At 66.5% G+C, this 57,671-nt stretch carries 48 protein-coding genes and 2 pseudogenes (2 of these 50 cut by a window edge); 42 read left to right on the top strand and 8 right to left on the bottom strand.

Translation table 11 applies throughout. The features are described from left to right. The 5 genes from MRBLST15_RS04060 to MRBLST15_RS04040 all read left to right on the top strand — a co-directional run. Positions 1-316 carry the final stretch of a tape measure protein gene (locus tag MRBLST15_RS04060; RefSeq protein WP_367785289.1) on the top strand. It extends 4,253 nt beyond the left edge of the window, so only the last 316 of its 4,569 coding nucleotides appear in the window; the start codon falls outside the window, past its left edge; the stop codon is at positions 314-316. A gap of 6 nt (positions 317-322) precedes the next feature. Then, positions 323-3,160: a hypothetical protein gene (locus MRBLST15_RS04055; protein WP_265951130.1), complete on the top strand. Its 2,838-nt coding sequence runs from the start codon at positions 323-325 to the stop codon at positions 3,158-3,160. A gap of 68 nt (positions 3,161-3,228) precedes the next feature. Beyond that, positions 3,229-4,527: a hypothetical protein gene (locus MRBLST15_RS04050; protein WP_367785288.1), complete on the top strand. Its 1,299-nt coding sequence runs from the start codon at positions 3,229-3,231 to the stop codon at positions 4,525-4,527. A gap of 2 nt (positions 4,528-4,529) precedes the next feature. Continuing rightward, entirely contained in the window at positions 4,530-5,066 is a 537-nt protein-coding gene (locus MRBLST15_RS04045; protein WP_265951128.1) for a DUF4376 domain-containing protein, read from the top strand. A 66-nt stretch (positions 5,067-5,132) separates the two neighbouring features. Further along, positions 5,133-6,065 (top strand): SOS response-associated peptidase family protein, encoded by a 933-nt coding sequence (locus MRBLST15_RS04040; RefSeq protein WP_265951127.1) that lies wholly within the window; start codon positions 5,133-5,135, stop codon positions 6,063-6,065. On the opposite strand, the gene MRBLST15_RS04035 is transcribed toward MRBLST15_RS04040, so the two are convergent. Beyond that, complete coding sequence (locus MRBLST15_RS04035; RefSeq protein WP_265951126.1) at positions 6,062-6,337, bottom strand: hypothetical protein; 276 nt, start codon at positions 6,335-6,337, stop codon at positions 6,062-6,064. The two genes, MRBLST15_RS04040 and MRBLST15_RS04035, sit on opposite strands and share 4 nt — an antisense overlap. 61 nt (positions 6,338-6,398) lie before the next feature. Between MRBLST15_RS04035 and MRBLST15_RS04030 the strand changes: the two genes are divergently transcribed. Further along, the gene (locus MRBLST15_RS04030) at positions 6,399-7,013 is read left to right on the top strand and encodes a hypothetical protein (protein WP_265951125.1); all 615 of its coding nucleotides are present in this window, start codon (positions 6,399-6,401) and stop codon (positions 7,011-7,013) included. A gap of 52 nt (positions 7,014-7,065) precedes the next feature. On the opposite strand, the gene MRBLST15_RS04025 is transcribed toward MRBLST15_RS04030, so the two are convergent. Beyond that, a complete protein-coding gene (locus MRBLST15_RS04025) occupies positions 7,066-7,551 on the bottom strand; it encodes a hypothetical protein (RefSeq protein WP_265951124.1) in 486 nt (161 codons plus the stop codon). Between the two features lie 270 nt (positions 7,552-7,821). On the opposite strand from MRBLST15_RS04025, the gene MRBLST15_RS04020 reads away from it, so the two are divergent. Beyond that, positions 7,822-8,331: a hypothetical protein gene (locus MRBLST15_RS04020; protein ID WP_367785287.1), complete on the top strand. Its 510-nt coding sequence runs from the start codon at positions 7,822-7,824 to the stop codon at positions 8,329-8,331. A gap of 194 nt (positions 8,332-8,525) precedes the next feature. Continuing rightward, the gene (locus MRBLST15_RS04015; protein ID WP_367785286.1) at positions 8,526-9,194 is read left to right on the top strand and encodes a hypothetical protein; all 669 of its coding nucleotides are present in this window, start codon (positions 8,526-8,528) and stop codon (positions 9,192-9,194) included. Positions 9,195-9,575: 381 nt separating this feature from the next. Here MRBLST15_RS04015 and MRBLST15_RS04010 read toward each other — a convergent pair whose 3' ends face one another. Next, positions 9,576-10,097, bottom strand: a complete 522-nt coding sequence (locus MRBLST15_RS04010; protein WP_265955915.1) for a hypothetical protein — start codon at positions 10,095-10,097, stop codon at positions 9,576-9,578. A 298-nt stretch (positions 10,098-10,395) separates the two neighbouring features. On the opposite strand from MRBLST15_RS04010, the gene MRBLST15_RS04005 reads away from it, so the two are divergent. From MRBLST15_RS04005 to MRBLST15_RS03995, 4 genes and pseudogenes are all read left to right on the top strand, one after another. Then, positions 10,396-10,860: a GNAT family N-acetyltransferase gene (locus MRBLST15_RS04005; RefSeq protein ID WP_265955917.1), complete on the top strand. Its 465-nt coding sequence runs from the start codon at positions 10,396-10,398 to the stop codon at positions 10,858-10,860. 659 nt (positions 10,861-11,519) lie between these two features. Further along, positions 11,520-16,307, top strand: a pseudogene (locus MRBLST15_RS04000) (CshA/CshB family fibrillar adhesin-related protein); the annotation flags it as partial. 21 nt (positions 16,308-16,328) lie between these two features. Beyond that, a pseudogene (locus MRBLST15_RS21045) lies at positions 16,329-17,603 on the top strand (OmpA family protein); the annotation flags it as partial. Positions 17,604-17,692: 89 nt separating this feature from the next. Further along, on the top strand, positions 17,693-21,394 hold the full coding sequence (locus MRBLST15_RS03995) for a hypothetical protein (RefSeq protein ID WP_367785284.1): 3,702 nt from the start codon (positions 17,693-17,695) through the stop codon (positions 21,392-21,394). 87 nt (positions 21,395-21,481) lie between these two features. Here MRBLST15_RS03995 and MRBLST15_RS03990 read toward each other — a convergent pair whose 3' ends face one another. After that, positions 21,482-21,841, bottom strand: a complete 360-nt coding sequence (locus MRBLST15_RS03990) for a response regulator (RefSeq protein ID WP_265953173.1) — start codon at positions 21,839-21,841, stop codon at positions 21,482-21,484. Next, a complete protein-coding gene (locus tag MRBLST15_RS03985; RefSeq protein WP_414716144.1) occupies positions 21,838-22,992 on the bottom strand; it encodes a two-component system sensor histidine kinase NtrB in 1,155 nt (384 codons plus the stop codon). Before MRBLST15_RS03985 ends, MRBLST15_RS03990 begins: the two co-directional genes overlap by 4 nt. Positions 22,993-23,143: 151 nt before the next feature. Between MRBLST15_RS03985 and MRBLST15_RS03980 the strand changes: the two genes are divergently transcribed. From MRBLST15_RS03980 to MRBLST15_RS03960, 5 genes are all read left to right on the top strand, one after another. Next, complete coding sequence (locus tag MRBLST15_RS03980; protein WP_367785282.1) at positions 23,144-26,242, top strand: response regulator; 3,099 nt, start codon at positions 23,144-23,146, stop codon at positions 26,240-26,242. Then, entirely contained in the window at positions 26,239-27,063 is an 825-nt protein-coding gene (locus tag MRBLST15_RS03975; RefSeq protein ID WP_251478013.1) for a CheR family methyltransferase, read from the top strand. The genes MRBLST15_RS03980 and MRBLST15_RS03975 overlap by 4 nt, the downstream gene beginning before the upstream one ends. After that, on the top strand, positions 27,063-27,638 hold the full coding sequence (locus MRBLST15_RS03970) for a chemotaxis protein CheB (RefSeq protein WP_312705237.1): 576 nt from the start codon (positions 27,063-27,065) through the stop codon (positions 27,636-27,638). The genes MRBLST15_RS03975 and MRBLST15_RS03970 overlap by 1 nt, the downstream gene beginning before the upstream one ends. Continuing rightward, positions 27,635-28,774, top strand: a complete 1,140-nt coding sequence (locus MRBLST15_RS03965) for a hybrid sensor histidine kinase/response regulator (protein WP_367785281.1) — start codon at positions 27,635-27,637, stop codon at positions 28,772-28,774. Before MRBLST15_RS03970 ends, MRBLST15_RS03965 begins: the two co-directional genes overlap by 4 nt. Positions 28,775-28,856: 82 nt before the next feature. After that, complete coding sequence (locus MRBLST15_RS03960; RefSeq protein WP_265953167.1) at positions 28,857-29,285, top strand: BLUF domain-containing protein; 429 nt, start codon at positions 28,857-28,859, stop codon at positions 29,283-29,285. A gap of 3 nt (positions 29,286-29,288) precedes the next feature. On the opposite strand, the gene MRBLST15_RS03955 is transcribed toward MRBLST15_RS03960, so the two are convergent. Further along, positions 29,289-29,606 carry an ArsR/SmtB family transcription factor gene (locus MRBLST15_RS03955; protein ID WP_367785280.1) on the bottom strand — a complete coding sequence of 106 codons (318 nt, stop codon included), beginning with the start codon at positions 29,604-29,606 and terminating at the stop codon, positions 29,289-29,291. Positions 29,607-29,693: 87 nt separating this feature from the next. Here MRBLST15_RS03955 and MRBLST15_RS03950 point away from each other — a divergent pair, with 87 nt between their 5' ends. From MRBLST15_RS03950 to MRBLST15_RS03940, 3 genes are all read left to right on the top strand, one after another. Further along, entirely contained in the window at positions 29,694-30,131 is a 438-nt protein-coding gene (locus MRBLST15_RS03950; RefSeq protein WP_265953165.1) for a YeeE/YedE family protein, read from the top strand. Then, positions 30,128-30,541, top strand: coding sequence for a DUF6691 family protein (locus MRBLST15_RS03945; protein WP_367785279.1), 414 nt, complete (start codon positions 30,128-30,130; stop codon positions 30,539-30,541). Before MRBLST15_RS03950 ends, MRBLST15_RS03945 begins: the two co-directional genes overlap by 4 nt. A gap of 63 nt (positions 30,542-30,604) precedes the next feature. Further along, on the top strand, positions 30,605-31,657 hold the full coding sequence (locus tag MRBLST15_RS03940) for a linear amide C-N hydrolase (protein ID WP_367785278.1): 1,053 nt from the start codon (positions 30,605-30,607) through the stop codon (positions 31,655-31,657). On the opposite strand, the gene MRBLST15_RS03935 is transcribed toward MRBLST15_RS03940, so the two are convergent. After that, a complete protein-coding gene (locus MRBLST15_RS03935; RefSeq protein WP_367785277.1) occupies positions 31,654-32,436 on the bottom strand; it encodes a DUF6491 family protein in 783 nt (260 codons plus the stop codon). The two genes, MRBLST15_RS03940 and MRBLST15_RS03935, sit on opposite strands and share 4 nt — an antisense overlap. 80 nt (positions 32,437-32,516) lie before the next feature. Between MRBLST15_RS03935 and MRBLST15_RS03930 the strand changes: the two genes are divergently transcribed. The 5 genes from MRBLST15_RS03930 (at position 32,517) to thrC (ending at position 39,329) form a co-directional block, all read left to right on the top strand. Next, positions 32,517-33,215 (top strand): helix-turn-helix domain-containing protein, encoded by a 699-nt coding sequence (locus MRBLST15_RS03930; protein ID WP_367785276.1) that lies wholly within the window; start codon positions 32,517-32,519, stop codon positions 33,213-33,215. Between the two features lie 70 nt (positions 33,216-33,285). Next, positions 33,286-34,236: a DMT family transporter gene (locus MRBLST15_RS03925; protein ID WP_265953160.1), complete on the top strand. Its 951-nt coding sequence runs from the start codon at positions 33,286-33,288 to the stop codon at positions 34,234-34,236. A 358-nt stretch (positions 34,237-34,594) separates the two neighbouring features. Then, complete coding sequence (gene thrA / locus MRBLST15_RS03920; protein WP_367785275.1) at positions 34,595-37,099, top strand: bifunctional aspartate kinase/homoserine dehydrogenase I; 2,505 nt, start codon at positions 34,595-34,597, stop codon at positions 37,097-37,099. After that, on the top strand, positions 37,096-38,010 hold the full coding sequence (locus tag MRBLST15_RS03915; RefSeq protein WP_312705231.1) for a homoserine kinase: 915 nt from the start codon (positions 37,096-37,098) through the stop codon (positions 38,008-38,010). The genes thrA and MRBLST15_RS03915 overlap by 4 nt, the downstream gene beginning before the upstream one ends. 29 nt (positions 38,011-38,039) lie before the next feature. Next, on the top strand, positions 38,040-39,329 hold the full coding sequence (gene thrC, locus MRBLST15_RS03910; protein ID WP_367785274.1) for a threonine synthase: 1,290 nt from the start codon (positions 38,040-38,042) through the stop codon (positions 39,327-39,329). Between the two features lie 57 nt (positions 39,330-39,386). Here thrC and MRBLST15_RS03905 read toward each other — a convergent pair whose 3' ends face one another. After that, complete coding sequence (locus MRBLST15_RS03905) at positions 39,387-40,139, bottom strand: Crp/Fnr family transcriptional regulator (protein WP_367785273.1); 753 nt, start codon at positions 40,137-40,139, stop codon at positions 39,387-39,389. 140 nt (positions 40,140-40,279) lie between these two features. Here MRBLST15_RS03905 and hisS point away from each other — a divergent pair, with 140 nt between their 5' ends. The 17 genes from hisS to MRBLST15_RS03820 form a co-directional block, all read left to right on the top strand. Next, positions 40,280-41,677: a histidine--tRNA ligase gene (gene hisS, locus MRBLST15_RS03900; protein WP_367785272.1), complete on the top strand. Its 1,398-nt coding sequence runs from the start codon at positions 40,280-40,282 to the stop codon at positions 41,675-41,677. A gap of 23 nt (positions 41,678-41,700) precedes the next feature. Next, positions 41,701-41,970: a hypothetical protein gene (locus MRBLST15_RS03895; protein ID WP_367785271.1), complete on the top strand. Its 270-nt coding sequence runs from the start codon at positions 41,701-41,703 to the stop codon at positions 41,968-41,970. A gap of 192 nt (positions 41,971-42,162) precedes the next feature. Next, positions 42,163-42,471 carry a YerC/YecD family TrpR-related protein gene (locus MRBLST15_RS03890; protein ID WP_025874839.1) on the top strand — a complete coding sequence of 103 codons (309 nt, stop codon included), beginning with the start codon at positions 42,163-42,165 and terminating at the stop codon, positions 42,469-42,471. A 34-nt stretch (positions 42,472-42,505) separates the two neighbouring features. Next, complete coding sequence (hisG, locus tag MRBLST15_RS03885; protein ID WP_265955365.1) at positions 42,506-43,417, top strand: ATP phosphoribosyltransferase; 912 nt, start codon at positions 42,506-42,508, stop codon at positions 43,415-43,417. Continuing rightward, positions 43,414-44,709, top strand: coding sequence for a histidinol dehydrogenase (hisD, locus tag MRBLST15_RS03880; protein ID WP_367785270.1), 1,296 nt, complete (start codon positions 43,414-43,416; stop codon positions 44,707-44,709). Before hisG ends, hisD begins: the two co-directional genes overlap by 4 nt. Beyond that, positions 44,706-45,800, top strand: coding sequence for a histidinol-phosphate transaminase (gene hisC / locus MRBLST15_RS03875; protein ID WP_367785269.1), 1,095 nt, complete (start codon positions 44,706-44,708; stop codon positions 45,798-45,800). The genes hisD and hisC overlap by 4 nt, the downstream gene beginning before the upstream one ends. After that, complete coding sequence (hisB, locus tag MRBLST15_RS03870; protein ID WP_312705224.1) at positions 45,797-46,870, top strand: bifunctional histidinol-phosphatase/imidazoleglycerol-phosphate dehydratase HisB; 1,074 nt, start codon at positions 45,797-45,799, stop codon at positions 46,868-46,870. The genes hisC and hisB overlap by 4 nt, the downstream gene beginning before the upstream one ends. Beyond that, positions 46,867-47,469, top strand: coding sequence for an imidazole glycerol phosphate synthase subunit HisH (hisH, locus tag MRBLST15_RS03865; protein WP_265955371.1), 603 nt, complete (start codon positions 46,867-46,869; stop codon positions 47,467-47,469). Before hisB ends, hisH begins: the two co-directional genes overlap by 4 nt. Then, positions 47,466-48,200, top strand: a complete 735-nt coding sequence (gene hisA / locus MRBLST15_RS03860; RefSeq protein WP_367785268.1) for a 1-(5-phosphoribosyl)-5-[(5-phosphoribosylamino)methylideneamino]imidazole-4-carboxamide isomerase — start codon at positions 47,466-47,468, stop codon at positions 48,198-48,200. Before hisH ends, hisA begins: the two co-directional genes overlap by 4 nt. Continuing rightward, positions 48,194-48,970, top strand: coding sequence for an imidazole glycerol phosphate synthase subunit HisF (gene hisF, locus MRBLST15_RS03855; protein ID WP_367785267.1), 777 nt, complete (start codon positions 48,194-48,196; stop codon positions 48,968-48,970). The genes hisA and hisF overlap by 7 nt, the downstream gene beginning before the upstream one ends. After that, positions 48,960-49,580, top strand: coding sequence for a bifunctional phosphoribosyl-AMP cyclohydrolase/phosphoribosyl-ATP diphosphatase HisIE (gene hisIE, locus MRBLST15_RS03850; protein ID WP_312705221.1), 621 nt, complete (start codon positions 48,960-48,962; stop codon positions 49,578-49,580). Before hisF ends, hisIE begins: the two co-directional genes overlap by 11 nt. 65 nt (positions 49,581-49,645) lie before the next feature. Continuing rightward, complete coding sequence (locus MRBLST15_RS03845; protein ID WP_367785266.1) at positions 49,646-51,235, top strand: calcineurin-like phosphoesterase C-terminal domain-containing protein; 1,590 nt, start codon at positions 49,646-49,648, stop codon at positions 51,233-51,235. Between the two features lie 48 nt (positions 51,236-51,283). Further along, the gene (locus MRBLST15_RS03840) at positions 51,284-51,568 is read left to right on the top strand and encodes a hypothetical protein (RefSeq protein WP_025874818.1); all 285 of its coding nucleotides are present in this window, start codon (positions 51,284-51,286) and stop codon (positions 51,566-51,568) included. Positions 51,569-51,653: 85 nt separating this feature from the next. Continuing rightward, entirely contained in the window at positions 51,654-52,676 is a 1,023-nt protein-coding gene (locus tag MRBLST15_RS03835) for a glucokinase (protein ID WP_367785265.1), read from the top strand. A 52-nt stretch (positions 52,677-52,728) separates the two neighbouring features. Further along, positions 52,729-53,727 carry a N(4)-(beta-N-acetylglucosaminyl)-L-asparaginase gene (locus MRBLST15_RS03830; RefSeq protein ID WP_367785264.1) on the top strand — a complete coding sequence of 333 codons (999 nt, stop codon included), beginning with the start codon at positions 52,729-52,731 and terminating at the stop codon, positions 53,725-53,727. After that, a complete protein-coding gene (locus tag MRBLST15_RS03825) occupies positions 53,724-54,455 on the top strand; it encodes a copper homeostasis protein CutC (RefSeq protein ID WP_367785263.1) in 732 nt (243 codons plus the stop codon). The genes MRBLST15_RS03830 and MRBLST15_RS03825 overlap by 4 nt, the downstream gene beginning before the upstream one ends. Positions 54,456-54,838: 383 nt before the next feature. Then, positions 54,839-57,671, top strand: the 5' portion of a protein-coding gene (locus MRBLST15_RS03820) for a TonB-dependent receptor plug domain-containing protein (protein ID WP_367785262.1). It continues 125 nt past the right edge of the window; only the first 2,833 of its 2,958 coding nucleotides appear in the window; it begins with the start codon at positions 54,839-54,841; its stop codon lies off the right edge, out of view.

Raw genomic sequence — 57,671 nt, 5'->3', positions numbered from 1 at the left:
CGGTCTGTATGACCAGGTAACCGGCCTGATCGACGGCATGAAGGTGGGCGACCTAGACAAGGAGGACGGCACCAGCATGGGCCAACTGGCCGATGCAATCGAGGCGCTGCCGGACAACTTCAGCCGTGCCGTGTTCGACCTGGTGGTGAACAAGGACGCGCAATCGCAGACCACCGCCGCGGTGCAGCAGGGCAATTCGCTGCTCCTCGAGCAGAACCAGCTGCTGCGGGATCTGCTCGCCACCACCACCCAAGGCGTCCGCACGTCCAGCAGCAGCGCGCTGCGCAACTCTCTCAACGCTGTATACGCGAGGTAATCCGCAATGCTGGCAAGGAAACTCACGCTGGTTGAAATCGGCGTGGGCGCGCTGCCGTCCCCGTCTCCGGCGGCACCGCGCTACTCGACCTGGTTCCCGGTGGCCTATCGGCCACCGGAGGTGCCGCCGGTGGACGGGGTTGTCCCCAACCCGGTGGCCGATGGTGTGCTGATCGAATGGAACCCGGTTGACCAGGCCGGGGTGATCTACGTGATCGAGCGCGGGCCGAGCCCGCAGGGGCCGTGGACGGAGATTTGCCGTACCGTCGAAACCCGTTACCTCTACAGCGACGGCAGCGGCACGAAGTGGTGGTTTCGGATCACCCCGACCGTGCGCGGCAAGCCGGGCTCGGGCTCGGTGGTGGAGGCCACGCCATCGCCGACCACGAGCGACCTGATCGAGCAGCAGCAGCGGCTGACCAAGGAGATTGCCGACCGCATCGAGGCGGACGCAACCGAGGCCGCCGCCCGGGCCGATGGCCTGGCCGACGCTGCCCGCGATCTGCTGGCCGAGGCAGCGCTGCGGCAGCAGGGCGTGTCGGACGCCATGGAAGCAATCACCCAGGAGGCGCAACACCGAGCAGACGCCGACCTCAACGAGCGACTGGCGCGCGAGGCCGCCATCACGTTGGAGGCCGAAACCCGACAGAGCGACGTTGAATCGCTGTCGCGCGCGCTGTCGGAGATCGTGGCCGGGAGCGGCACGCAGTTCGATAGCCGGAAAATCTGGTACTTCGACACGACGGCCGAGGGCTGGACGGGGAACGGGTCCGATCCCACCGTGATCGACGGCTGGCTGCGGCCGGCCAACGGCACCGAGGCACCATGGGTACAGTCGCCACCGGCGCTGGAGATCGACGGCAGCGCCTATCGCTTCGCCAAGCTGCGTGTGAAGCGAGTGGGTACGCCGGTGTGGAATGGCTACCTGCAGTGGATCACGGCCGAGGACCAGAACTGGGACGTGGACAAGCGGGCACTGATCCCCCAGCCCCTGTGGGATGACCATGGCGTGGCCACGGTCGACGTGGCGGACATTGCCTGGTGGCCGGCCGAGGTGGATGCGGTCCGGCTGCAGTTCGGCGATGAGCAGGCGGTGGCCAACTACTTCCTGGTGGATTGGGTGGCCATCGGCCGGCCGACACCGGGTGCTGGCGTGGCGCTGGTGCAGGAGGAGGCGCGGGCGCGGGTTGCGGGCGATGTTGCCGAGGCCAGCAAGCGGGAGACGTTGGCCGCCCAGCTGCGTGGTGACTATGAAGGGACGGATCTGTCCCAGGTTGCAACCGGCCTGTTTGCGGCCGAGCGGGACGCGCGCGTAAGCGCTGATGCGGCGTCGGCAACGGCCATCGAGATCCTGCAGGCGCGCATGCCGATGGGTGATGGGCCGCTGGCCACCGAGGCGAGCGTAACGGAGGAGCGCCAGGCGCGCGCTGATGGGGATAGCGCCAACGCTGAGGCCATCGGCCGGGTATCGGCGAGGATGCCCGCAGGAGACGGCGCCGTGGCCTCTGCGGAGGCGCTGGATGCTGTCTCCGCCCGGGTGGAGGAGACAGAGGACGGTGTCCGGGCTGTCGGCGACAGAACGTCGTCGCTCGAAGCCCAGATGACGTACAAGCACGCCGGCGACCGCGACTGGAACGCGGGAGACCGAAAGGTATACGCGGGCGTCAAGACCTGGCAGTCGGTCATCGCGCAAGGCGATAGGGCCAATGCCAAGCAGGTGGAATCGGTGCGCGCCGAGGTGGGCGAGTTCGAGGCCAGTGCAACCAGATCAATCGAGGTCATCGCCACCGAGCAGGCGGCCCAGGCGGTACAAGTCCAGCACCTCGGGGTCGAGTTGGATGGCAAGGCCTCAGCCGATTACGTCGAGGAGATCAGCGCCAGGGTCGAGGTGACCGAGCAGGGCATCGAAGCGGTCACCGAACAGCTGACTTCAGTCAAGGCCGAGGTGGACGGCAAGGCCAGCGCACAAGTAGTTCAGGGCATGGAAGCCAGGGTGGTGCAGACCGAGGGTGGCCTGGCGCAGGTGATGGCCAAGGCGTTCCTGCACCTGATCGCGGACGCCGGCGGTGGTCCGCTGGTCGGCGGTATGGAGCTCGGTAACGACGGCAACGTGGTAAGTCTGCGATTCCTGACCAACAGCATGGAGATCGTCGCTCCCAATGGCGCCTCCGAGGGCATGGAGTGGCGCAACGGCTACCTGCGTGTATGGAAGGGGGCGGCACAGCGAATCATCGGCCCTGGCTTTGGTGCAGCAGGCGACAATCTGATCGACTATTTCGGCCCCAACGTGGGCGCGGGGGCCGCTTCCAAGGCAAACGCCATGATGTGGATGGACGCGAGCGGCAGTGCGTACTTCGGCGGGCAGTTGTCTGCCGGCATTCTGCGCAACGCGGTTCAGACCACGACCACGCAGACCATCGGTACTGAGTTGGTCAACGGTCCATTCGCAACCAATGGCCGCGTGCGCACGGTGACCGTCAGCTTTACGCGGCGGCACAGGCGGGTAGCCACCACGCTGGGCCCAACCGGATTCGTTGCCGGAGCGGGCCAAAACACTGCGCGAATCGACGTCTATCGGAAGATCGGCAACGGCGCTGAATCGCTGTGGCAGGTGCTCAACGTCACTGGGTCGGTAATCATCAACAACGAGCCTGACGGCTCGGACGTCGCTGATTCCAACTGGGGCGGCTCGTTCACAGTGAACGACACCAGCCCCAGCTCTGAAACGATGCAGTACCGGGCAGTAATTTCCGGCTTCACTGCCCAGGACGTGACGCACACCTCTGGCACGTTCCAGCAGCAGACCATCACACAGAGCCTATCGATGATCTCGGTAGAGAACTGAAACAGCCCATGACGCTGGCCGGCTTGTCCGGCCGGCTTTGCCGTGGGCAATGCCAACAGGAAAGACACATGCCGCAGAAACTCATCGATCAAACGACCATCCAGCCAGATGGTAGTCCAGGCGACGACGCCTTTACCGCGTTTGCGATCTGCAACGACAACTTTGAGGATGCCGAGGCACGCTTGGTGTTGTTGGAGTCCGGCGGCGGAGAGATAGGCGGGCGCCTGGACAACGAGATCACCGAGCGCACAGCGGCAGATGCCGCACTCGGTGCCCGCATTGATGCAGAGCATTCCCTTATCACGCAGGAAACCGCTGATCGCATCACGGCAGTGCAGGCTGAGGCGACGGCGCGTGCGAACGTTGATACTGCCCTCGGGCTGCGCATTCTGGGTAAGAACGGTTTCATCAATGGCGATTTTGAATGGTGGCAGCGAGGTACGACGTTTAACGGGGCGGGTTATACAGCTGATCGTTGGTACTTCAACGCAGGTGGGGTTGCATCCCCGAACGTTGTGCGCAACCCCATCGCCCTCGGCCAGTTCCCCAACATCAAGGCGCCCGCATTTGCTCGCGTAAGCTATGGTGCTATTTCTGACGCCGCCGCGCACTTTGTTGTTTATGAGCAGCTGATTGAAGGTGCGAACACCTACGCCGGTCAACAGGTGACTGTCAGTTTCAAGGTTTTCAACAGCGGTGCAGCGGGTCGTCAGATTGCATTGGAAGTCCGTCAGAACTTCGGCTCTGGTGGTAGTGCCACTGTTTCCGGCATCGGCGCAAAGAAATTCGCGCTAGCAGCAGGTATCAACAGCATCACTCACACAGTCAATGTTCCGTCTGTGGCAGGTAAAAGCTTCGGTGCTAACAATTCGCTCGGCTTCGCTCTCTGGGCATCGGCTGGCACAAATTGGAATGCGCGCAGTGACAGCCTTGGCGCACAGAGTGGAGATGTGCATTTCACCGAAGTTCAAATTGAACCCGGTGCCATCGCAACAGAGTTTGAACGCGTCCCGAAAGCATTGAGCTTGATGCAGTGCCAGCGCTATTGCTACCCCTATGAGGTCATGAGTGGCGGAGGGTTCACGACTGCAATTGGCTTGGGCAACTCGCAGATTCTGGCCTTCTTGGAACTCCCTGTGACTATGCGCGCGATGCCCAGTGCAACCAGCGTGCTTGGCGCGCCGACTTTGACTGGCGCGGGATCAAGTGGCGCAGGTGCCGCGAGCGGCCAGAATTACATTCCTGTTTCTAGCCAACGTGTCGCACTTGTAGCAACGTTTAGCGGCTTTACGGTGACCCCTAATGCAGTTGGATATCTTGGGGCTGGACCGCAAGGCTACAAAGTCATCATGGACGCGGAGCTTTAATCATGTATCAACTCACAGGAAACCCTGATGTCATCCATCGCACTGACACTGGTGCGTTTATTCCGCGCGGTCACTGGATGTGGGCCGACTATGAAAAGTGGCTGGACGCCGGAAACACGCCGTTGCCGTTGGTCCCGTTCAAGTCGCTGGCCGAAGTCAAAGCCGATCTTGCTGCAGCTGCCACTGCAGAACGTTGGAATCGCGAGACTGGCGGTATCGTTCTGGGCGGCGTGCAGGTTGGCACCACGCTTGACGATCAGAACCGACTGAGCGGCGTTCTGTCGGCCATCCAACTCGGCGGGCTGGAATCGGTGGACTTCAAGGCGCAAAGCGGGTGGGTGCAGTTGACCGCGCCGCAACTGCAGGGGATCGCCCTGGCCATCTCTGCTCACGTGCAGGCCTGCTTCACCGCTGAGCGCGCGCACCATGAGGCAATCGAGCAGCTGCAGACGCAGGCTGACGTGGACGCCTACGACGTGATGGCGGGCTGGCCATCGGGATCCGGCCTGGGGCATGAAAGCCCCCCTGTCGCCGGATAGGCCGCTGGCTGACGCCTGCTACACCCATCACGCTGCCACAACGCAGCCTGCGGCCAGATTGCGGCCATGTGCTATTCCGCCCAGATCGAAGCCGCCTACCAGAAGCTGGTTCGCATGACCGGCGCCACCGTGTCGCTGCAGGAGTTCGCCGCGCTCTACGCCCACGACCCGGGCAAGAAGCGGCCCAAGACCCCGAAGGCGATGGATGATGCGTTCCGCGACGGCACCAGCCCGGCAGAGCGGGTAGTGTGGGCCGAGATTCAGCAGTGGAACCAGGCCGAGGCCGCCATCCTTGAGCAGCAGCTTTTCGCCAACCGGAAGCGCCTGGCCGATGCGGAGCGATCGCTGCAGACCAAGGAGACGAAGAAGGCCCGGGAAGATGTGCGCATCGCCGGCAACAAGATCGAGCGCGCCATGGGCAAGCTGGGGGACCTGAAGCGGTCCGAGGGCAAGGACCGGGACAGCCGGATCTTCCCCGGCGTCTATGCCCCGGTGATCGTGTCCGAGGGCGGCAAGCTAACGATCAAGCCGATGCGCTATCAGTGCCGTCTGGCCGGGAAACCGGCCAACTACGATCAGCGCTTCCCAGGCACTTACAACGCCAGGCGCGACAGCCTGGAGAAGTTCTGGGCGCCGGCCTTCGGCCACACCCACGGCTTGATGGTGGTCGATACCTTCTACGAGAACGTGCAGGGGCCGGACGGCAAGAACCAGGTGGTGCAGTTCACCCCGCGCACGCGCGAGCCGATGCTGGTTGCCTGCCTGTGGTCGCACTGGGTGGACCCGGCAGGCAAGGAGCCGGATCTGCTGTCGTTCGCCGCGATCACCGACGACCCGGAGCCCGAAGTAGCGGCCGCAGGCCATGACCGGACCATCATCAACATCAAGCCCGAGCACGTTGACGCGTGGCTAAATCCGGACCCGACCGACCTGGCAGCCCTCTACCGGATCTTTGACGACAAGCGGCACCCGTTCTACGAGCATCGGCTGGCAGCCTAGGGGGCGTTCCTATCAAGCCCAATCTGCTCGGTTAAAACTGTCAGGGATTGCTGGAATGCTGCGACAAACAGGGGGCCGCCGTCATCCGCGTGGGTGCTTGCGATCGATGGGAGCAGCCTTGTCCATGTGTCGAGCAGGGCGCTTGGATCCTGATGGGTCAGAATTGAAACGCGTAGGGCGTACTCCATCGCCTTGAGGTAGCCTCGATGAACCTCAAGTCCTGCCTCGCAGGCATGAAGGCGATCCAGAATTTCGGTGATCTCGGTGCTCATGGCGGGCTCGACAGCTGCCTGTAGGAAGGTGATAGTTGGCGGACGCCCAAACGAGCCCGCTATGAGCATCCTCAACGTTTTGCTCACTCGTGACCACCTCGTTGTCGCGGTGGATACCTTGGCTGAGGATGCTCGCACGGGTGCTCATTCGGCAGGCGCAAAATTGTTGCTGATCCCTCAGCACAACCTGGTGCTGGCCACGCGCGGCTCCGCCCAGTTCTTCCTCCGCATCTACGAGTTGGCGCTGCAGGCCAGCTTCCGCGCGGACTTCACGATGGAGCAACTCTCCAGCGAGCTGGGTCTAGTGATTGACCAGCTGTGGCCGAACTACGAGAACGCTGTAGCCGAGGCGGGTCTTCCGCGCGAGCAGCTAGGGACCGAGTTGGTACTTGGGGGCTGGTCGCCCAAGAACGGCCGGATGATGGCCACGGCGTATGCCAAGAGCGACAGTCAGCGCTTAACCGTGGTCCAGCCGATCGTGGGGCAGCTGGCATCGCCTGGCGAGCCGCTGCGAGCCGCGACTCCGAGTATGGTGCAGGCGGATCTGATCGCCCATGCGCGGTTGCAGGCCGGCTACCTCAATGAGCAGATGGGACGGCAAGTGGCTGGAGGGCGGTTCCTGGTGGGGTTTCTGCAGAAGAGCCAAGCCGTCGTGAAGGACCTTGGGGCGATATGAGCCAGCGTCCCCGCTCGCGCGGGGACAATAAAACTAAGTACTAGGTGGCCGACTACTGGCAAACGTACTCGGTAGAGCTTTCAAAGAACCTGTCGTAGTAGTCGTTTGGATTATCGCCAGAGCCGAAGTACACAAGCTCTGCACGGTAGTAGTTGGTGACCCCGTAAAGTCCAGGTGTGCTACACGTCGCCGGTATCGGACCTTGGTACTTCTGACCTGCGAAAACGTGGTGATACTCCTCGCAGGAATAGCCGCCGCCAACGGCGTGAGGATCTGGCCTACAGGTGCCGCCACCGTACTTCATGTTGTCAAAACCGGTGGATGCGTCGGTCGAGCATGAGCCCAGCCCTTCCGGACCCCAGTCGCCGTACGTGTAGACGCCGCTGGGCCCGTCCACGCCGCCCTGGCAGAAGTTCGTATAGGCCACCGGATAAGGCTGGATGGTTTCCGAGTCCACCCATAGCAGGCGGCCCGTTGGCACCCACTGACCGGCGAACGCGCTCTGAGTGAAGCCGACCGATAGCAAAGCAAGTGACATGCCCAACATCAGGCGGCGAGGGGTCGAGCGGGCAGTCCTGCAATCGTTTTGCATTGAGTTCACTTCCATCTCTCCGTGAGTAGGGTAGTGCTGCACTGCCCGCGCACGGTCGCAACACCCCGGCATAGGTGCAATCGGAAGACCGCCCAGAATGGTGTAGGTAAAACCCCAAGGCGGCGAGCTATGTGACCCGTGTCGAAGTGTGAGCGATTCAGGCAGGTGGCCGGCGCCTTCGCAGGATCTGCGACGCCCGGTCGTATCCTCCCCGGCATGCTCCCCTCGCACGGCTACCAAGGCTTCCGCAATGCCCCAATCCCCTCTGGCTGGGTCCAGACGGGTGAGCGCTGGGCGCTCTGGCACAACGGCCGGGAGACGGCCAGCATCACCCCTGATGGCGGCCCAGGGGTCCGTCTGTGGATGGAAGGTCAGAAGTTCTGGCACGTGAAGGAAGTACGTGCGGCCAACGTCCGGCAGGCAAAGCGCTACGCCGAGCGCTGGTGCGCCGCTAGGCTCTACCCCGACCTGCCTCTGCGTGAAGCCGTCGCCCTGCTGACAGACAGCACCCCGATTCAGCCGCCGCCGCCGATGCCCGGCCTGCCGCCGACCCGCGAGCAGCAGCAACAGGCCCGCCGCCTGGCCGAGGCCGGGACGAGGGAGCTGGAACGGGTCAAGGAAGCGCTGGAGCCGCGCAAGCCGCCGGCGGTGACCAAGCCCAGGGCGAAGGATCCGATGAAGGCTTGGCTGAGGGCGGGGCGCCACCAGATGGGCCCCGCCGTCTGAGCGCAGAGCCTCCAGAAAACTCGCTACCGAGCCCTTGCGCTGCAAGGGCCTGCATGCCCATGCTCCAGAAATGAAGTCAAAGCAAGTCTTTGATTCGCATCTAGAGTCAGGCAGACTTCTAAGCCGCCACTCAGAGTGGCCCACTTGGCTAGAAACCGCTCTTGACTGATTGAATCTCAAATGGGGGCGGCTGGATGCAAGACATTCTGAAATTCGGATGGGCAGCCCTACAAGCCCTTGGGGGGCTCGGCGTTCTCGCCGCAGCCGTGGCGTTTTTTTTTCGTGAGAAGATCAAGCACTCCCTACTTGAATCCATGCAAATGAGGTTGGAAGGGGAGAAGGCTCAACTAGCCTTGGATCACGCCCGGTATTCATCTCAGCTGGCCATGGACGCGGAAAACCACCGGGTCAGCTTGATCGCCGAGTCTGAGCGGCTAAAAGCAAATCAGCAGATCAAAACCTCGCTAGCTTTAAGGCTTGGGGAGCGCCGATTCGAATCGATCTGCGCTGTCCATGCGGCAGTGGCAGGGATTCCGCCGGCTGCCAGGGGTATCTCTCTTACCCTGTTTACGCGCGCGCCGGCCGAATTCGAGCGGCGCTTCGGCGAGGTTCAGCAGATGTTGGACGAAGCCATTAATGCATTGAAGATGAACAGAGCGTTCATCAGCCCCGAGCTTTTCCGCGCTGGAATATTGGTGACTAGCGCTGTCGCAGATGTGCTAGGAAAACGGTTGCAGTTTGACGACCCTCCGCTCAACGAGAACGCACACGAGGTACGTTCTCTGGTCTCAACCTTTCGAGAGTTCGAGGCCTGTTTGAGCCTGTCTCTGAAGCCTTACGACTCCTCAGCATGGTTGGAATGACGGCCGCCATATGGGCCAATTTGGCACAGCAATGGCACTGATAGAGCCGAACGCCCACTGTCCCAAGGGTGGGTCGCCCCCCTCCTAAGGGGAAGGTCGCCCGTTCGAATCGGGCCGGGGTCACCAGAATCAAGGGCCTGGGTGCACGTCACCTGCTGCGGCTGCTCTGGTTCGGCCAGCGGTACGACGGGACGATATCCCTGTGCACCGACGTCGCCCCCACGGTTGGAGCGCCCAACCTCCAGAAAACTCCGACCTGTCCCCCTGCGGCCCAAGGCCAGCCTGCCTGCGCCAGCAAACAATTCAATGCAAGTCTGTGATTTGGTTCCATAGCCAAGCAGGTTTTCAAGCTGCCGAACTATAAGTCTTGCTCACACCTGGCTATTTCGTCGTGGGCCGGGACTGGTCTCCCGAGGTCGAGGCATCCAGTTCCCGTTGAACATTGTCATTCCGGATACTGTCGATGGCCCGCTGCTGGCTCTCCAGCAATGCCTCACATCGCTGCAATTCCGATCGCACCAAGTCGATTTTTCCATGTTCCGCCATGGCAGCCGCTCTAATAGCTGCGGCCTCCCGTAGGGGCGCAACCAGTGGTAACCAAGTCTTGTAGCGAGCAGGTTCGGTCGCAGTCAAAGAATATGCCTGACCATGCAGCCACAATGCCGCAGTCTGCGCGCCATTTCCCAGGTTCTTGAACTGCTCGGCAGAAGCCGGTCGGCCGGCCTCTCGCTCGTGAGTGGCCAGGAAATCCCACCAGCCAGCGCAGTTGGCATAGTACTTGGCCGATTCAACCGCTTCGGCAGCGACAACGGCAATCTCTTCCTGCGTAACCCCGGCGGTAGCCGGCGGAGCGGCGTCCTGGCCGAGCATCAGTAGCAGTCCAAGCAGATCCATGCCGCTCACGAATGTAACCTCAAGGGCCCTCTGGGCCTCAAATCTATAGAGCTCTGGCAGGCCGTGCAAACCTGCAAACTCCTGGGGGAGGGGAAGGGTGAGCCATCTCAGGCGTTCGTCGCCCGAACGCCTCCACTTCACCAACGTCGAGGCAAATGGCACAGCTTTGGCGCAGTTCCTTCTGGAGCCATTGCTAGATATGGCCGAGTCGCCCCCCCTCCTAACGGGAAGGTCGCCCGTTCGAATCGGGCTGGGGTCACCATCCACGTCGGGCGCATCGACGCGCGCCCGCTACACTGCCGGCACCATGGATCATCTCCTGCAGCCCGTCTTTCCTACGCACTTCGCGGTCATCGCCGGCTGGCTCGACTCGCCTGCGGCGACCCTGCGCTGGGCCGGCCCCGGTGTGCCATTTCCCTTGCCTGCCGATGCCTTCGCCGCTGCGTTGGCGTTGCCTGCGCGCCCGGGCTGGGCACTGCTGGATGGCGACGGCACCTGCGTTGGCTTCGGCCAGTATTGGCGGACGACACCGGGCAGCACCCACCTTGGGCGCATCATCGTGTCGCCACAGGTACGTGGCCGTGGCCTGGGCCGGATACTGATGACCGCACTGTGCGCCGAAGCCGTTCGCCACACCGATGCAGTGCAACTGACATTGAAGGTCTATCGAGACAATCTGGCCGCCGTGGCGCTGTACCGCGAACTTGGCTTCGTCGACATCGAAGACGCATCCACGCCGGAACTGCTGTTCATGGCCCGCCGTACCGGCTGAGCCGCGGAAGAGCGCTCTCCACTCCCGCTGCACATCACCTGCACGCGCTGCTGCAAGCGGACTCGGCAGTCTGGTGCTGTCCCCATCGGTTGCCTAGGAGCGCCCCCCATGAATACCCCCGGCACCCCCAAGCCTTCCTGGCGCCAGCGCAACGTGCTGCTGACCGTTGCCGCCGTACTGCTGGTGATCGTGCTGATCCTGCTTTTCATCCCCTGGTAGCAGCACGGCCGCCGCCAGGTGCGGCGTGATTTCCCTTCCATTTCAATGCCGCCGGTAGCCCATGGCCCGGCGGTTTTTTTGTGCGCGCCCCTGCCTGTCTCCTCGTCCCGGCTCCGAAAATGCGTGACGAATTGCCGGAAAGGGCGGTCCGGCTGCCGGATCCGTGCACGAGCCCCCGGAGGCCGGTTGCTACAGCTGTGCTCGCGGGGCCGACGCCAAATTCAGCAAATTTAAATGTGACGTGCATCACACAATTGTTTGCATTGTGTTATCTTCGTCACAGTTTTGCGCACCTGACCAACAGGGTCCAGGGATGGTTGTAGTCGCCACGGAGCCGGCAGACACGCATTCGTACGCGTCTCCGGGTCCGGGAGAACCATCCCCGGCAACCCACTGAACAGCGGCTCCCCTGCGGGGCCGATGACGGGGAAAAAACCAACATGTGGCAGTCGACGACGTCGCGCATCAGCGCGGGCGGTGAATCCGTTCATCCTGAAAAAAGTGCACACCCCGGCCGGGCCGGACGATGGCTGGCCGTCGGCCTGCTGTTGCTGCTCTCCTTGATGCTGCCATCGTCGGCTTGGGCCGCGGCCTACGCGACCGGCGGCACCAGCCCATACCGCAACACGGTGCTGTGGCTGACCTGGGGCGGCGGCTCGGCGCTGGGCACGCACGGGGTGACGCTGAACAATGGCGATACCTCGTCGATCTCCATGCCCGTTGCCTCCGGCATCGACCTCAACGTCAGCTGCAGCCTGGCCAACATCAGCGGTGGTGGCATCCTGCAGAGTTACCGTCCCGGCAACTTCAGCGGCGACAGCCTGGATGACCTGTACAACGTCGGTGGCGCTGGCGGTGCCAACCAGCTGATCGCGGGCATCTCGCGCAGCACCGGCACATCCTCTTTCGAAATCAACTGCGTCTCGACGCTGGGCGGTGCGCCCTATCGTCTGCGCGGCGTGGTGATGGCCGACGCCGAGTCGATCAACAACAGCGGCGAGTTCGTCGAAGCCAGCGCACTGGGCACCTGGAACGTGGTGGAGATGCGCAAGAACCTCGGCGCAGGTGCCTACAACGTGACCAAGTCCAGCAGCGGCAGCAACAGCGTGATCCGCTTCGGGCCGGGCAACGACAACAACACCGCTGCGGTGACGTTCCTCAATTTCGACAATGCAGCGCATGCGCCGGGCAACCTTGCGGTGAACATGGGCTTTTCGATGCGCGGCGGCGGTACCACCGCCATCGCCATCGGCCTGCTGGTGCCCTACGCCGACTTCGGCGATGCGCCGCAGAGCTATGGCGACGCCATGCACGTGGTGGACGATCTGCAGTTCCGCCCGGATGGCCTGCCGGTCAATGCCACCCCCACCAACATCAACACCGCTGGCTATACACCGGGCGGCCTGGCACCGCCGCTGACCGACTTCCTCGGCACCGTGGGCCCGGATACCGAGCAGAAGAGCAGCTACAGCGCCGATGCGAAGGGCGACGACAACTTCCCCGCGGGCAATCCCAACGAAGAGAACGCCTGGCCGACGAACTACGTGCTGACGGTGATGCAGGCCGGTACCCAGATCGGCCAACCGGTGGCGTGCGTGGGCAACGGCAGCGTGGCCGGCTGGATCGACTTCAACCGCAACGGCACCTTCGACCCGGGCGAGCGCAGCAACACCGCTGCCTGCAGTGGCGGCGGGGCCAATCTGAGCTGGACCGTCCCCGCGCAGGTAAGCGCCGGTACCAGTTACGTGCGCCTGCGCTATGCGACCAATGCGGCGCAGATCCAGCAACCGACCGGCGTGGCTGACGACGGTGAAGTGGAAGACCACCTGATCACCATCACTGCTCCCGCACTGAAGGTGGTGAAGAGCAACAATGCCACCGGCGGCATCTGGAACTATGGCCAGACCGGTACCCAGTACACGCTGACGATCAGCAACACCACCAGCGTGCCGACCGGTAATCCGCCGAACGTCCCGGCGGGTGTGATCACTGTGCGCGACCAGTTGCCGGCGGGTATCGTGCCGAACTGGACCGGTACCCTCACAAGCGGCAGCTGGAGCTGTACGGCGAGCGGCCAGGCGGTGACCTGCACCAGCAGCCAGGTGCTGTCGGCAGCTGGCACCGCCGGTGACAGCAGCAGCTTCACCCTGCCGGTGACGGTGTCCGCATCGGCAAGTGGCCTGCTGCGCAACCATGCCAGCGTCGGTGGCGGCTACGATCCGTTCAACGGCGGCAATCCGCCCGCACCGGGCGAGGCGTGCACCGACGCCAACCACTGCACCCGCAGCGATGTGACCGTGCCGGTCACCCGGGTGAGCTATGCGAAACGCTCCAACACCACCGGACCGGTGACGGTCGGAGCGACGGTGAGCTACACCGTCGACGTCACCATTGCCGATGGCAACAGCCGCGACCTGCTGACCCTGACCGACACCCTCGGCACCGGTCTGGACTTTGCCAGCGTGACCAATGCCGGCGCCTTCACCTGCAATGCGGCCAATCCACTGGTGTGCACGCTGCCCGCGGGCAGCGTACCGGGCACCTACAGCCTGACCTACGCAGCCACCGTCAACGCACAGGCCAGTGGCCAGGTGGTCAATACGGTGGTTGGCACCGGCACCGACACTCCCACCTGCAGCAGCAACTGCACCACCACCACGCCAGTGGCGGCGCCGCGCATCTCGGTGTCCAAGGCCAGCGGTACGGCCGGCCCGGTCGCGATGGGCGACAGCGTTGCCTACACGGTGAGCGTGGTCGTGGCCGATGCGCGCACCACCGCTGCCGTCACATTGACCGATACCCTGGGCACCGGCCTGGACTTCGGCGGCATGACCAATGCCGGCGGCCTTGCCTGCGTGCCCGGCAATCCGCTCGTGTGCACGCTGCCCGCCGGCACGGTGCCCGGCACCTACGCGCTCTCGTATACCGGCATCGTCAACGCACAGGCGGTTGGCCAGGTGCGCAATGCTGTCGTGCCGAGTGGTCCCGACAATCCGTCGTGTGTCGGCAGCTGTGACACCACCACGCCACTGGCCAGCCCGCAGGTGAGCTACGCCAAGCAGGCGTCCACCGGCGGACCGGTGCGGGTGGGCGACAGCATCGGCTATACGCTGAGCGTGACCGTTGCGCGTTCGCGCACCACCGATGTGGTCACCCTGACCGATACGCTGGGCAGCGGCCTGGACTTCAGCAGCGTGACCAGCGCCGGCATCTTCACCTGCAATGCGGCCAATCCGCTGGTGTGCACGCTGCCCGCAGGGACGGTGCCGGGCACCTACAGCCTGAGCTACACCGCTACGGTCAACGCGCAGGCCAGCGGCACGGTACGCAATGCCGTGCTCGGCACCGGCACCGACACACCTTCGTGCACGGCCAACTGCGATACCACCACGCCGGTGGCGACGCCGGGCGTGAGCTACGCCAAGTCGGTGAACAGCGCCGGCCCAGTATCGGTGGGTGACAGCCTGACCTACACCTTGACCACGGTGGTGACCAACTCGCGCACCACCGACGTGGTGACGTTGACCGATACGCTGGGCAGCGGCCTGGATTTCGGCAGCGTGACCAGCGCTGGTGCGTACACCTGCAATGCGGCCAACCCGATGGTGTGCACGCTGCCGGCCGGTACCGCACCGGGCAGCTACAGCCTGTCGTACACCGCAGTGGTCAACGCCCAGGCCACCGGCCAGGTGACCAATGCGGTGCTGGGCAGCGGCGGTGACAACCCAAACTGCACCGTCAACTGCGATACCACCACGCCGGTGGCAGGCAGCCAGATCGACTACCGCAAGACCTCGGCCGCCGCCGGCCCGGTCAAGGTGGGCGACAGCATCGCTTACACCCTTACCGCTGTGGTCAGCCGCTCGCGCACCACTGCTGTGTTCAGCCTGACCGACACGATGGGGCAGGGCCTGGACTTCGGTTCGGTCACCGCCATCACCGGCTTCACCTGCAACGCCGCCAATCCGCTGGTGTGCACGTTGCCGGCCGCCACCGCACCGGGTACCTACACGGTCAACTACACCGCGACGGTGAATGCGCAGGCCAAGGGCAGCGTCAGCAACGCCGTGCTTGGCAGTGGCACAGGAACCAACACCTGCACCACCGACTGCACCACCACCACCCCGGTGCTGGCGGCGACGGTCACTTACCGCAAGTCCTCCAGCACCGCATCGCCGGTCAACATTGGTGACGCGGTGGACTACAGCGTCGAGGTGGTGGTCGCCAACTCGCAGACCAGCGATGTGCTCACCCTGACCGATACGCTGGGCGCAGGCCTGGACCTGCAGTCGGTGACCCAGCCGGGCGCCTTTACCTGCAACGCCAGCAATCCGCTGGTATGCACGCTGCCGGCGGGCACCGCACCCGGGACCTACACGCTGGGCTACCGCGCGCAGGTCAACGCGCAGGCCAGTGGCAGCGTCCGCAATGCGGTGCTGGGCAGTGGCGGCGACACCCCCACCTGCACCGGCACCTGCAGTACCGAACACGTGCTGGCCGAGCCGCGCGTGGTGCTGGAAAAGCTGTCCGGCCCGGCCAGTGGCAGTGAAGTGCGTCCGGGCGACCGCCTGCGCTATACCCTGCGGGCCACCGTCGAGCGCGCTTCGCTGCGGCAGCCGTTGCAGCTGCTGGATACGCCCGATGCCGGGCTGAGCGTGGACACGCTGCCGGTAGGCTGCGTGCAGCAGGGCACCGACATCGTCTGCACGCTGCCGACCGGTACGCCGGTGGGTCAGCATGAATTCGTCTACCAGGCCATCGTCAACCAGGAAGCACGCACGGAAGTGCTCAACCGCCTGCGCGGCCAGTACCCGGATGGTTCGCCGCCGCCGGAGTGCAGCACCTGCGAAACGCGGCACAAGGTGATCTCGGACTTCGCGCTGCGCATCACCAAGACCGCCAACCCGCGGCTGGTGAAGGTCGGCGACCTGGTGCGCTACCAGTTGGTGGTCGAGAACGTCGGCAGCAGTCATTGGCGCGACGGCGTGGTGGTCGACACACCGCCGCCGGGCTTCAGCTACGTGGATGGCTCGATGCGCGTGGCCGACGACGACGGCGCGTTCTCGCTGGGCGGCAGCCAGACTCCGCTGCGCATCGGCGCGGTCGACATTGCCGTGGGCCGCAGTGCCACCATCACCTACCTGCTGCGTGTGGGTGCGGGCGTGCGCGCCGGCAATCACATCAACCAGGCCGTGGCCACTGCCGACGACGGCACCCCGCTGTCGAACGTGGGGACCGCTGAAGTGCGCATGGATGCCGATCCGCTGCTGGAAGACAGCCTGGTGTTCGGCACCGTGTTCGATGATCGCGATGGCGACGGCTGGCAGGACAGTGCGGAGCTGACGGGCGTGCGCGTGCAGGGTGGTTTCGCACCGGCTGCCTACGTGCCGGGTTCGACCACGCTGGATCGTGGCGATGGCCCGCAGCCGTTGGCCGATGCCAGCGCGCCGCTGCTGCATGGCGTGCAGGTGGGCGTGGTGCATGGGCTTGCATCCACCTCGGATACTGTCGAGAGCCACCAGGTGGTGATCCGGCAGCGCCTGCGCGAATTGTCCTTCACCGATGATTTCGTGCTGGAAAGCGCACAGGGCCATCGCCTGCAGCTGGATGCGCAGGGTGGCGCAACCGTGCATCGCAGTGGCGAGGCGGCCAAGGGCCTGACCGCGGCGGAGCCGGTCGTGCATCGCGAGATAGCGCGGGTGGCCGAGGGTTATGAAGTGGCCTACGTGATCCGCAACCACGGTATCCAGGAACAGGGCATTCCCGGCGTGCGCCTGGCCACGGTGGAGGGCCTGCTGATCGAAACCGATCCGTTCGGTCGTTACCACCTGGCCGATGTGCACGGCGGTGATGCACGGCTGGGCCGCAACTTCATCGTCAAGCTGGACCCGGCAACGGTACCGGGTGGTTCCGAGCTGACCACCGAAAATCCGTTGCTGCGACGGGTCACCCAGGGCGTGCCGACCCGCTTCAGCTTCGGCGTGCGCCTGCCGCCGTCGCCGCAGGCGGCCGCCGAGCGCGCTGAGCTGGCATTGGGCGAGGTGTTGTTCGCCCCGGGCAGCAGCGAACTGCGCACCAGCTATCGCCCGGTGCTGGCGAAGATGGCCGAGGTGGTTGACCGTTACCAGGGCGGCGACGTGGTGATTGCCGCCAACGGCGAAAGCCAGGCATTGGCCTTCGCCCGTGCGGTGGCCGTGCGTGATGCGCTGCAGGCCGAGGTGGCCGAAGGGGCGCGCGCTGGCCTGAGTGTGCAGCTGCGTACCGACGTGCGCGATCCGCACTCGTTGGTCGCTGGCGTTGATGCCGGTGGTGCGTTGCTCGGCAACGTGCTGTTCGACACCGACAAGGCGGTGATCCGCGAGGAGTTCAAGCCGCTGTTGGCCGCGATCGCCGCGCGCTTGGAGCAGATGGGGGGCGGCCAGGTCAGCCTGGTCGGTCATACCGATGCGCGTGGCAGCCACGTCTACAACCAGGCGTTGGGCCTGCGCCGTGCCAATGCCGTGTTCGAAGCGCTGCGCGTCCAGCTCAGCCCCGCCGTGCAGCAGCGTCTGCGCGTGCGCAACGAGGAGACCGCCGCCACCCGCGCGGCGGCCCGCCAACAGGAGGCCCGCCGATGAGCGCCCATCACTCTGTCGTCCGGCGTCCTGCCCGCCTGCACCGCGCCGCGTTGTACCAAGCGCTGCTGTTGAGCCTGGCAGCAACCGCACAGGCGGTGCCACCGCCGGCCAACGTCACGTCCAGCGACGCCGCGCCGATCCACTGCGAGAGCAATCAATGCAGCGCCGACGGCGACCTGCTGTTCACCCTGCGCTCGCGCAGCTTCGATGAGCCGGTGACCGACGGCACGTCGAAGCGTTCGTCGTCGCAGGTACTGCAGCCGGACCGCCGCGTAAGTGTTGCCCTGGACGAGCCGGGCAAGGCGACCGTGCGCGGTGAGTTCATGATCCGCCTACCGGAAGGCGGCGCGATCTGGGCCACCGAAGACCCCGCCATGGGACAGCCCGAGCTGTCGATCTCGGCGCCGGGCATGGTGGCGTTCGACCAGGGCCGCATCGTGCGACCGGTCGAATTCTTCGTGCGTGGCAACTACACCGCGTTCATCAAACGCCTGGAAGTGAGCATCTACCGCGGCAGCGACAGTGACCGGGTCGCGCCCCTGGCGACCTTTGAACTGCCTGTGGCTGCGGTCGGGCAGGGCAGTTGGGACGGCACGCTGCCGGCGTCCACGCCACTGCGTCGCGGTGACCGCCTGCTCTATGTGCTGCGCGCATACGATGCCGAGGGCAATGTCGATGAGATGTCTGCGCAGTCCATGCAGCTGGTGACGCTGGCCGAAGTGGAGCGTGGCAACCAGCAGTTGCGTGACGCCCTGGAAGATCGCCGCGGAACTTCCGTTGATGCCAACCAGGCCGCTTCGTTGTCGCTGCTGGAGCAGGTGTTCGACAGCAACGGCCTGCGTCAGCAGAACATCCCGGTGTACGGCTCGCGCGTGCGCCTGCGCGGCCGTGACCTGCCGCTTGGCGCGGTGCTGAAGATCAACGGCGAAAGCTATCCGCTGGACCAGGATCGCAAATTCGCCGCGGAATACCTGATGCCGGTCGGCCATCACGCGTTCGATGTGCGGGTCGAGCGACCCGACGCACCGGCGATCGCACGGACCCTTGAGGTGGATGTCAGCGGCCGCTATCTGTTCGGCGTCGGCTTGGCCGACGTCACGGTGTACCAGAACAAGGCCAGTGGTGCGGGCCGCGATGTCGCCCGTGGCGAGCGCGATGACGATGTACTCAGTGACGGGCGCCTGGCGTTCTATCTGAAGGCCAAGACGCGCGGCCGCTATCTGCTGACTGCACAGGCCGATACCCAGAACCGGCCGTTGGACGGGCTGTTCACCGGCTTCACCACCGCCGATCCGCAGGACCTGTTCCGCAGCCTGGATCCGGACCTGTATTACCCCACCTACGGCGACGATTCGCTGACCCAGCGCGACGTCGACAGCATGGGGCGCTTCTACCTGCGCATGGACTGGGACAAGAACCAGGCACTGTGGGGCAACTACAACACCGGCCTGAGCGGTACCGAATACGCCCAGTACGTGCGCTCGCTGTACGGTGCGGCGGTGTCGTGGCGCTCACGCGGCGCCAATGCCTGGGGCGATGCGCAGACCGAACTGCGCCTGTTCGGTTCGCAGGCCGAGACCGCGCCGGGGCACAGCGAGTTCATCGGCACCGGCGGCAGCCTGTACTACCTGCGCCACGCCAGCATCCTGCGCGGCTCGGACCAGGTGGTGCTGGAAATCCGTGACCGCACCACCGGCCGCGTCGAGCAGCGGGTGTCGCTGGTGCGCGGTGCGGACTACGAGATCGACGCGCTGCAGGGACGCATCCTGCTGACCCGGCCGCTGGCCCAGGTCAGCCGCGAGAACCTGCGCCGGATCAGCCGCGACGTGCCGCTGGACGGCTACGAGCAGCGGCTGATCGTCGACTACGAATGGGTGCCGACCGGCTTCGACAATGACGACATCACCGCCGGCGTACGTGGCAAGCACTGGTTCGGCGATCACGTGGCAGTGGGGGCGACCTACGTCGACGAACAGCGCGCCGGCCAGGACTACTCGCTGCGCGGTGCGGACCTGACCCTGCAGGCCGGGCGTGGCACCTACCTGAAGGTCGAACACAGCCGCAGCGAGGCGACCAGTGCCCCGGTGTTCTTCTCCGACAACGGTGGCCTGAGCTTCACCCGCCTCAACCCCGAAGGGCCGCGCGAAGGCGAGGCGACCGCGGTGGAGGCTCGGGTGAATCTGCGCGAGCTGGGCTGGACCCAGCGCGACTGGAGTGCCGGTGCCTGGTGGCGGCAGGTCGACGGTGGTTACTCGGTGGGCCGCTTCGACACCGGCCAGCGTGTGCGTGAGCAGGGCGCCGAGCTGCTGGGCTACGTCACCGACGATTTCAGCCTGTACGCGCGTTACAGCGAAGCACGGCGCGGCAATGAATCGTTGATCCAGGCCCAGGCCACCGCCGAATGGCGGATCGGCGACAACGACCGCGTGTCGGCCGAGCTGCGACGGGTGCAGGAAGACCGCGGCATCGGCAGCAATGCCGGTGTGCTGGCGGCCGCGCGCTACACCCATCGCATCGGCACCGCGCTGGACCTCTATGGGGGTGGCCAGCTGACCGTCGATGACGATCATGGCCGCTATGCGGACAATGACGCGGTGGTCGCCGGTGGTACCTACACCTTCGCCAACCTGTCCACGATCGGTGCCGAGGTCAGTGATGGTGATCGTGGCAGCGCTGCGCAGGTCAATGCCGAGTACAAGCTGACCCCGCAGCACAGCTTCTATGGTGCGTTCACCCAGTCCACCGACCGCAGTGAGTACGACCCGCTGTTCAGCCCGAACGCGCAGGACGGCTGGACGCTGGGCCAGCGCTGGCGCCTGTCCGACCAGGTCAACGTGTTCAACGAGAGCCAGTTCCTGAAATCCGGCCAGGAATCGGGTCTGGCGAATACCTTCGGCATGGATTTCTATCCGGCAGTGGGCTGGAACGCCGGCTTCACCCTCAGCGATGGCAAGCTGGATGCGAGCAGCAGCCAGGTGGATCGCAAGGCTGTCAGCCTGTCCGGCGGCCGTACGTCGCCGGGTACCGAGTGGCAGAGCAAGCTGGAGTGGCGTCGCGACACCGGTGCGGAGCGGCGCACGCAGTGGGTCAGCACCAACCGCCTCAGTCATCGTCTCAATGACAGCTGGCGGATCGTCGCGCGGTTCAACTACGCCGACACCGACGATGCGATCAACCCGGTGGCCGGCGCCCGCTTCATCGAAGGCAATCTCGGCTTCGCCTACCGCCCCTGGGACAATGATCGCTGGGCGCTGTTCGGCCGCTATAGTTATCTGTACGACCTGTCGACGATGGGCCAGGTCAACGGCGTGGACTACGACCAGCGCACCCAGGTGCTGTCGCTGGAAGGCGTGTACCGCATCGACCAGCGCTGGGAAGTGGCGGCCAAGCTGGCCCGCCGCGAAGGCGAGGTGCGCTATGGCCGCGGCACCGGTCCGTGGTTCGATTCAGCGACGAACTTCGGCGCCGCGCAGCTGCGCTACGACCTGTACTACCAATGGCATGGCCTGCTGGAGTACCGCCTGCTGGACGTGCGTGATGGTGGCCGCAGGCAGGGTTGGCTGGCCGGCGTGGACCGCGATGTCGGCCGCAACTTCCGGGTCGGCGTGGGCTACAACTTCACCGACTTCAGTGACGACCTGACCAAGTTCGACTACACACACCGCGGCTGGTACCTGAACCTGGTGGGCCGTTATTGAGGACCGGGCAACGCCAGGCCATGCCTGGCAAGCCCTCGACGGAGACTGCGAGTAGTGCCAGGCCATGCCTGGCAAAACAGCTGTCCCTCACGCCTGCTTGAGCAGCTCCACCAGCTGCCGCAACCGGTACGGCTTGGGCAGGAATTCCACCTGCTCGGGCAGCGGGGGCAACTGCGAGCGCGCGTAGCCGGAGGAGAGGATCATCCGCGCCTGCGGCTGGTCCCGCGCCACATGCTCGCTCAGCTCGATGCCCGACATCCCGTTGGGCATGCTGATGTCACTGAACACCACATCGAAACGCGTATCTCCCTGCAGCAGCGCGACCGCTTCCTGCGCATCGGCCGTGGTGGCCACGTCGATGCCGAAGTCGCGCAGGGCCAGGCCGATCATTTCGCGCAGATCGGTCTGGTCCTCCACCATCAGTACGCGGATCGGATCATCGGTCATGGGTTGGGTTCCTCTGTGGCGGGTAGCAGCAGGCTGACCGTGGTGCCAACACCGGGCGTGGTGGACACGTCTACGAAACCGCCGCTCTGGGTGGTGAATCCGAACACTTGGCTCAGGCCCAGGCCGCTGCCCTTGCCGATGTCCTTGGTGGTGAAGAAGGGTTCGGTCGCGCGCTCGGCGATGTCCGGGGCCATGCCGTGGCCCTCATCGCAGACGCTCAACGTTACATAGGTCCGTTGCCGGGATGTGTCGGCGTCGGGGTCCATGCGGTGCTCCAGCGCGGTGGCGATCAATACCCGGCCGCCGCCAACCGTGGCGTCCGCAGCGTTGCCGACCAGATTGGCGAGCGCTGTCTGCAGCTGCACGGTATCGCTGAGTATCGCAGGCAGGCCGCCGGCCAGTGCGGTTTCCAGGGTGACGCCAGAAGGGCAGGTGGCCTGCAGTGCCGGCAGCCAGTCGCGGATGCGCGCGTTGATGTCCAGCGTTTCGCGGATAAGGGTCTGCCCGGTGCTGAAGGCCAGCAGCTGCCGGGTCAGCAGCGCACCACGGTCGCTGGCCGCCTGCGCGGTGGTCAGCAGGGCGTTGGCACGCTCGTCATCGCCCATGCGTGCCGACAGCAGGTCCAGCGCATTGACGATGGTGGTCAGCAGGTTGTTGAACTCGTGGGCAAGGCCGCGGCTGAGCTGGCCGACCGTCTCGAACTGCTGGGTCTGGCGCAGCGCCCGCTGCGCGTCGCGCAGGAGCCGTTGCGCCTGCCACTGCTCGGTGATGTCGCGGGTGATCTTGACGAAACCCACCAGCTCGCCGTTCTCGACCACCGACTCGATGACCACGCTGGCACGGAACGGCGACCCGTCACGGCGCACGCGCCAGCCTTCTGCAGCCTGGTGCCCGCTTTCCGCCGCCAGGCGCAGCAGCCGCTGCGGCTCGCCGGCATCGCGATCGGCCGGCAGGTAGAAGCGTCCGAAGTGGGTGCCGATGACTTCTTCCGACCGATAGCCCTTGATGCGTTCCGCACCTGGGTTCCAGCTGCAGACAATGCCATCGGGATCGAGCAGGTACAGCGCATGATCGCGCACGCTGTCGATCAGCAATCGCAGCTGTCGGGAAGGGTCCGTCAACACGGACGGCGTCGAAACGGCAGCGACCACGATGAAATGCGTATTACCTGTGTGAGGCACGAGAACGTAGGCAGTGCAGTGTGAAGAAGGTGTGCACGCAACGCCCGTGCCATTGGTCGTATGCGGCTGAATGCGACACGGAGTAACATCACCCCCCTTTTCCAATGTGGAACCGACCTGCATGCGTCCTGGTGCGACTACGCGTGACCGCTGGATCTGGATGACCTCGGCGGTGCTGGTGGCGGCTACGGCCGCGCTGGAACTGGTGGTGCCGCTGGGCTACGCGGTGTGGCTGGCCTATTTCATGGCCATCGGCGTCACTGTGTTCCAGCGCAGCGCCCGGGTACCGTTCGTGGTGGCCGTCAGCGCCTGCGTGCTGCTGGCGGTGGGCTACAACGTGGCGCCGGCCAGTACCAATTCGTCCTTCTCGTTCGTCAACCGGACCATCGGCGGCGCCGCTTTCCTGATGATCGCGCTGATCGCATCGCGTGCGATCCAGGCGCGACGGGAGGCCATGCGCGCGCTGTGGCTGCAGGAAGCTGAGAACGCAGTGGCGCTTGGTCTGCGCGGCGAGCTGGCACCGGAGCAGATCGCCGAGGCGGCGGTGACGGCACTGGCGACCCACCTGCGTGCGGACGTTGGAGCGCTCTATCGACTGGATGGAGGCCGCCTGCAGCTGACCGGTGGACTGGCCTTGCCGACCGGCATCCCGGCGACGCTGGGCCTGCAGGAAGGGGTGGCAGGGCAGGTGGCCCGCGACCAGCTGGCGCGGCACCTGCAGGGCGGCGACGCGGCAACGCTGGAACTGCAGACGGGCCTGGGGCGCGTGCCTGTGCGCGAGCGCATCCTCGCCCCGGTCAGCAGTGACGGCGCCGTGGTCGGTGTGATCGAGCTCGGTCGCTCGGTTGTGGGTGATCAGCGTGCACTGGATGACGAACTGTTGGAGCGCTGCGCCGAAACGATCGGCATGGCACTGCGTACCTCGATGCTGCGCGGGCAGCTGATGGTGCTGCTGGAGGAGTCGCAGCGCCAAGGCGAAGAACTGCAGGCGCAGCAGGAAGAACTGCGTGTTGCCAACGAAGAGCTGGAAGAGCAGAGCCGCAGCCTGATGCAGTCCCAGAGTCATCTGGAACAGCAGCAGGCCGAGCTTGAGCAGAGCAATGTACAGCTGGAAGAGCGCACCCACGAGCTGGAGGCGCAGAAGCAGGCGCTGCTGGTCGCGCAGGGCCAGCTGGTCCGCAACAGCAACGAACTGGCCGCTACCTCGCGCTACAAGTCCGAGTTCCTGGCCAACATGTCGCACGAGCTGCGCACGCCGCTGAACAGTTCGCTGATCCTCGCCAAGCTGCTGGCCGACAACAAGGACGGCTCGCTCAGCGACGAGCAGGTCAAGTACGCCCGCGCCATCCTGTCGTCCAACAACGATCTGCTGGCGCTGATCAACGACATCCTCGATCTGTCGCGCATCGAAGCGGGGCACGTCGAACTGGCCGATGAAGTGGTGGTGGTCGACAGTGTGCTGCAGCGGCTGCGTGAGACCTTCGAGCCGATGGCGCGGCAGAAGGGCCTGGCGCTGCAGATCGAGGCTGATGGCCTGGCCCCCAGCCAGCTGGTGGCCGACAACCAGCGCCTGCAGCAGATCCTGAAGAATCTTCTGGCCAATGCGGTCAAGTTCACCGAGCACGGAAAGGTCAGCCTGCACGTTCGCAGCGGCGGTAATGGCCGGATCCGATTCGAGGTCTCCGACAGTGGCATCGGCATCGCACGCGACCAGCTGCAGCTGATCTTCGAGGCCTTCCGCCAGGCCGATGGCAGCACCCGCCGCCGTTACGGTGGCACCGGCCTGGGCCTGTCGATCTCGCGCGACCTTGCGGTACGCATGGGGGGTGATATCCAGGTGGACAGCGAGCCAGGCCGTGGCAGCTGCTTCATTCTCGAGCTGCCCCTGCAGGGCGCACCGATGGCGGAGGCCGGCGGAGACACCGCAGTCGCCGCGCCCGTACAGCAGGCCCCCGCCGCGACAGCAGCCCCTGCGCCTGTTGCCCAGCGACCCAGTGCCGCGCCGGCCGCCCCGGTGGCCGATGACCGTGGCCGGCGTCGCCACGCCGGGCGACTGATCCTGGCCGTGGAAGATGATGCGGTCTTCGCCGAAGCCCTGGTGACGCTGGCGCACGAGCTCGATTTCGACTGCGTGGTAGCCACGACCGCCGAAGAAGCGCTGGCGCTGGCGGCGGACCTGCGTCCGAACGGCATCCTGCTGGACATCGGCCTGCCCGACGTCTCGGGCCTGACCGTGCTCGAACGGCTCAAGCGCAACCCCGACACCCGGCACATTCCGGTGCATGTGGTCTCGGGCATGGATCGCGGCCAGGTCGCGCGCGAACTGGGCGCGATCGGCTTTGCGATCAAGCCGACCACGCGCGAGCGCCTGGTGGCTGCCATCGAACAGCTTGAACAGACCAGCCAGCGCGACGTGCGCCGCCTGCTGATCGTGGAGGACGACAACGATCTGCGCCGCAACCTGGAACTGCTGCTGGGCCGCGATCAGCTGCAGATCGCCGCAGTCGGTACGCTTGCCGCGGCGGTGGAACAGCTGAGCACGGTCACCTTCGACTGCATGGTGATGGACCTGTCGCTGCCCGACGGCAGTGGCTATGACCTGCTTGAGCACATGGCCGGCAACGATGATGTCGGCTTCCCGCCGGTCATCGTCTACACCGGCCGTGCGCTCAGCCGCGAGGAAGAACAGCGCCTGCGCCGCTACTCCAAGAGCATCATCATCAAGGGCGCGCGTTCGCCCGAGCGCCTGCTCGACGAGGTGACGCTGTTCCTGCACAGCGTGGAGGCCAACCTGCCCAGCGACCAGCAGCGCCTGCTGCGCGAAGCGCGCCGCCGCGACACCGTGCTCGACGGACGCACCGTGCTGCTGGCCGAGGACGATGTGCGCAACATCTTCGCGTTGTCCAGCGTGCTCGAACCGCTGGGGGTGACGCTGGAGATCGCCCGCAACGGCCAGGAGGCCGTTGACCGCCTGGCCCAGCGCGAGGTGGACCTGGTGCTGATGGACATCATGATGCCGGAGAAGGATGGCCTGCAGGCGATGCGCGAGATCCGCGCGCAGCGCCACCTGCAGGACCTGCCGATCATCGCGCTGACTGCCAAGGCCATGCCTGACGACCGTGAGCGCTGCCTGCAGGCCGGTGCCAACGACTACATCGCCAAGCCCATCGACGTGGACAAGCTGGTATCGCTGTGCCGGGTCTGGTGCTCGCGGCAATGAACGAGCAGGCGCTGTTCGACCTGGAGCTGAAGGTGCTGCTGGAAGCGCTGTACCAGCGCTACCACTACGACTTCCGCAGTTACGCGGTGTCCTCGCTGCGCCGTCGCGTCAGCCAGGCCATGCAGCGTTATGAGTGCGAGCGCCTGTCGGATCTGCAGCATCGCCTGCTGCACGAGCCGGAGCTGTTCGCCCAGGCCATGCAGTTCTTCACCGTGCAGGTCTCGGAGATGTTCCGTGACCCGGAGTATTTCCGGCAGATGCGCGAACAGGTGGTGCCGGTGCTGCGCACCTACCCCTCGGTGAAGCTGTGGGTGGCCGGCTGCAGCAGCGGCGAGGAAGTGTGGTCGCTGGCGATCCTGCTGCATGAGGAAGGCCTGCTTGAGCGCAGCATCGTCTACGCCACCGACATCAACCCTGCGGCCCTGGCCACGGCCGAGGCCGGCGCCTACGGCATTGATCGCCTGGCCCAGTTCAGCCGGAACTACCTTGCCGCCGGTGGCACCGGTTCACTGTCGGACTATTACACCACTGCCTACGACGGCGCGGTCTTCGACCGTCAGCTGCGCCGCAACGTGGTGTTCGCCGACCACAGCCTGGCCACCGACACGGTGTTCTCGGAAGTGCACCTGGTGTCCTGCCGCAATGTGCTGATCTATTTCAACCGCGACCTGCAGGATCGGGCGGTGGGGTTGTTCCGCGAAGCACTGGTCCATCGCGGCTTCCTCGGCCTGGGCAGCAAGGAGTCGCTGCAGTTCGGTCGTCATCACGATGCGTTCGAAGCCTGTTCGCGGGAGCACCGCCTGTACCGGAAGGTGGCCTGATGGTGCCGGTCCCGCGCCCCGCAGTGGTGGTGATCGGTGCATCCGCCGGTGGCGTGGCCGCCCTGCAGATCGTGCTTGGTGCGTTGCCGGCCAGCCTGCCGTTGCCGGTGCTGGTGGTGCTGCACCTGCCGCGCGACCGTTCCAGCCGCATCGCCGATGTGCTGGCGCCGTACTGCACGTTGACCCTGCGCGAAGCAGAGGACAAGCAGCCGCTGCAGGCCGGAACGGTAACGTTCGCGCCGCCGGACTACCACCTGCTGGTGGAGGACGAACAGGCCATCGCCCTGTCGATGGACGAGCCGGTGCTGTTCTCGCGGCCGGCCATCGATCCGCTGTTCGAATCCGCCGCCGCCGTGTTCGGCACGCGCGTGCTGGCGATCCTGCTGACCGGTGCCAGCAGCGATGGCAGTGATGGCGTGGCCGCGGTGCGCGCCGCGGGCGGCCAGGCCTGGCTGCAATGCCCCGAGGAGGCCGAGGCATCGATGATGCCGGCCTCCGCCCTGCAGCACGCCGGCGCCGACGCCGTGCTGCCCCTTGAATTGATGTGTCGTCGCCTGAAGGAGTTGTTTGCATGAACCTGCTGCCACCGGACCCTGCCCAGTCGCAGGCCCCGGTCAACCTGCTGATCGTCGACGACGTGCCGCAGAACCTGGTGGCGATGGAGGCGCTGCTGCGCCGCGAGGGCGTCAACCTGCTGCTGGCCGATTCCGGCGCGCAGGCACTGGAACTGCTGCTGGAGCACGAGGTGGCGCTGGCGCTGCTGGATGTGCACATGCCGGAGATCGACGGTTTCATGCTGGCCGAGCTGATGCGCGGCTCGCAGCGCAGCCGCGATGTACCGATCATCTTCCTGACCGCCTCGCCGGATGATCCGCTGCGGGTATTCAAGGGCTACGAGACCGGCGCGGTGGATTTCCTGCACAAGCCGGTCGCGCCGCAGGTGATCCTCAGCAAGGTCAGCGTGTTCATCGAGCTCTACCAGCAGCGGCAGCTGCTGAAGGCGCGCAACGAGGCGCTGGAGCGCGCGCTGAAGCTCAACGAGACCATGGCGGCGGTGCTGACCCACGACCTGCGCACGCCGTTGTCGGCGATCCTGCTGTGCGCCGACAAGCTGTCGCTGGAACTGCCGGCCGACAACACCGGTGCGCAGCAGACGCTGAGCTACCTGGAAGCCAGCACGCTGCGGATGGCGCGCATGGTCGAGCAGCTGCTGGACTTCTCGCGGATCCGCAGTGGTGGCCTGCGCCTGCAGAGCGGTGCCTGCGACCTGGCCGAGGTGACGCGTGCGGTGCTGGTGGAGGCCGGTGCCGGTCATCGAACCGACCGCATCGTGCTGGATGTGCGGGGTGACTCGACCCTGCAGGGCGACATGGATCGCCTGGGCCAGATCATCGCCAACCTGGTCGGCAACGCACTCACCCATGGCGCCGATGCGGCGGTGCAGGTGCAGGTCGATGGCGGCGATGCACGCGTGGTCGCGCTGCGCGTAAGCAATGCAGGCCATGTCGATGAGGCGCTGCTGCCACGATTGTTCGAGCCCTTCAAGGCAAGCTTCCACCAGAGCAACGGGCTTGGGCTGGGCCTGTACATCGTGGACCAGTTCGTGCGTGCCCATGGCGGGCAGTTGAGCGCGCGCAACGACGCTGGGCAGGTGGTGTTCGAGGCGTTGCTGCCGCGTCGCAGTGATGGGCGCAGCGTGGTGGTTTCCTGAATTCTTCAGCTGGCGCGTGAGCGTACTGAGACGAATTCGTCCGCAACTGCTACCGTGGCACCACTCTTGCAAAGGAAGCTCCATGCCACTGCGTGCCATCGCCTATGTCAGCCAGGCCCAGCCGGATCTGTCCGCCGAACGTCTGCAGATGCTGGTCGAGGATGCTGCGCGCTTCAACAAGCTGGCAGGGGTGACCGGCGTGCTGCTCAATGACGGCGAGCGCTTCCTGCAGTACATCGAAGGCCCACCCGATGGCATCGATTCGGTGTATGAGCGCATCCTGCAGGCCGGCAGCCATGTCGACATCGTCGAGCTGGCGCGCGGCCGGGTCGGCCAGCGCCAGTTTCCGTACTGGGCGATGCGCGAGTTGCCGGTCGACGCTGCGCTGCTGCGCCAGCTTTCCGCAGGTGACTGGTCGGGATTCGCCCGCACGGTGAACGGTGATGGTGCGTTGCTTACCGCGGTGGATCTGTTGACCGAGGTCGTGCGACCGGCGCTCAGCGCGGGCTGATCGCTAGCGCTGCGGTACGCAGTACGCCGCGTGCAATGCCTGCAGCACCCCCAGCGCTGGACCGTCCAGCAGCCGATAGTGCAGTGCCTGCGCCTGCCGTCGCGTTGCCACCACGTCCAGAGTGCGCAGCACAGCCAGGTGCTGTGACAGCGCCGACGCGCTCAGCCCAGTGACGGTCAGCAGTTCCTGCACCGGTGCTTCGCCTTCCACCAGACGACACAACACCCGCAGTCGCGCCGGGTGGGCCAGCGATTTCAGCAGGGCGGCCGCCTGGGTGGCATGCGCGGCCATCGCGGCGCTGTCGGTGGTAACGCTGGGCATGACTTGACCCGATAGTTCAGAAAAGCCTAATTTAGGAGAATCTAAATTAAAGGGCAAGGCGATGCGCGCGATGCAGTGGGGCAGGGCATGAACCTGCCATGGGCGGCAATTGCCGGCGGCGGCCTGATCGGTGCCTCAGCGGTGCTGCTGCTGGCCACGCTGGGGCGGGTGGCGGGCATCAGTGGCATCACCGCCGGCGCGGTGGCCGCGCCGCGTGGTGATCGTGGCTGGCGCTGGGCCTTCCTGCTCGGACTGATGTTGGCTGCGGCGGTAGTGCTGAGCTGGCAGGCGGGCGCAGGACATCCACCACGCGCCCTGCTGCGTGACGCACTGCCGGCCTGGCAATTGATCGGTGCCGGTGCCCTGGTCGGCTTCGGTACGCGGCTGGGCAATGGCTGCACCAGCGGCCACGGTGTCTGTGGCCTCGCCCGGGGTTCACGACGATCGCTGGCGGCGGTGCTGGTGTTCATGGCCTGCGCGATGCTCACCACGTTCCTGGTGCGCCACGGCGGAGGCCTGGCATGAGCCGCAGGGTGTTGGCCGCAGGCGCTGCCGGTGGCCTGTTCGGCGCCGGCCTCGCGCTCGCCGGCATGACCGACCCGCGTCGCGTGCTGGGCTTCCTCGATGTGGCTGGCGACTTCGATCCCACGCTGGCCTGGGTGCTGGCGTCGGCGCTGCTGGTCAGCACACTGGGCCAGTTCTGCCTGCGACGGCGGCAACGTCCATGGTGCGCCGAACGTTTCCAGCTGCCGACGGCGCGGGCGGTCGACGGGCGGTTGCTGCTGGGCGCGGCAGTGTTCGGCATCGGCTGGGGCTGGGTCGGCTACTGCCCTGGGCCCGCACTGGCCGCGTTGGCGGTGGGAGCACGCGAAGCCCTGTGGTTCGTGCCCGCGATGGCGGCCGGTTTCTGGCTGCATGACCGCTGGCTGCGCTGAGGTTTCACGTTTGCCTCACCGTAGCGGGGTTCAGATCACTTTTCCTGGGGAACGGAGCACGACATGGCACGGATGAAGTGGAAGGGCAGCGCGTTGTTGATGGCGGCACTGGCGACGGCGGCGATGCCGTCGATGGCCTGCACGCGCGCTGTGTATCTGGGCGACAACGGCGATGTCATCACCGCCCGCTCGATGGACTGGAAAGTGGACGTCGCCACCAATCTCTACGTATTGCCGCGTGGCATCGCGCGCACCGGAAAGGCCGGGCCGGGGTCGATCGCCTGGACCGCGCGCTACGGCAGCGTGGTGGCCACCGGCTATGACATCTCCACCACCGACGGCATGAACGAGAAGGGCCTGGTCGCCAACCTGCTGTGGCTGGTCGAGTCTGAATATCCGGCCCAGCGCAGCGGCAAGCCTGGCCTGTCGATCTCGTTGTGGGCGCAGTACGTGCTGGATAATTTCGCGACCGTGGAAGAGGCCGTGACCGCCCTGCAGCGCGAGCCGTATTCGATCGTCACCGACAAGGTGCCGGGCGAGGACCGCCAGGCGACGCTGCACCTGTCGCTGTCCGACGCGACGGGTGACAGCGCGATCGTTGAGTACATCGGCGGACGCCAGGTGATCCACCACGATCGCCGCTACCAGGTGATGACCAATTCGCCGGTCTTCGACCAGCAGCTGGCGTTGAACAGCTACTGGCAGCAGATCGGTGGCACGGTGATGCTGCCAGGCACCAACCGTTCGGCCGACCGCTTCGCGCGCGCCTCGTTCTACATCAACGCGATTCCGAAAGCGGAAGATCCGGTGGAGGCGCTGGCCAGTGTGTTCAGCGTGATCCGCAACGTGTCGGTACCGTTCGGCATCACCACGCCGGGCGAGCCCAACATCTCGTCCACCCGCTGGCGCACGGTCGCCGACCACAAACGACGCCTGTACTTCTTCGAGTCGGCACTGACGCCGAATACATTCTGGGTCGATCTGAACAAGGTCGATTTCGGCGGCAAGGTGCTCAAGCTCGATCTCGGCCGCGACCAGCGCAATACGTTCGCCGGCGATGCACTGGGCCATTTCGTGCCCAGCGCACCGTTCACCTTCCTCGGCGTCGACGGCTAGTTCGACGCCTGGCTGGAGGCCGGGTAAACCGCCTGGATCGTGCAGGCGCCGCGGCGGGTGTAGCGCGGCAGCGGCGCCACCGCGTCGCTGCGCTCGTCGAAGCTGGCGAAGTCGGCCGTGACCACGCGGTCGCCGGGGTTGCCGCAGATCAGGCCGTTCTGCATGCCGGACCGGAAGCTCAATTCCGGTGCGCGGTCGAGCTGGAGGCAGTGGCTGCCCAGTTCGACTCGGTAAAAGCGATGGCCGCCGCTACGCAGCGGGTTCGTTTCCACCAGCATGCCCTGCGTGTCGGACGACCAGCCACGCACGTTGCGGGTGGCGAAGCAGTACGAGGCCGAGCCGCCGAAGCCGCGGCGGACGTCCCTGCGCTCGCTGATGGTCAGTGCCGGCAAGGTGGCCATGCGCAGACGGTCGCTGTCGCGCGCAACGCTGGCGTAGTCGCGGTTCTGCACCGGAGTGACTGCGCTCACGGCACAGCTGCGGCCGTCGACCACGACGCGCTCGCTGGGACGACCGCAGGCCCAACCGGCCGGTGCTTCCAGCTTCAGCGTGGTGGCCGCGCGGACGCCGGGGCAATCCTCGGAGAAGTCGATGCGATAGGCCTGGCCGGAGGCGGCACGCAGCGCGATCGAGCGTGGGGATGCCTGCTCCACTTCCTGGACGCCGGTAGCGTCCATGCAGTGCGGGGCCGGTGGCGTGCGCTCCTGTGCGGCGGCGCTGGTGGCCAGCGCCAGGCTGAGACTGGCGGCCAGCATCAGGGATACCTGCTGTTGGGTCATGACCTGCACTCCATGCGTGGGTGACGGGCCGGCTATAGCAGCGGTTTGCACGGCCCGTGTTACACGCGCACACTGCCCCGATGGGCGCCATTTTCCACCTGCGGCACTACGGCCAGGCCACTGGGCTGGACCGGCATGACTATGCACAGTGGGTGCTGCCACTGGCCGGTGAGCTGCAGTTCGAGATGGAGGGGCGCGGAGGTCGGCTGGACCTGCTGCAGGGCGCTTTCGTGGCGGCTGGCGAGGCGCACGACCAGATGGCCGATGGTCCCAACGGTTTTGTGATTGTCGACTGCGGGCCGGGTGTGCTTGATGACGCGACCCAGGAGCATCTGTGCCGGCAGCGCTGGCTGCATCTGCCGCTGTCGCTGCGGCAACGGCTTGCCGGGGTGCAGGCAGGGCAGCCGGTGCCGGCGCTGCTGCCGGACCTGCTGCACATGTTCGCCCCGGCGGGCAGCGGCGCGCGCCTGCAGGGCCTGTGCGCCGCCGTCGAGGCGATGCCGGGGCAGGGATGGTCGGTCGCGCGCATGGCCGCCTTCGTCGGCATCAGCGAAAGCCGCCTCCATGCGGTGTTCCGGCGCGAGTTCGGGCTCAGCCCGCAGGCGTGGCTCAGTGCCAGCCGGCTGCGATGGGCCAAGCACCGGCTGCGGGTCAGCCCGGCATCGATCAGCGATATCGCACTGGCCGCAGGGTATTCCGAGCAGAGTGCACTGACCCGTGCGCTGCGCCGCGAATGCGGGCAGACGCCGGCAGCATGGCGGCGGGCGGGCGGCCAGTAGCCTCGGTCAATACGCCGAACCCTCAGCCGCCTACACTTCGCGGCCTGTGCTCTCCCACCAAGAACCTGCAATGCGCAACAACCCGATTGCTCTGGGCATCGCCAATGGCATTGCCGCCGGTGCGCTGTGGGGCGTGGTCTTCCTCGCTCCCGCCGTGCTGGACACCTTCAATGCACTGCAGCTTTCCGCCGGCCGCTATCTGGTCTATGGCCTGATCGCGGTGGCTCTGCTGCTGCCGCGCTGGAAGCGGCTGGCGCCAAAGCTCGGCCGTGCCGAATGGATCGGCCTGTTGTGGCTGAGCCTGGCCGGCAACCTGGTGTACTTCCTGCTGTTGGCCACGGCGGTGCAGTGGGCCGGTGGCGCCGCTGCTTCGTTGATTGTCGGCCTGATTCCGGTAGTGGTCACTCTGGTGGGCGTGCGTGAGCAGGGGGCGGTGCCATTGAAGCAACTGCTGCCGGCGCTGGGGCTGTGCGTGCTCGGGGTGGCGATGGTCGGCTGGGAAGCGCTGATGTCCGAGCACCTTGCCACACCCTGGCGGCAGCGCCTGATCGGCCTGCTGTGCGCGTTCGGTGCGTTGTTCTCGTGGGCGCTGTACTCCATCGGCAACAGCCGCTGGTTGGCGCGACGGCCTGATCTCTCCAGCCACGACTGGTCGCTGCTGACCGGCGTCACCACCGGCGGCTTGTCGTTGCTGCTGGTGCCGATGGCGTTCATCGGACACAGCGGGTCTCATACGGCCGCGCAATGGGGCGGCTTCTGGGTCATCAGCGCGGGTGTTGCGGTGGTCGCTTCGATCCTCGGCAACGCGTTCTGGAACCGGGCCAGTCGCCTGCTGCCGCTGACCCTGACCGGGCAGATGATCGTGTTCGAGACCCTGTTCGCACTGCTGTATGCCTTCGCCTGGCAGCGACGCTGGCCAAGCCTGCTGGAACTGCTGGCGATCGTGCTGCTGGTCGCTGGCGTGCTGCTGTGTGCGCATGCGCATCGCACGCCGCGCGCGATCACCGAACATGTCGGCTGAATCGCCGCATTGAGGCCGACGATCACTCGTTTGTCTCAATTGCAACCAAATGCCGGCACGTTGGCCGATGATCGCTGCAAGGAAATATTGCGTCGCAACACTTGACAGCGGCCATCGCGGCGGTGTTTTCTGTACGCCATGGTCCTTGATGCCGCCAACGTCCGTCTGATCGCTCCCGCTGCTGCGGGCGGTTCGACTGCGCCGGTCGCCACCACCACCATTACCACCACCACCGTCACCACTGCCCTGGTGCGGCCCGTCGTCTTCGTGTAACTCCCGAAAACAACGGCCCCGCACCATCCAGGTGGCGGGGAAACTCGACCACCTGCATGCGACGGGGCCTCAAACCGAGGTCTGCATGTCTTCCATCGCCCCCGCCCATCCGCCTGCTGCGTCCGCTCTGGCCGCGCCGTTCACTGTCGTGCACAAGTTCGGCGGCACCTCGGTGGCCGACGCCGAGCGCTATCGCCACGTTGCCGGCCTGCTGCTGGCCCGCCCCGAGTCATTGCAGGTCAGCGTGGTTTCGGCCATGAAAGGGGTTACCGACGCGCTGATCGAGCTGGCGCACCTGGCAGCCCGGGGCGATGCTGGCTGGCAGGAAGCCTGGCATGCACTGCGCGCACGGCATCGTGGTGCCGCGGTAGCGCTGCTGGGCGAACAGGTGGGCGACACCGTGGAGTGGATCGACGCACGCTTCGACCAGCTGGCCGAGGTGCTGGCCGCCCTGGCGGTGATCGGCGAGCTGCCACGCGAAGTGCTCGACCGCGTGCAGGGCCTGGGCGAAGTGTTCTCCGCGCAGCTGCTCGGCACCCATCTGCGAGCGCTGGGTGAGGACTGCGCGGTGCTGGATGCCCGCGATGTGCTGGTGGTCGGCCATGGCGAACTGGGCGTGGATGTCGACTGGGATGCCAGTGCCGGCCGCCTGGCCGCATGGCGGCTGCAGCATCCGCAGCTGCGCGTGGTCGCTACCGGTTTCGTTGCGCGCGACCGCCAGGATCGTGTCACCACGCTGGGCCGCAACGGCAGCGACTATTCCGGTGCGATCTTCGCCGCGCTGTTCAATGCCGATGAACTGCATATCTGGACCGACGTCGACGGTGTGCTGTCGGCCGACCCGCGGCTGGTGCCGGAGGCCGTGCAGCTGCACGCGCTGAGCTACGACGAGGCCTGCGAACTGGCCTACTTCGGAGCCAAGGTGGTGCATCCGCAGACCATGTCGCCGGCAATCCGGCTGGGTCTGCCGATCTTCATCCGCAATACGTTCCATCCCGGTCATCCGGGTACCCGCATCAGCGCCGAGCGCTCGCCACGTGGTCCGGTAAAGGGGCTGACGCTGAGCGCGGATCTGGCCCTGCTGAATCTGGAAGGCACCGGTCTGATCGGCGTGCCGGGTACTGCCGAACGCGTGTTCGCCGCGCTGCGTCAGGCGCAGGTCTCGGTGGTGATGATCTCGCAGGGGTCTTCCGAGCATTCGATCTGCTGCGTTGTCCGTGCTGGCGAAGCGGCGCGTGGTCGCGATGCCGTGGTGCAGGCGTTCTCGCACGAACTCGCAGCTGGCCAGGTACAGCGCGTGCAGGTCAGCGAGGGCGTCAGCGTACTGGCCGCAGTCGGCGATGGCATGGCGGGCCAGCCGGGCGTAGCCGCGCGGCTGTTCGAATCGCTGGGCCGGGCGCAGGTGAACATCCTGGCGATCGCGCAGGGATCGTCCGAGCGCAACATCTCGGTGGCGGTGGCAAGCGCCGATGCCACCCGCGCGCTGCGTGCCGCGCATGCGGGATTCTGGCTGTCGCCGCAGACGTTCGCGGTGGGGGTGATCGGTCCGGGCAATGTCGGCGCCGCGCTGTTGGACCAGTTGCTGGCAGCACGCCAGCAGCTGCTGGCCAAGGCCAACGTCGATCTGCGCCTGCGCGCGCTTGCGTCACGCTCGCGCATGCGCCTGGAGGCCGATGGGCTGCATGAAGACTGGCGGCAGGCGCTGCAGGACGCCGGACAGGCCAGCGACCTGGACCACTTCACCGAGCACCTGCTGGCCGCACATCTGCCGCATGCGGTGGTGATCGACTGCAGTGGCAGCGCCGAGGTCGCCGAGCGCTATGAAGGCTGGCTGGCCGCAGGCATCCATGTAGTGACCCCGAACAAACAGGCCGGCGCCGGGCCGCTTGCGCGCTACCAGCGCATCCGTGCGGCAGCTGCCGGCAGTGGTGCGCGCTTCCGCTACGAGGCTACGGTGGGCGCCGGCCTGCCGGTGATCACCACGCTGCGTGACCTGGTGGATACCGGTGACGAAGTGCTTGCGATCGAAGGCATCTTCTCCGGCACGCTGGCCTGGTTGTTCAATCGCTTCGACGGCAGCCAACCGTTCTCGGAACTGGTCGCGCAAGCGCGCTCGATGGGCTACACCGAGCCGGATCCGCGTGACGACCTGTCCGGTGTGGACGTTGCGCGCAAGCTGGTGATCCTCGCCCGGGAGGCTGGCCACGCGCTCAGCCTGGAGCAGGTGCAGGTGGAGAGTCTGGTGCCGGCGCTGCTACGCGAGGGAGGCGTGGACGACTTCATGGCCCGCCTGGGCGAATCGGACGACGCGCTGTCGGCACGGCTGAACGAAGCCCGTGAGCGCGGTGCAGTGCTGCGATATGTCGCGCGGCTGGGGCCGGACGGTGCCTCGGTTGGCCTGCAGGAACTGCCGGCCGACCACGCGTTCGCCAACCTGCGGTTGACCGACAACGTGGTGCAGTTCCGTACCCGACGCTACTGCGACAACCCGCTGGTGGTGCAGGGCCCGGGCGCGGGCCCGGAAGTGACCGCTGCCGGCGTGTTTGCCGATCTGCTGCGGGTGGCGGCCGGTGAAGGAGCGCGGCTGTGATCGCACGCGCCTTCGCGCCCGCATCGGTGGCCAACGTGGCCGTGGGTTTCGACATCCTGGGCCACGCCATCGCCGGTATCGGCGACACGGTGAGCGTGCGCCGCATCGATGAGCCGCGGGTGCGTATCGACGCCATCCGCGGCAGTGCGGTGGAGCTGCCGCAGGATGCGGCCGGCAACACCGCCGGCGCCGCGCTGATCGCGCTGCGGGCGGCGTTGGGGCTGGGCTTCGGCTTCGCCATCGAGATCGACAAGGGCATTCCCTTCGGCTCCGGCATGGGCGGATCGGCCGCCTCCTGCGTTGCCGCGCTGGTGGCGGCCAATGCGCTGTTGGACGTGCAACTGTCGCGCGAGGCGCTGTATCCGTTCGCACTCGATGGCGAAGCGGTGGCCAGCGGTGGCCGCCATGGCGACAACGTCGGCCCGCTGCTGCTGGGTGGCGTGGCGCTGTGCACGGCCGATCGCCTGGTGCCGGTTCCGGTACCGGCCAGCTGGCATAGCCTGTTGGTGCATCCACATGCGGTACTTGAAACCCGGCGCGCGCGGCAGGCGCTGCAGGGCAGCTATGCGTTGGGCGAATTCGTTGCGCAGAGCGCCAACCTGGCGCTGGTACTGAGTGGTTGCCATCGCAGTGATGCATCGCTGGTGCGCGCCGGCCTGCGCGACGTGCTGGTCGAACCGCGGCGGGCGGGCCTGATCGTTGGCTTCGACGCAGCCCGTGACGCCGCACTGGCCGCAGGCGCGATGGGCGCAGGCATTTCCGGCGCAGGGCCCAGCGTATTCGCCTGGTTTGAGAATGCCGACCAGGCGCGCGCGGCAGCGCAGCCGGTGCGTGCGGCGTTTGCCGCTGCCGGCTTCGACAGTGATGCCTGGATTTCGCCGCTGGATGCACCCGGAGCACGCTTGTGCTGACTTCTTCCTCCCTACCGGATATCGATCCCATGCAATTCGTTTCGACCCGTGGCCAGTCGCCGGCTGTTGGACTCAGTGCGGCCATCGCCGCCGGGCTCGCGCCTGATGGTGGACTGTACGTTCCGCAGGTGCTGCCGGCACCGCGCACGCTGCAGGCCGGTGCGACCCTGGCCGACACCGCCGCTGACCTGCTGGCGCCATTCTTCGACGGGGATGCGCTGGCCGAGGCCCTGCCATCGATCTGCCGTGCGGCCTTCGACTTCCCCGTGCCATTGCGTGCGCTGGGCAACAGTGGTGATCACGTACTGGAACTGTTCCATGGGCCGACGGCGGCGTTCAAGGACATCGGTGCGCGCTTCCTCGCCGGTGTGCTGTCGCGACTACAGACCGGCAAGGACCGCGATCTGACCATCGTGGTGGCTACCTCCGGTGACACCGGCGCGGCGGTGGCGGCGGCCTTCCATCGGCAGCCCGGTGTACGCGTGGTCGTGCTGTATCCCGATGGGCGTGTGTCGCCGCGACAGGCGCATCAGCTCGGTTGCTTCGGCGACAACATCCAGGCGCTGCGGGTAGCCGGTTCGTTCGACGATTGCCAGGCGATGGTGAAGCAGGCACTGGCCGATCGCGATCTGCAGGCACAGGTGCCGCTGAGTTCAGCCAACAGCATCAGCCTGGGCCGGCTGCTACCGCAGATGAGCTACTACGCGCACGCGGCACTGAGCCATCATGCGCAGCATCAGCGGCGCTTGAACCTGGTGGTGCCGACCGGAAATCTCGGCAACGCGATGGCCGCGGTGCTGGCACGCGCGCTGGGCGTGCCGATCGGGCAGATCGTGCTGGCGACCAATGCCAATGCGGTGCTGCCACGCTACTTTGGTGGCGACCAGTACCAGCCCGCGGCCAGCGTCGCGACCGTGGCCAACGCCATGGACGTCGGCGCGCCCAGTAATTTCGAGCGGCTGCGCTGGCTGTACCAAGGCGACGACGAGGAATTGCGTGCAGCGTTCCGCGCCTTCGCAGTGGATGACGTGACCATCCGCGCGACCATCGCCAGTGCCCATGCCAGTAATGGCGAGCTGTTCTGCCCGCACACGGCCACGGCGGTGAAGGTGCTGCAGGACCTGCGCGCGGGCGGCGCCAAGGGCGATTGGGCAGTGGTCGCTACCGCGCACCCGGCCAAGTTCGAGGCGGTGGTTGAACCGTTGATCGGCGAAGCGGTGGCGGTGCCGCCGGCACTGGACGCGCTGCTGCAGCGTCCAGCGCATGCCGAGCCGCTGGCGGCCGATTACGCAGCGTTGCGCGAGGTGTTGTTGCGTTGACGGAGGCGTCTGCGTGGTTGCCGGCCGCTGGCCGGCAACCCGATACCGATCGGGCACTCAGCCCAGCACTTCACCGGCCAGGCCGCGCAGGCCATCCTCGTCGAGGATCTCAACAACGTTCAGATGGGGCAGGGCGATCAGGCCCTGCTGGCGGAGCTTGGTGAAGGTGCGGCTGACCGTCTCCATGGTCAGGCCCAGATGGTCGGCAATGTCGCCGCGGCCCATCGGCAGCGAAACGCGCAGGCCGTCTCCGCCCAGCTTGGCTTCGCGCGCGGCCAGGCGGAGCAGGAAATCAGCGAGTTTTTCCGCCGGTTGCAGGCGTGCCAGCGCCAAGGCAGCATCCTGCGCGGCATCCAGTTCCTGGCAGGCGCGCTGCAGCAGCTTGCGCTCAAGGTGCGGATAGCGGGCACGCAGTCCCTTCATCTGCGGCAGGGCGACGCGGCACACGCGGCTGTCGGCGATGGCCTCGATGTCGTAGCGATGGTGGTCGCTGCCGCTCAGGCCCAGGTAATCGCCGGGCAGCACGAAGCCATTGATCTGGCGGCGGCCGTCGGCAAGCGTGCGTACCAGCCGCAGCGCGCCGCCGGTCAATGTATAGACATGCTGGCGCTCTTCGCCGCTGCGGGCGAGGGTGCTGCCCATCGTCACCTGCTGCGACACAGTCACCTGTTCCAGCGCCTGCACCTCATCGGGCGACAGCGCAGAGCACACCGCCAGGTGGCGTACCGAGCAGTGCAGGCAGTCCAGCGTGGCGCAGGACGGCGCAGCGGGGTCGTTGGTGGCGGGCGGAGCGCCGGAAGGCCGGGACATGTTGCGTGGGCGTATCGCGGGCGGGGGAGGGCTTTATGATACTTCAAGCGGCCGTTGGACCCCGTATTCCACGGCCACGCGATATGGGGCGCTAGAATGTCGCCCCCTCCCACGTCCCCGTTCCCGCAGGAGTTCCGCCCGTGATCAAGCCCCGTACCCCGCCCGGCACCCTTGAACTGCTGCCGCGCGAGCAGATTGCGTTCCAGCGCATGCTGGACGTCATCCGCCGCAACTACGAGCGCTTCGGGTTCCTGCCGGTGGAGACGCCGGTGTTCGAGCTGTCCGATGTGCTGCTGACCAAGTCCGGCGGCGAGACCGAGCGCCAGGTGTATTTTGTGCAGTCCACCGGCGCGCTGGCCAACGCCGCCGAATCCGGCGACCGTTCGCTGCCGGAGATGGCGCTGCGCTTTGACCTGACCGTGCCGCTGGCGCGTTACGTGGCCGAGCACGAACACGAGTTGACCTTCCCGTTCCGTCGCTACCAGATGCAGCGCGTGTACCGCGGCGAGCGTGCGCAGCGCGGCCGCTTCCGCGAGTTCTACCAGTGCGACATCGACGTGATCGGCAAGGACAGCCTGAGCGTGCGTTACGACGCCGAAGTGCTGGCGGTCATCCACGCGGTGTTCGCCGAACTGCGCATCGGTGATTTCAGCATCCAGCTGAACAACCGCAAGCTGCTGCGGGGCTTCTTCGAAAGCCTGGGCGTGGCCGAGGGCGAGCGCCAGCTGGCGGTACTACGCGAAGTGGACAAGCTGGACAAGCGTGGCCCCGACTACGTGCGTGAGACGCTGGTGGGCGAGGGCTTCGGCATTCCGGCCGAACAGGTCGAGAAGATCCTGGCCTTTGTCGCCGTGCGTTCGCAGGGTCATGCCGATGCGCTGGCGCAGCTGGCGGCACTGGAAGCCGGTGCCGGTTCGTCGGAGATCCTGCGCGCCGGCGTGGCCGAGCTGCGCGAAGTACTGCAGCTGGTGCAGGCGCTGGGCGTGCCGGAAACCGCGTACTGCCTGAATTTCTCGATTGCACGTGGCCTGGATTACTACACCGGCACGGTGTATGAGACCACGCTGACCGACCACCCGCAGATCGGTTCGATCTGTTCCGGTGGCCGTTATGAAGACCTTGCCAGCCACTACAGCAAATCCAAGCTGCCGGGCGTTGGCATTTCCATCGGCCTGTCGCGCCTGTTCTGGCAGCTGCGCGAAGCTGGCCTGATCGAGGGCATCGAGGCCAGCAGCGTGCAGGCGCTGGTAGCGCTGATGGACGAGCAGGGCATGCCGCAGTCGCTGGACATTGCCCGTCGCCTGCGCGCTGGTGGCATCAACACCGAAGTGCAGATGGAGCCGAAGAAGATCGGCAAGCAGTTCCAGTACGCGGCCAAGGCAGGTATCCGTTTCGTGGTGCTGGCCGGCGAAGACGAACTGGCGCGCGGCGTGGTGGCGGTGAAGGACCTGCTGCGCGAGCAGCAGTTCGAAGTCTCCCGTGATGAACTGGCCAGCACCCTGCAGGTGGAGCTGGAGCAGTCGCGGGTCATGGTGTGAAGCCCGCCGCCGCAGGGGCGCTGATGCTGCTCCTGCTGGCGGGCTGCCAGAGTGATCCGGTACTGCGCAGCGCCCGCATCGGCCCGGCCCAGTACCAGCTGGTGGTTGATCGCTGCCATGTGATCGACCGGGCGCAGCTGGAGCAGGATCTGCAGGCCCTGGCCGCGCGCGCATGCGCGGGTCGGGCAGGGGCGCTGCAGAACCTGCAGTCCCATCCCAGCCGGCAGGGCAGCCTGTTCGGCGAATGCCTGCACCGCGGCGCGCTGCAGGCGGAGGTTCGCTGTCTGCCCTGATCGGGCCACGTCCATCGCAGCATCCGAACGCCCACCGCCCGGTGGGCGTTTTCGTTTCCGCCGCCCGGTTCAGGGGTCAGATCCGTTTTCCTTGGAAAACGGATCTGACCCCATGGCCCCACAATTTGACGCAGTGCGCAAGAATGCGTTAATGTACTAACACGCTATTACATTGATGCAAGAGTCCTGTCCGTGAAAGCCCGCCCCGACATCGCCGCCAAAGACCCGCAAGCCGATCTGGACGCCCTGGCCCAGGCCTTTGCTGCCCTGCGCGAGCCGGAGCAGGTGGTCGCCTTCCTGCGTGACCTGTGCACGCCGGCCGAGCTGGAGGCCATGGCCGACCGCTGGAAGGTGGTTCCGCTGCTGCAGCAGGGCGTGCCGTACCGCGAGATCCACGAGCGCACCGGCGTCAGCGTGACCACCACCGGACGGGTGGCACGCACGCTCGAGCATGGCCATCGAGGCTATGCCGCCGCTGTCGACCGACTTGCTTCGCGCTGATCCGCGCCCCGTTCCGAACTTCGAGACCTCCCCCATGAGTGCAACCCAGGCAGCGCCGGCGCGAGACCGGCTGCGTATCGCCATCCAGAAGAGTGGCCGGCTGGCCGAGCCCGCCCGTAACCTGCTCAGCGCCTGTGGCCTGAGCTGGCGCGAGAGCCGCGACAAGCTGTTCTGCTATGGCGAGTCGCTGCCGGTGGACCTGTTGCTGGTGCGCGACGACGACATCCCCGGCCTGATCGCCGATGGCGTCTGCGACCTCGGCATCGTCGGCCGCAACGAACTGGACGAGCAGGCCGCTGCACGTCGCCAGATCGGCCTGCCGGATGCTTACGAGGCGCTGCGCGGGCTGGGCTTCGGTCAATGCCGGTTGATGCTGGCGGTGCCGGAAGAGTGGCAATGGCAGGGGCCGGCACAGCTGGCCGGGACCCGCATCGCCACCAGCTACCCGGCCATCCTCACGCAGTGGCTGGCCGCGCAGGGCGTGGATGCGCAGGTGGTGGAGCTGTCCGGCTCGGTGGAGATCGCGCCGCGACTGGGCACCGCCGATCTGATCTGTGACCTGGTCTCCAGCGGCGCCACCCTGCGTGCCAACCAGCTCACCCCGGTGCACAACCTGCTCGACAGCGAAGCCGTGCTGGCCGGTGCGGTGCGCGTTCCCGATGATGCCCGCGGCGCCCTGCGCAGCATGCTGCTGCGTCGCCTGGACGGTGTGGTGCAGCGCCAGGATCGCAAGCTGCTGATGTTCCGCGCCAGCGAGGATCGCGTCGACGCGCTGGCGCAGCTGCTGGCCGATGCCGAACCGTTGGTGCGTTTGCCTGCCGATGGCGGTGCGTTGCGCCTGCAGACCATGTGCCCGGGTCCGTTGACCTGGCAGCGCATGGAAGAGCTGGAGCGCGCCGGCGCCCAGGGCCTGATGGTATTGAGCGTGGAGCGGTCGCTGGCATGAATCGTCTTATCTGGTCGCAACTTGATGAGGCCGCGCGCAGCGCGGCGCTGACCCGCCCGGTGCAGACCGTGGCGCAGCAGACCCGTGATGCGGTGGCCACGCTGATCGCGCAGGTGCGCACGCAGGGCGATGCCGCGTTGCGCGCGATCACCGCGCGCTTCGATGGCGTGGATCTGCAGGATTTCGAAGTCTCCGACAGCGAGTTCGCTGCCGCTGAAGCCGCCGTGCCGGCCGCCTTGCGCCAGGCCATGGTCGAGGCGGCCGAGCGCATCACCCGCTTCCACAAGGCGGGGATGGGCCAGGGCTATGCAGTGGAAACCGCTCCGGGTGTGGTCTGCGAGCGCATGCTGCGGCCGATCGGCCGGGTTGGCCTGTATGTGCCGGCTGGCAGTGCGCCGTTGCCGTCCACGGCGCTGATGCTGGGCGTGCCGGCGCAGTTGGCCGGTTGCCCGCAGGTCGTGCTGTGCACGCCGCCGCGTGCCGACGGTACGGCCGATCCTGCAGTGCTGGTGGCCGCGCGCCTGACCGGCGTGCAACGCGTGTTCAAGCTGGGTGGTGCGCAGGCGATCGCGGCGATGGCGTATGGCACCGGGAGCATCCCTGCAAGCGACAAGCTGTTCGGACCAGGCAACAGTTTCGTCACCGAGGCCAAGCAGCAGGTAGCGCAGGACGGTGCCGCCGCCATCGACATGCCGGCCGGTCCGTCGGAAGTGCTGGTGATCGCTGATGCCGGTGCCAATCCGGCCTTCATTGCCGCCGATCTGCTGTCGCAGGCCGAGCACGGCCCGGATTCGCAGGTACTGCTGCTGACCGATGACGCGGCGATGCTGGCTGCCGTCGAGGCCGAAGTGGAACGCCAGGTCGCCCTGCTGCCGCGGCAGGACATCGCCCGCCAAGCACTGTCGGCGTCGCAGTTGATCCAGGTGGAATCGCTGGTGGATGCGTTTGCGATCAGTAACCGCTACGCCCCTGAACACCTGATCCTGGCCCTGCGTGAACCGCGCGACTGGCTGGACCAGGTGCAGGCGGCCGGTTCGGTGTTCCTCGGCGACTACACGCCGGAAGCACTGGGCGACTACTGCAGCGGCACCAACCACGTGCTGCCGACCGCCGGTGCCGCGCGTGCCTACAGCGGCGTCAGCGTAGCCAGTTTCCAGAACCTGATCAGTGTGCAGAGCGCAAGCGCCGCCGGCTTGGCCGCAATCGGTGGCTGCGCGCGCATCATCGCCAGCGCCGAAGGGCTGGATGCGCACGAACGTGCGGTGGCACTGCGCATGGAGGTGGCCGCATGAGCGCGGACATCGATGGCGTGCTGGCCTTGGTGCGCTCGGATCTGCAGGCCTTCGCCGGCTACAGTTCGGCGCGCAGCAGCGCTGTGCAGGGTGAGGTGTGGTTGAACGCGAATGAATCGGCGTGGGCCAATCCGGCCGATGCCACCGGCGGCAGCCGCCGCTACCCGGAGCCGCAGCCGGCGGCGCTGCGTGAAGCGCTGGCGTCGCTGTACGGCGTGCAGCCGCAACAGCTGCTGGTAGGCCGTGGCAGCGACGAAGCGATCGATCTGCTGGTGCGCGCCCTGTGCGTGCCGGGCCGCGATGGCGTGCTGGTGACGCCGCCGGTATTCGGCATGTACGCGGTCTGCGCACGCCTGCAGGGTGCGCCGTTGATTGAAGTGCCGCTCATTGACGATGGCGAGGGCCTGCGCACGGACCTGGATGCGGTGATTACCGCTGCGAAGGGGCAGGGCGTCAAGCTCGTTTTCCTGTGCGCGCCGTCCAATCCTGCCGGCAGCGATATCCCGCTGGCGGAGATTGAGCGCGTGGCCGTTGCCCTGCGTGGGCAGGCGCTGGTAGTAGTGGATGAGGCCTATGTCGAGTATGCGCAGCGCGCCTCGGCGACGACGCTGCTGGCCGCGCACGCCAACCTGGCGGTACTGCGCACGTTGTCGAAGGCGCACGCACTGGCGGCCGCACGTATCGGCACCCTGATCGCCGCGCCGGAACTGATTGCCGTGCTGCGCCGTTGCCAGGCGCCATACCCGGTGCCGACGCCGTGCGCCGAGCTGGCCGTGCAGGCACTGCAGCCGGCCGCGCTGGCACGCACCGCTGAACGCGTGGCCACGGTCATCGCTGAGCGCGCACGCCTGGGTACCGCGCTGGTTGGCCTGCCGGGCGTCCGCCGGGTGTACGCCTCGGCCGGCAACTATCTGCTGGTCCGCTTTGCCGATGCCCAGGCTGCGTTCGACACGCTGCTCGCCGCTGGCGTGGTGGTGCGCGACCAGCGCGCTGCGCCACTATTGGGCGATGCACTGCGCATCAGCATCGGCAGCCCTGAGGAGAACGACCGCGTGCTTGCGGCCCTGTCGGCACGGAGGGCTGCGGCATGACACCCATCCTGTTCATCGACCGCGACGGCACCCTGATCGAGGAGCCGGCGGATTTCCAGATTGATGCCTACGAAAAGCTGCGCTTTGTGCCGCAGGTGATCCCGGCGCTGCTGAAGCTGCGCGACGCCGGCTACCAGTTCGTGATCGTCACCAATCAGGACGGCCTGGGTAGCGAAAACTATCCGCGCGCCAGCTTCGATGGCCCGAATGACCTGATGCTGCAGATCTTCGAAAGCCAGGGCATCGTCTTCCGTGATGTGCTGGTCGACGCCAGCTGGCCCCACGAGAACGCGCCGACGCGCAAGCCGGGCATCGGCCTGATGACGGCCTATCTGCAGGACCGCAGCATCGACTGGGCGCGCTCGGGCATGGTCGGCGACCGCATCACCGACCTGCAGTTCGCCGACAACCTGAACATCCGTGGCTTCCAGCTGCGTACCGAACAGTTTGGTGGTGACTGGGACTGGCCGGGCATCGCCCACGCACTGGCCGACGCACCACGCACGGCAGTGGTCCAGCGCAACACCAAGGAAACGAAGATCCGTGTCGAACTGGATCTGGACCGTGCCGGCGATGCGCGCATCCACACCGGCCTGCCATTCTTCGACCACATGCTGGAACAGATCGGCAAGCACGGTGGCTTCGCGCTGGACATCCGCGCCGAGGGCGATCTGCACATCGACGAACACCACACCATCGAAGACACCGGTCTTGCTCTGGGGCAGGCCCTGCGCGAAGCACTGGGGGACAAGCGCGGCATCGGTCGTTATGGTTTCACCCTGCCGATGGATGAAACCCTGGCCAGTGCTGCGCTGGATTTCAGTGGCCGCCCGTATTTCGTGTTCGAAGGCGAGTTCAAGCGCGAGCGCGTGGGCGACATGCCGACCGAACTGGTCCCGCACTTCTTCCGTTCGCTGTGCGATGCCAGCGGCCTGAACCTCAACCTGCAGGTGCGCGGCGACAACGACCACCACAAGGTCGAAGCCTGCTTCAAGGCATTGGCGCGTGCGTTGCGGCCTGCGCTTGCACGGCAGGGCACCGCATTGCCGACCACCAAGGGGGCGCTGTGAGCGAGGTCGTGCTGATCGATGCCGGCGGCGCCAACCTGGGTTCGGTGCGCTACGCATTGGAACGGCTCGGTGCCACGGTGAAGCTGGTCCGCGATGCCGCAGGCCTTGCCGGCGCGCAGCGGGTGATCCTGCCCGGCGTCGGTGCGGCCGGCCCCGGCATGCAGCGACTGCATGCGCAAGGACTGGTCGAGCCGCTGCGCCAGCTGCAGGTGCCGCTGATGGGTATCTGCCTGGGCATGCAGTTGTTGTTCGATCGCTCCGAAGAGGCTGGCGTGGATACGCTGGGATTGATCCCCGGGGTGGTGCGCAAGCTGGTGCCGGCCTGTGGCATCCGCGTGCCGCACATGGGCTGGAACCGGCTGCTGCCGCTGCGCCCGTCACTGCTGCTGCAGGGGGTGCCCGAGCGCGCCAGTGCGTACTTCGTGCACAGCTACGCTGCACCGCTGAACAGCCATACCGTTGCCGCCTGCGACCACGGTGGGCTGTTCACCGCCGTGGTCGAGCAGGGCCGCTACTTCGGCGCCCAGTTCCATCCCGAGCGTTCCGGCGATACCGGCTCGCTGATGCTGCGCAATTTCCTTGAGGGCACCGCTGCATGAGTTTCATCGTCTATCCCGCGCTGGATATCCGTGATGGCCGCGTCGTGCGGCTGCGCCAGGGTGACTACGCGCAGGAAACCCACTATGGCGACGATCCGTTGCCGCGTGCGCAGGCATTCGCGGCGCAGGGCGCGCAGTGGATGCACCTGGTCGACCTGGATGCCGCACGTGCCGGTGGCTATACGCTGGCGCCGCTGTTGGGCGCGATCCGTGCGCAGACCCCGCTGCAGGTGCAGACCGGTGGCGGCGTACGTGGCCGCGACGACGTGGCGCGCATCCTCGATGCCGGCGCCAGCCGCGTGGTGATCGGGTCATTGGCGGTGCGCGAGCCGGAGCAGGTAATTGGCTGGCTGGCCGAGTTCGGCCCGGAACGGCTGACCATCGCCCTCGATGCACGCCAGGACGCGAAGGGACAGTGGCAGTTGCCGGTGCACGGCTGGACCGAAAACGCAGGGGTGACCCTGGATGCGCTGGCCGAACGCTACGCGCAGGCGGGCATGCGCCACCTGCTGTGCACCGACATCGCCCGCGACGGCATGCTGGCCGGCCCCAACATCAGCCTGTATCAGCACCTCGCAACGTTACTGCCGGGCGTGGCCGTCCAAGCGTCCGGCGGTATCCGTGATGTGGCCGATGTGGCTGCGGCGCAGGCCGCCGGCTGCGGTGGTGCGATTCTCGGCAAGGCGCTGCTGGAACAGCGCATGGACCTGGCGGAGGCGCTGGCATGCTGAGCCGCCGCATCATTCCCTGCCTGGATGTACGCGATGGCCGCGTGGTCAAGGGCGTGCGTTTCCGCGATCACGTCGACATGGGGGACATCGCCGAGCTGGCGCAGCGCTATCGCGACCAGGGCGCCGACGAGCTGGTGTTCTATGACATCGGCGCCAGCCCGGAGGCGCGGTCGGTGCACGTGGCCTGGATCGAGCGCATCGCGCGCCTGATCGATATCCCGTTCTGCGTAGCTGGTGGCATCGACAGCGTGGAGACCGCGCGTCGCGTGCTGTTCGCCGGTGCGGACAAGATCTCGATCAACTCACCCGCGCTGGGCCGCCCGGAACTGATCACCGAACTGGCTGAAGAATTCGGCGTGCAGTGCGTGGTGGTGGGTGTCGACTCGGTGCGCGAGGCCGACGGCCAGTGGCGTGTGCGCCGTTTCAGCGGTGACCCGGACAAGACCCAGGCAGTGCCGCTGCGCACGCTGGACTGGATCGTCGAGGCGCAGCGCCGGGGTGCCGGCGAGATCGTGCTGAACTGCATGGACAGCGATGGCGTGCGCCGCGGCTATGACGTAGAGCAGCTGCGGCAGGCACGTGCACTGTGCCAGGTGCCACTCATCGCTTCCGGTGGTGCGGGTGCGATGGAGCACTTCGCCCAGGCCTTTGACCAGGCCGACGTTGACGGTGCGCTGGCGGCCAGCGTGTTCCACAGTGGCGCCATCGCCATTGCCGACTTGAAGCGCTACCTGCGCGAGCAGCAGATCGAGGTACGAGATGTCTATTGATGTGCGGCCGTCGCCGCAGGCGCTGGAAACGCTGGACTGGGACAAGGGCGATGGACTGTTGCCGGCCGTGGTGCAGGATGTCGACACCCTGCAGGTGCTGATGCTGGGCTATGTCAGCGCCGAGTCACTGGCAGCGACGCTGGCGATCGGACACATGACCTTCTTCAGCCGCAGCAAGCAGCGTCTCTGGACCAAGGGCGAGCAGTCCGGCAATGTGCTGGTGGTGCAGTCGATCAGCGTCGATTGCGATGCCGATACGCTGCTGGTGCTGGCGCGCCCGGCAGGCCCCACCTGCCACACCGGGGCGGAGAGCTGTTTCGATGGTGCGCCGAAGGACTTCCTTGGCGGCCTGGACCAGCTGGTCGCCGTGCGTGAGGCGCTGCGTCCGTCCGGCAGCTACACCACGTCCCTGTTCGAAGGCGGCATCCGCCGCATCGCGCAGAAAGTGGGCGAGGAAGGCGTGGAGACGGCGCTGGCCGGCGTGGCGCAGGACGATGAAGCATTGCTCGGCGAGGCCTCGGACCTGCTGTACCACCTGCTGGTGTTGCTGCGCGCGCGTGGGCTGTCGCTGGAAGATGCCCGCGACGTGCTGGAAAAGCGCCATCGTTGAACAAGGTGTGCGGACCAACGGTCCGCACCTACAATATGGCGTCTTCTTTTTCCCGGATCGCCCCCATGAAACTGCCTGCCGCCTGGCTCTGCTGCCTGTTGCTGACCTCGCCGGCCTGGGCCGCAGATACCGTGGTCACCGGCAAGGTGTATCTGGAGCGTGACGCCAAGCCGGGCCGCGGTGCGACCGATCCGGGCCTGGCCGGCGTGCAGGTGTCCAATGGCGAAACCATCGTCAAGACCGCTGCCGACGGCAGCTACAGCCTGCCGGTGCGTGACGGGCAGACGGTCTTCGTCATCAAGCCCGATGCCTATTCGTTCCCGAAGGCCGCCGACGGCCTGCCGTCGTTCTGGCGGCACTACCGGCCGAACGGTTCGCCGGCGCTGAAGTACGGCGGCATCGCGGCCACCAGTGACGTCGCCCGCAACTGGGATTTCGCCCTGCAGAACGACCGGCATGACAGCCGTCGTGGCTTCCAGATGCTGGTGTTCACCGATTCGCAGACCGCCAGCCTGCAGGACATCGGCTACTACCAGCAGTCGATCGTGGCACCGCTGGTGGGGCAGACCAAGGCCCGCCTGGGTACCACGCTCGGTGACATCGTCAACGACGACCTGACCCTGTACCCGGCGATCAACAAGGTCACCACCGAGCTCGGCGTGCCGTGGTTCCACGTGCCCGGCAACCACGATCTGGACTTCGACGCGGCCAATGACGCGCATTCGCTGGACAGCTGGCGCAACATCTACGGCCCCGATACGTACGCGGTGGAAGAGGGCGGCGCCAGCTTCGTATTCCTCGACGACGTGGTGTACGACCCCACTGCCAAGCCGAAGTATGTCGGTGGCCTGCGCGAGGATCAGTTCGCCTTCCTGGCTGCGTATCTGAAGGGCCTGCACAAGGACCGCCTGCTGGTGCTGGGCATGCACATTCCGCTGTTCGATGCGGCACCGGGGCGCGAGACCTTCCGCCATGCCGACCGCCAGCGCCTGTTCGACCTGCTGAAGGACTTCCGCAACGTGCTGGTACTCAGTGGCCACAGCCACACCCAGCAGCACGTCTACCACGGCAAGGCTGACGGCTGGCAGGGTGCCAGGCCGCTGCACGAGTACAACGTCGGTGCCAACTGCGGTGCGTTCTGGTCGGGCGTGAAGAATGCCGCCGGCGTACCGGACAGCACCATGAGCGATGGCACGCCGAAGGGCTATGCGCTGCTGGACGTGGCCGGAAACGGCAGCTACCGCCTGCAGTACCGGGTGGCCGGTGCAGCCGCCAGCGAGCAGATCGGCCTGCATGCACCGAAGGTGCTGCGCAAGGGCGCGTACCCGGCGTGGGGCATCTACGCCAACGTCTACATGGGCGAGGACGCCAGCGTGGTCGAGTACCGCGTCGATGGCGGCGCCTGGCAGCCGATGAAGCAGGTCAGCCAGCCTGATCCGCGGCTCATGGTGGAGAACGTCGCCGACGATCTGGCCTCCACGCTGCGCGGCTACGACCGTTCGCCGGAAGCCACCGCTTCGCCGCACCTGTGGCGTGGTGCGTTGCCGACCGATCTGGCCGTAGGCAGCCACAAGGTCGAAGTGCGTTCCACCCAGCCGGATGGTGCGGTGTTCACCGCCAGCACCAGCTACAGCCTGCAGATCGCGAAGCCCTGAACGCGGGCCGGGCTTCCGTCACGCACTTCCATCACGAAAGGACGCAGCATGGATATCCGCTTCATGGCCGGCACCACGCCGGTCACTCTCAGCCGCCACTGGTTCACCGGCGCGATGATGCTGCAGAGCGCCAGCGAGAAGGTCTGGGTGCAGCACCCGCTGCATCCGGGCACGCATTTCTCGTTCTCGCTGGTACAGTCGTGGCAGCGCCATATCGCCGGCCATGAAGTACTGGTGGAGCGGACCCGGCCGCTGCTGTTCGCCGGGTTCCGCCCGCAACGCCTGCGGGTGCTGGTGGACGGCGTGCAGGTGGCCGAGCAGGAAGGCATGTGAGCCCGGGCGGCGGCATCGCAGCGCTAGGCAAAGGCCGGCAGATGCCTGAGAATCAGGACGATTCAATCGATCCAAGCAGGCCAGCGTGAACGTCGCAGCAGTATCCCCGGTTCCATCCGAGCCCGCTCGCCGCGGCGTTCCCCGCAGCCTGGTGGTTGCCGATGTGGGGGGTACCTTCGCCCGCCTGGCGCTGGCCGAGACCGTGCCGGGGCAGGCGCCGCGGCTGGGCAGTTACCGCACCTACGCCTGCGCCGACCACCCCAGCCTGGCGGCGATCCTCGCCGATTTCACCGTCAGCCTCGGCCAGCCGATGGCCAGCGCGGTGGTCGCCATCGCTGGCCTGCTCGACGGCGACACCCTGATCAACGCCAATCTGCCGTGGACGGTATCGCTGTCGGCAACGCGCCGCGAGTCGGGCCTGCCCGACCTGCAGCTGATCAATGATTTCGAAGCGGTGGCGCTGGCCATTCCCTATCTGCAGGCCGACACGCTGGTGCCGCTGAACGGCGACGCCGATCCGGCCAAAACCTTCCCGGCGCTGGTGCTCGGGCCGGGCACCGGCCTGGGTGCGGCACTGCGCTTCGCCGATGGCGAGCGCCCGGTGCTGGCCAGCGAGATCGGCCACGCTGCGTTGGGCGCCGGCAACGCGCTGGAACTGCACGTGCTGGGCCAGCTGCTGCAGCGCTGGCCGCACGTGGACAACGAACGCGTGCTGTCCGGCAGCGGCCTGATGAACCTGTACCCCTGCCTGTGCGAACTGCGCGGCGTGGCGCCGCAGTGGACCAGCACCGAAGCGCTGATCGCGGCCGCGCGGCAAGGCGACGATGCGCTGGCGGTGGAGACCCTGCAGGTGTTCTGCGCCTGGCTGGGCAGCCTGGCGGGTGACGCAGCGATCGCCGTCGGCGCGCGCTCGGTGTACCTGGCCGGCGGCATTTCCACCCATGTGCAGGACTTCCTGGCCGACGGCCGTTTCCGTGAGCGCTTCCTCAACAAGGGCGTGCTGACCGACGTGCTGCGCCAGGTGCCGGTGTGGCGGGTCGAACATGGCCAGCTGGGCGTGCTTGGTGCAGCGGCCTGGCACGCAGCGCGGATTCCCGCGCACGATTGATCGGCGCTGCCGGCATCGGGCCGGCGGACGCAGCATGCAGACGGAGGCGAAGATGGTCGATCGCAGGCAGTTCCTGCAGGCCGGTGCACTGGCCGCAGGTGTGGCAGCGTTGCCGGTGGTGAAGGCGCGCACGCAGGGCGGGGCCAAGGTGGTATCGACCTGGGACTTCGGCGTGCCGGCCAACCAGGCCGCGTGGAAGGTGCTGGCGCAGGGCGGCAGTGCGCTGGATGCGGTGGAAGCCGGTGCACGCTGGGCCGAAAGCGAGCTGTGCAACCCCACGGTCGGCCATTGCGGCAACCCGGACCGCGACGGCGTGCTGAGCCTGGACGCCAGCATCATGGATGGCGACGGCCGCTGTGGCGCGGTCGCTGCGCTGGTCGACATCCTGCATCCGGTGTCGGTGGCCCGCAAAGTGATGGAGAACAGCCCGCACGTGCTGCTGGTGGGCGAGGGCGCCCAGCAGTTCGCCCTGCAGCAGGGCTTCGAGCGCCAGCACCTGCTGACCCCGAAGGCCGAAGCGGCGTGGCGCGAATGGTTGAAGGCCGAGAAGTACGCGCCGCAGATCAACGCCGAGCGCCGCGGCCTGCCCGGCAACAGCGACAACCACGACACCATCGGCATGCTGGCGCTGGATGCCAAGGGCAACCTGGCCGGCGCCTGCACCACCAGCGGCATGGCCTGGAAGCTGCACGGCCGGGTGGGCGACAGCCCGATCATCGGCGCCGGCCTGTACGTGGACAACGAAGTGGGCGCCGCCACCGCCTCGGGTGTAGGCGAAGAGATGATCCGCAACGCGGCCTCGTTCCTGGTGGTCGAGCTGATGCGCCAGGGGCGCTCACCGGCACAGGCCTGCCGCGAGGCGATCGACCGCGTGGTGCGCAAGCGCCCCGAAGCCAGCCGCACGCTGCAGGTCTGCTTCCTGGCGATGAACAAGCAGGGCGAGGTCGGTGCGTATGCGCTGCATCGCGGCTTCGTCTACGCGGTGTGCGATGCAATGCGCCAGGATGACCTGCGCGACTCGCCGTCGATCTATGCGAGCACGCAGGCGTGAGCGTGCGCCGCACGCTGGAGATCGCCAGCAACTCGGTGGCCTCCGCGTTGGCCGCGCAGGCCGGCGGTGCGGATCGCATCGAACTGTTCGACAACCTCGCCGAAGGCGGCACCACGCCGTCGTTTGCCAGCATTGCGATTGCCCGCGAGCGGCTGCGGATTCCGTTGTTCGTGCTGGTGCGACCACGCCCGGGTGATTTCCACTACGACACTCTGGAAACCGAGCTGATGCTGCGTGATATCGCGCAGTGCCGCGCGCTGGGCTGCGACGGCGTGGTGATCGGCGCGCTGGATGCGCAGGGCGACATCGACCTGCCGCTGTGCCGGGAACTGGTGCAGGCGGCCGGTCCGCTACAGGTGACCTTCCACCGTGCGTTCGATGCTGCGCGCGATCTGACGGCGGCGCTGGAACAGGTGATCGGGCTGGGCTGCCAGCGGGTGCTGACCTCCGGCGGCCAGGCCAGCGCCGAAGCCGGGGCCGAGGTACTGGCCGCGCTGGTCGCGCAGGCGGCCGGCCGGATCAGCGTCATGGCCGGCGCCGGGCTTGGCCCGGGCAACATCGCCGCCGTGGCGCGGCAGACCGGCTGCCTCGAACTTCATGCCTCGGCCAAGGGGCAAAGACGCTCGGCCATGCAGTTCCAGAACCCGGCCCTGCGCGGGCTGGACCCGGACTGGAGCCAGACCGCGACCGCCACCGTGGCCGCACTGCGGCAGGCGCTGGACGGCTGAGAGCTGCCGGGGTCGGGATCCCTTCGCAGAAGGGCTCCGACCCCGACCAGGCGCTATCGGGTCAGAGCCCCTCTACGAAAGGATCCGACCCGGGTACCTGGTTCGCCACGGACAAAACCGTTCCGCGCGCGTTTGTCGTGATCGTGTCACCCACAGCTGCGCCATTTCTGTAGCGATGTTTCGCAACCCATTGATTTAATTGTTTGTCGGTAGGCGATAGCGACACGGGGCTGTCGGATGCTGCGTCGCCGCATGCCGGGCGTGGTTCAGCTGTGCTTTAGTTTGGATCGATCCACAGGGGAGGGTGATCGAATCGAGAGGGATCGGTTCGACGCCCGGGATCGCCATCCGACCGCGCGCCCACCATCCAAGAGCAACCACCCATGGCTCAGTCCGTCCGCAACCGTCGTCATCTGCTGTCCCAGGCCCTCGTGCTTGCCTTGCTGCCCTTCGCAGCGGGCGCACAGGAAGCGGCCCCGTCGTCCACCAAGGACCTCGATGCCGTCACCGTTACCGGCTCGCGCATCAAGCGCGCCGGCGTCGAGGGGCCGGCCCCGGTCAACGTGATCACCGCCGCACAGATCCAGAAGGAAGGCTTCGTCACCGTCTACGACGCATTGAAGACGCTGACCGAAGCGACCGGCACCGTCGAAGCGGCGTCGCAATGGGGCTCGCACACGCCCAATGCGAGTGGCCTCAACCTGCGCGGCATGGGCCCCAACCGCAGCCTGCTGCTGGTCAACGGCCGCCGCGTGGCCGACTACCCGCTGCCCTATGGCGGCGAGACCAATTTCTCCAACTACAGCAACATTCCTGCCGCTGCCGTGGAGCGGATCGAAGTGCTGACCGGTGGCGCGTCGGCGATCTATGGATCCGACGCCATCGCGGGCGTGGTCAACGTCATCCTGAAGACCAACTACGACGGCGACGAAGTGCGCGTGCGCGGCGGCACTTCCACCGAAGGCGGGCGCGATACCTGGGACCTGTCCTGGGCGGGCGGCAAGACCGGCGACAACTGGAGCGTGACCTACGCACTGCAGTACACCAAGCGCGATCCGCTGTTCGGCCGCGACCGGCCGCAGATGGACGACGCCGACGATGCGCTGTACCCGTCCTGGAACATGGAACAGCGCAAGGTCGGTTTCCGTCCCACCGCTGGCCTGGCCCTGATCGACCCCAGCACGGGCCAGCGCCTGGCGCCGCCGGACGGCACCTGCGAGAAATTCGCTGGCGAGTACTACACCGCTGATCGGCTGGTCTACAACTACAACGCCAATACGGTGAGCAACACCGGCCGCCTGTGCGGCATGAGCGCCGACTACGCCAACTGGCTGCTGACCGGCGGCTCGGAGAACGTGTCGGGCAATCTCTATGGCACCTTCGATTTCGGCGATGGCCTGCAGGCCTGGAGCAACCTGGCGGTGTACCGGTCCGAGGCGATCTGGGGCACCAATCCCCCCAGCGTTTCGTTGATCGACGATGCCAACGGCTATTACTGGGATGCCAACCGCAATCGCCCGGTGCTCGGCGTGCGCCAGTTCACCCCGAACGAAGTCGGTGGCCTGGACACGCTGCGCAATACCAACCGCGAGTTGTCGTGGGATATCAGCGCAGGCCTGCGTGGTCGCCTGGCCGATCGCTTCGACTGGAGCACCACGGTCGGACGTTCCTACTACCGCGTTGAAGAGCGGCAGAATGTGGTGGACGAACAGAAGTCGTACGACTTCTTCCTCGGCCCACGGCTGGGCACCACCGGCGACGGTGAGGCCATCCATGCATTGAACGAGTCGCGCTGGTGGAACCCGATCACCCCGGACCAGTACTGGCAGATGGGCACGGTCGCGAAGAATCGCGCGTCCTCCTACGTCAACCAGGCCTCGGCCGACATCACCGGCGAACTGCTGCAGGGCTGGGCCGGGCCGATCTCGTTCGCAGCGGTGGCTGAAGTGGCGAAGCAGGGCTATCACCTCAGCCCGGATCCGCGTGCCGGCATCGATTTCGACCTGCAGAACGTTGATCGTGGTGGTGGTGAGCGCACCCGCTATTCGGCCGGTGTCGAGTTCAAGATCCCGTTGGCCGAGAGCCTGATCGCCACCGCGGCGGCACGCTACGACCGTTATGGCAGCTACAAGGCCGACGGCGGCGGCGAGGCGCTGGATGTCGGCAGCCAGAAGGAAACTACCTGGAACGCTGGCCTGGAATGGCGCCCGTTCGAGTCACTGCTGGTGCGCGGCTCCTACGCGACCAGCTTCCACGCGCCGGACATGCACTACCTGCTCGGCCAGGCCAGCAGTTCCGAAGTGCTGACCTACGACCGCCTGCGCTGCATCGAGAGCGGCGCGTATCTGGTCAACAACTGCGGCGTGGGCAATACCGATGTCTGGTATGCGTTCGACGTGAACCGTCGGGGTACGCCGCTGCTGCGCTCGGAGACCGGCAATTCGTGGACGGTCGGCTTCGTCTGGGACGTACTGCCGAATCTGTCGATGAGTGCGGATTACTGGGCGATCAAGCTGGAAGACATGATCGTCGACGTCGGTGCTGACGAGGTACTGGCCAGTGAGGCCGGCTGCCTGACCGGCAAGAACATGGACGGTACGCCCTGGGCGAATCCGGCGGGTGACGCGTACTGCGCCGGCATCCTCGCCCGCGTGAATCGTGACAGCAGCGGGCGGTTGGTGTCGATCGAGCGCGGGCCGTTCAACCTGGCCAGCCGCGAAGTGCGTGGTATCGATCTGAGCGCGCGCTATCGGCTGGAGACGGCCGCATGGGGCAGCTTCCAGCTGGGGGTGAACTACACCAACCAGATCTCCACGAAGGAGCAGCGCTACGCCAACGACCCGAACCCGGAGCGTCGCGACCGTGACCTGCGCAGCAAGCTGCGCGCCAGCCTGGCCTGGCAGGGCGGCAACTGGAATGCGAACGTCTACGCCGACCGTATCGGCTCGGTGCCGGGCGTGCGCTATCACTGGGGCACCGACCGCCTGGACAACCCCGGCGGCTGCTTGCCGTTCGCCGATGGCTACGTGCCCAGCGACAGCCCGTCGCTGAACTGCCTGGAGCCTGCCACGCGTCCGGATGGATCGGCCAATCCGAACCCGAACGCCGGGCAGCAGACGGCGCGGTACTACGGCCGGGTCGGGCCGTTCATCACCTGGAACTTCAACGTCGGTTACCAGGTCACCGAGTTCATGAAGGTCAATCTGTACGTGAACA

Origin of the sequence: Stenotrophomonas sp. LST15-1-1.1 (assembly GCF_040815575.1) — a bacterium.
Lineage (GTDB): Bacteria > Pseudomonadota > Gammaproteobacteria > Xanthomonadales > Xanthomonadaceae > Stenotrophomonas > Stenotrophomonas lactitubi_B.
Note: the sequence above shows the minus strand (reverse complement) of the source record. Positions and strands in the feature narration are given on the sequence as shown.

Bases quoted from the DNA above. Each gene is read 5' to 3' on its own strand.
- MRBLST15_RS03945 (WP_367785279.1), top strand. From the start codon at position 30,128: ATGAGCCGCAGGGTGTTGGCCGCAGGCGCTGCCGGTGGCCTGTTCGGC.
- MRBLST15_RS03975 (WP_251478013.1), top strand. From the start codon at position 26,239: ATGAACGAGCAGGCGCTGTTCGACCTGGAGCTGAAGGTGCTGCTGGAA.
- MRBLST15_RS03845 (WP_367785266.1), top strand. From the start codon at position 49,646: ATGAAACTGCCTGCCGCCTGGCTCTGCTGCCTGTTGCTGACCTCGCCG.
- MRBLST15_RS04005 (WP_265955917.1), top strand. From the start codon at position 10,396: ATGGATCATCTCCTGCAGCCCGTCTTTCCTACGCACTTCGCGGTCATC.
- MRBLST15_RS03950 (WP_265953165.1), top strand. From the start codon at position 29,694: ATGAACCTGCCATGGGCGGCAATTGCCGGCGGCGGCCTGATCGGTGCC.
- hisG (WP_265955365.1), top strand. From the start codon at position 42,506: ATGAGTGCAACCCAGGCAGCGCCGGCGCGAGACCGGCTGCGTATCGCC.
- hisIE (WP_312705221.1), top strand. From the start codon at position 48,960: ATGTCTATTGATGTGCGGCCGTCGCCGCAGGCGCTGGAAACGCTGGAC.
- MRBLST15_RS03955 (WP_367785280.1), bottom strand. From the start codon at position 29,606: ATGCCCAGCGTTACCACCGACAGCGCCGCGATGGCCGCGCATGCCACC.
- MRBLST15_RS04050 (WP_367785288.1), top strand. From the start codon at position 3,229: ATGCCGCAGAAACTCATCGATCAAACGACCATCCAGCCAGATGGTAGT.
- hisF (WP_367785267.1), top strand. From the start codon at position 48,194: ATGCTGAGCCGCCGCATCATTCCCTGCCTGGATGTACGCGATGGCCGC.
- MRBLST15_RS03940 (WP_367785278.1), top strand. From the start codon at position 30,605: ATGGCACGGATGAAGTGGAAGGGCAGCGCGTTGTTGATGGCGGCACTG.
- MRBLST15_RS03990 (WP_265953173.1), bottom strand. From the start codon at position 21,841: ATGACCGATGATCCGATCCGCGTACTGATGGTGGAGGACCAGACCGAT.
- MRBLST15_RS04015 (WP_367785286.1), top strand. From the start codon at position 8,526: ATGCAAGACATTCTGAAATTCGGATGGGCAGCCCTACAAGCCCTTGGG.
- MRBLST15_RS03970 (WP_312705237.1), top strand. From the start codon at position 27,063: ATGGTGCCGGTCCCGCGCCCCGCAGTGGTGGTGATCGGTGCATCCGCC.
- MRBLST15_RS03895 (WP_367785271.1), top strand. From the start codon at position 41,701: ATGCTGCTCCTGCTGGCGGGCTGCCAGAGTGATCCGGTACTGCGCAGC.
- MRBLST15_RS03935 (WP_367785277.1), bottom strand. From the start codon at position 32,436: ATGACCCAACAGCAGGTATCCCTGATGCTGGCCGCCAGTCTCAGCCTG.
- thrC (WP_367785274.1), top strand. From the start codon at position 38,040: ATGCAATTCGTTTCGACCCGTGGCCAGTCGCCGGCTGTTGGACTCAGT.
- hisA (WP_367785268.1), top strand. From the start codon at position 47,466: ATGAGTTTCATCGTCTATCCCGCGCTGGATATCCGTGATGGCCGCGTC.
- MRBLST15_RS03905 (WP_367785273.1), bottom strand. From the start codon at position 40,139: ATGTCCCGGCCTTCCGGCGCTCCGCCCGCCACCAACGACCCCGCTGCG.
- hisD (WP_367785270.1), top strand. From the start codon at position 43,414: ATGAATCGTCTTATCTGGTCGCAACTTGATGAGGCCGCGCGCAGCGCG.
- MRBLST15_RS04035 (WP_265951126.1), bottom strand. From the start codon at position 6,337: ATGAGCACCGAGATCACCGAAATTCTGGATCGCCTTCATGCCTGCGAG.
- MRBLST15_RS03930 (WP_367785276.1), top strand. From the start codon at position 32,517: ATGGGCGCCATTTTCCACCTGCGGCACTACGGCCAGGCCACTGGGCTG.
- MRBLST15_RS03995 (WP_367785284.1), top strand. From the start codon at position 17,693: ATGAGCGCCCATCACTCTGTCGTCCGGCGTCCTGCCCGCCTGCACCGC.
- MRBLST15_RS03960 (WP_265953167.1), top strand. From the start codon at position 28,857: ATGCCACTGCGTGCCATCGCCTATGTCAGCCAGGCCCAGCCGGATCTG.
- MRBLST15_RS04020 (WP_367785287.1), top strand. From the start codon at position 7,822: ATGCTCCCCTCGCACGGCTACCAAGGCTTCCGCAATGCCCCAATCCCC.
- MRBLST15_RS04030 (WP_265951125.1), top strand. From the start codon at position 6,399: ATGAGCATCCTCAACGTTTTGCTCACTCGTGACCACCTCGTTGTCGCG.
- MRBLST15_RS04025 (WP_265951124.1), bottom strand. From the start codon at position 7,551: ATGTCACTTGCTTTGCTATCGGTCGGCTTCACTCAGAGCGCGTTCGCC.
- MRBLST15_RS03925 (WP_265953160.1), top strand. From the start codon at position 33,286: ATGCGCAACAACCCGATTGCTCTGGGCATCGCCAATGGCATTGCCGCC.
- thrA (WP_367785275.1), top strand. From the start codon at position 34,595: ATGTCTTCCATCGCCCCCGCCCATCCGCCTGCTGCGTCCGCTCTGGCC.
- MRBLST15_RS03830 (WP_367785264.1), top strand. From the start codon at position 52,729: ATGGTCGATCGCAGGCAGTTCCTGCAGGCCGGTGCACTGGCCGCAGGT.
- MRBLST15_RS03840 (WP_025874818.1), top strand. From the start codon at position 51,284: ATGGATATCCGCTTCATGGCCGGCACCACGCCGGTCACTCTCAGCCGC.
- MRBLST15_RS03980 (WP_367785282.1), top strand. From the start codon at position 23,144: ATGCGTCCTGGTGCGACTACGCGTGACCGCTGGATCTGGATGACCTCG.
- MRBLST15_RS03965 (WP_367785281.1), top strand. From the start codon at position 27,635: ATGAACCTGCTGCCACCGGACCCTGCCCAGTCGCAGGCCCCGGTCAAC.
- hisB (WP_312705224.1), top strand. From the start codon at position 45,797: ATGACACCCATCCTGTTCATCGACCGCGACGGCACCCTGATCGAGGAG.
- MRBLST15_RS04055 (WP_265951130.1), top strand. From the start codon at position 323: ATGCTGGCAAGGAAACTCACGCTGGTTGAAATCGGCGTGGGCGCGCTG.
- hisC (WP_367785269.1), top strand. From the start codon at position 44,706: ATGAGCGCGGACATCGATGGCGTGCTGGCCTTGGTGCGCTCGGATCTG.
- MRBLST15_RS04040 (WP_265951127.1), top strand. From the start codon at position 5,133: ATGTGCTATTCCGCCCAGATCGAAGCCGCCTACCAGAAGCTGGTTCGC.
- MRBLST15_RS04045 (WP_265951128.1), top strand. From the start codon at position 4,530: ATGTATCAACTCACAGGAAACCCTGATGTCATCCATCGCACTGACACT.